The 57671-nt window shown below is 46.9% G+C and carries 42 protein-coding genes and 2 riboswitches (2 of these 44 only partly in view); of the genes, 27 read left to right on the top strand and 15 right to left on the bottom strand.

Translation table 11 applies throughout. The annotated features are described in order from the left end of the window. From J7623_RS26245 to J7623_RS26220, 6 genes are all read left to right on the top strand, one after another. A protein-coding gene (locus tag J7623_RS26245) for a SusC/RagA family TonB-linked outer membrane protein (RefSeq protein WP_291926454.1) crosses the window boundary here: on the top strand, positions 1–1300 show its end. It extends 1940 nt beyond the left edge of the window; 1300 of the gene's 3240 nt are visible here — the last part of the coding sequence; its start codon lies beyond the left edge, outside the window; the stop codon is at positions 1298–1300. A 21-nt stretch (positions 1301–1321) separates the two neighbouring features. Further along, a complete protein-coding gene (locus tag J7623_RS26240; RefSeq protein WP_291926450.1) occupies positions 1322–2785 on the top strand; it encodes a RagB/SusD family nutrient uptake outer membrane protein in 1464 nt (487 codons plus the stop codon). Positions 2786–2802: 17 nt separating this feature from the next. Next, positions 2803–3498, top strand: a complete 696-nt coding sequence (locus J7623_RS26235; RefSeq protein WP_291926448.1) for a fasciclin domain-containing protein — start codon at positions 2803–2805, stop codon at positions 3496–3498. Between the two features lie 18 nt (positions 3499–3516). Next, positions 3517–5112 carry an IPT/TIG domain-containing protein gene (locus tag J7623_RS26230; RefSeq protein WP_291926445.1) on the top strand — a complete coding sequence of 532 codons (1596 nt, stop codon included), beginning with the start codon at positions 3517–3519 and terminating at the stop codon, positions 5110–5112. A 127-nt stretch (positions 5113–5239) separates the two neighbouring features. Next, positions 5240–5797, top strand: coding sequence for a DUF1415 domain-containing protein (locus J7623_RS26225; RefSeq protein ID WP_291926443.1), 558 nt, complete (start codon positions 5240–5242; stop codon positions 5795–5797). Positions 5798–5835: 38 nt separating this feature from the next. After that, entirely contained in the window at positions 5836–6876 is a 1041-nt protein-coding gene (locus J7623_RS26220; RefSeq protein WP_291926440.1) for a hypothetical protein, read from the top strand. Here J7623_RS26220 and J7623_RS26215 read toward each other — a convergent pair. Then, complete coding sequence (locus J7623_RS26215) at positions 6869–7882, bottom strand: LacI family DNA-binding transcriptional regulator (RefSeq protein WP_291926438.1); 1014 nt, start codon at positions 7880–7882, stop codon at positions 6869–6871. The two genes, J7623_RS26220 and J7623_RS26215, sit on opposite strands and share 8 nt — an antisense overlap. Before the next feature lie 130 nt (positions 7883–8012). On the opposite strand from J7623_RS26215, the gene J7623_RS26210 reads away from it, so the two are divergent. Both J7623_RS26210 and J7623_RS26205 read left to right on the top strand, forming a co-directional pair. Further along, the gene (locus J7623_RS26210) at positions 8013–8894 is read left to right on the top strand and encodes an inositol oxygenase family protein (RefSeq protein ID WP_291926435.1); all 882 of its coding nucleotides are present in this window, start codon (positions 8013–8015) and stop codon (positions 8892–8894) included. A 166-nt stretch (positions 8895–9060) separates the two neighbouring features. Further along, complete coding sequence (locus J7623_RS26205) at positions 9061–10752, top strand: sodium/solute symporter (RefSeq protein WP_291926431.1); 1692 nt, start codon at positions 9061–9063, stop codon at positions 10750–10752. Positions 10753–10828: 76 nt separating this feature from the next. Here J7623_RS26205 and J7623_RS26200 read toward each other — a convergent pair whose 3' ends face one another. Continuing rightward, positions 10829–11782, bottom strand: coding sequence for an NADP-dependent oxidoreductase (locus J7623_RS26200; RefSeq protein WP_291926429.1), 954 nt, complete (start codon positions 11780–11782; stop codon positions 10829–10831). 101 nt (positions 11783–11883) lie between these two features. Between J7623_RS26200 and J7623_RS26195 the strand changes: the two genes are divergently transcribed. Next, positions 11884–12768 (top strand): AraC family transcriptional regulator, encoded by an 885-nt coding sequence (locus J7623_RS26195; protein ID WP_291926426.1) that lies wholly within the window; start codon positions 11884–11886, stop codon positions 12766–12768. A 3-nt stretch (positions 12769–12771) separates the two neighbouring features. On the opposite strand, the gene J7623_RS26190 is transcribed toward J7623_RS26195, so the two are convergent. From J7623_RS26190 to J7623_RS26160, 7 genes are all read right to left on the bottom strand, one after another. Beyond that, a complete protein-coding gene (locus tag J7623_RS26190) occupies positions 12772–13416 on the bottom strand; it encodes a hemolysin III family protein (RefSeq protein ID WP_291926423.1) in 645 nt (214 codons plus the stop codon). Positions 13417–13642: 226 nt separating this feature from the next. Continuing rightward, entirely contained in the window at positions 13643–14635 is a 993-nt protein-coding gene (locus tag J7623_RS26185) for a c-type cytochrome (RefSeq protein WP_291926421.1), read from the bottom strand. Positions 14636–14657: 22 nt separating this feature from the next. Next, the gene (locus tag J7623_RS26180) at positions 14658–16091 is read right to left on the bottom strand and encodes an aryl-sulfate sulfotransferase (RefSeq protein ID WP_291926418.1); all 1434 of its coding nucleotides are present in this window, start codon (positions 16089–16091) and stop codon (positions 14658–14660) included. 14 nt (positions 16092–16105) lie between these two features. Further along, complete coding sequence (locus J7623_RS26175; protein WP_291926415.1) at positions 16106–17635, bottom strand: RagB/SusD family nutrient uptake outer membrane protein; 1530 nt, start codon at positions 17633–17635, stop codon at positions 16106–16108. Positions 17636–17655: 20 nt separating this feature from the next. Continuing rightward, positions 17656–21018: a TonB-dependent receptor gene (locus tag J7623_RS26170; RefSeq protein WP_291926412.1), complete on the bottom strand. Its 3363-nt coding sequence runs from the start codon at positions 21016–21018 to the stop codon at positions 17656–17658. 124 nt (positions 21019–21142) lie between these two features. Then, positions 21143–22336 (bottom strand): FecR family protein, encoded by a 1194-nt coding sequence (locus J7623_RS26165; protein ID WP_291926408.1) that lies wholly within the window; start codon positions 22334–22336, stop codon positions 21143–21145. Between the two features lie 57 nt (positions 22337–22393). Further along, on the bottom strand, positions 22394–22993 hold the full coding sequence (locus tag J7623_RS26160; protein ID WP_291926405.1) for an RNA polymerase sigma factor: 600 nt from the start codon (positions 22991–22993) through the stop codon (positions 22394–22396). 105 nt (positions 22994–23098) lie between these two features. Continuing rightward, positions 23099–23301, top strand: a riboswitch (cobalamin riboswitch). A 174-nt stretch (positions 23302–23475) separates the two neighbouring features. Here J7623_RS26160 and J7623_RS26155 point away from each other — a divergent pair. Continuing rightward, positions 23476–23862 (top strand): acyl-CoA thioesterase, encoded by a 387-nt coding sequence (locus J7623_RS26155; RefSeq protein ID WP_291926402.1) that lies wholly within the window; start codon positions 23476–23478, stop codon positions 23860–23862. An 85-nt stretch (positions 23863–23947) separates the two neighbouring features. On the opposite strand, the gene J7623_RS26150 is transcribed toward J7623_RS26155, so the two are convergent. From J7623_RS26150 to J7623_RS26125, 6 genes are all read right to left on the bottom strand, one after another. Beyond that, the gene (locus J7623_RS26150) at positions 23948–24895 is read right to left on the bottom strand and encodes a hypothetical protein (protein WP_291926398.1); all 948 of its coding nucleotides are present in this window, start codon (positions 24893–24895) and stop codon (positions 23948–23950) included. A gap of 18 nt (positions 24896–24913) precedes the next feature. Next, positions 24914–26062 (bottom strand): DUF5074 domain-containing protein, encoded by a 1149-nt coding sequence (locus J7623_RS26145; protein ID WP_291926395.1) that lies wholly within the window; start codon positions 26060–26062, stop codon positions 24914–24916. Positions 26063–26073: 11 nt separating this feature from the next. Next, positions 26074–28104: a TonB-dependent receptor gene (locus tag J7623_RS26140; RefSeq protein ID WP_291926392.1), complete on the bottom strand. Its 2031-nt coding sequence runs from the start codon at positions 28102–28104 to the stop codon at positions 26074–26076. Between the two features lie 122 nt (positions 28105–28226). Next, a riboswitch (cobalamin riboswitch) is annotated at positions 28227–28433 on the bottom strand. A gap of 77 nt (positions 28434–28510) precedes the next feature. Further along, positions 28511–28975 (bottom strand): nuclear transport factor 2 family protein, encoded by a 465-nt coding sequence (locus J7623_RS26135; RefSeq protein WP_291926389.1) that lies wholly within the window; start codon positions 28973–28975, stop codon positions 28511–28513. A gap of 163 nt (positions 28976–29138) precedes the next feature. Beyond that, complete coding sequence (locus J7623_RS26130; protein ID WP_291926387.1) at positions 29139–29723, bottom strand: TetR/AcrR family transcriptional regulator; 585 nt, start codon at positions 29721–29723, stop codon at positions 29139–29141. Between the two features lie 75 nt (positions 29724–29798). Then, complete coding sequence (locus J7623_RS26125; RefSeq protein WP_291926384.1) at positions 29799–30533, bottom strand: bifunctional 2-polyprenyl-6-hydroxyphenol methylase/3-demethylubiquinol 3-O-methyltransferase UbiG; 735 nt, start codon at positions 30531–30533, stop codon at positions 29799–29801. Between the two features lie 180 nt (positions 30534–30713). Between J7623_RS26125 and J7623_RS26120 the strand changes: the two genes are divergently transcribed. The 17 genes from J7623_RS26120 to J7623_RS26040 all read left to right on the top strand — a co-directional run. Continuing rightward, positions 30714–31286, top strand: coding sequence for an RNA polymerase sigma-70 factor (locus tag J7623_RS26120; protein ID WP_291926381.1), 573 nt, complete (start codon positions 30714–30716; stop codon positions 31284–31286). Positions 31287–31340: 54 nt separating this feature from the next. Further along, entirely contained in the window at positions 31341–32396 is a 1056-nt protein-coding gene (locus J7623_RS26115; RefSeq protein WP_291926378.1) for a FecR domain-containing protein, read from the top strand. Between the two features lie 24 nt (positions 32397–32420). Then, a complete protein-coding gene (locus J7623_RS26110) occupies positions 32421–35621 on the top strand; it encodes a TonB-dependent receptor plug domain-containing protein (RefSeq protein WP_291926374.1) in 3201 nt (1066 codons plus the stop codon). 3 nt (positions 35622–35624) lie between these two features. Beyond that, the gene (locus J7623_RS26105; protein WP_291926370.1) at positions 35625–37100 is read left to right on the top strand and encodes a SusD/RagB family nutrient-binding outer membrane lipoprotein; all 1476 of its coding nucleotides are present in this window, start codon (positions 35625–35627) and stop codon (positions 37098–37100) included. Between the two features lie 296 nt (positions 37101–37396). Then, on the top strand, positions 37397–40294 hold the full coding sequence (locus J7623_RS26100) for a SusC/RagA family TonB-linked outer membrane protein (RefSeq protein WP_291926367.1): 2898 nt from the start codon (positions 37397–37399) through the stop codon (positions 40292–40294). Between the two features lie 10 nt (positions 40295–40304). Beyond that, positions 40305–41813 (top strand): RagB/SusD family nutrient uptake outer membrane protein, encoded by a 1509-nt coding sequence (locus J7623_RS26095; RefSeq protein ID WP_291926364.1) that lies wholly within the window; start codon positions 40305–40307, stop codon positions 41811–41813. A gap of 9 nt (positions 41814–41822) precedes the next feature. Further along, positions 41823–42833: a DUF4361 domain-containing protein gene (locus J7623_RS26090; protein ID WP_291926361.1), complete on the top strand. Its 1011-nt coding sequence runs from the start codon at positions 41823–41825 to the stop codon at positions 42831–42833. Positions 42834–42860: 27 nt separating this feature from the next. Then, positions 42861–43907 (top strand): DUF5007 domain-containing protein, encoded by a 1047-nt coding sequence (locus J7623_RS26085; RefSeq protein WP_291926358.1) that lies wholly within the window; start codon positions 42861–42863, stop codon positions 43905–43907. Positions 43908–43918: 11 nt separating this feature from the next. Continuing rightward, positions 43919–47038, top strand: coding sequence for a SusC/RagA family TonB-linked outer membrane protein (locus J7623_RS26080; RefSeq protein WP_291926356.1), 3120 nt, complete (start codon positions 43919–43921; stop codon positions 47036–47038). 10 nt (positions 47039–47048) lie between these two features. Next, entirely contained in the window at positions 47049–48515 is a 1467-nt protein-coding gene (locus tag J7623_RS26075; protein WP_291926353.1) for a RagB/SusD family nutrient uptake outer membrane protein, read from the top strand. Then, positions 48512–49222: a fasciclin domain-containing protein gene (locus tag J7623_RS26070; RefSeq protein WP_291926350.1), complete on the top strand. Its 711-nt coding sequence runs from the start codon at positions 48512–48514 to the stop codon at positions 49220–49222. Before J7623_RS26075 ends, J7623_RS26070 begins: the two co-directional genes overlap by 4 nt. A 10-nt stretch (positions 49223–49232) precedes the next feature. Further along, complete coding sequence (locus J7623_RS26065; protein ID WP_291926347.1) at positions 49233–50840, top strand: DUF5008 domain-containing protein; 1608 nt, start codon at positions 49233–49235, stop codon at positions 50838–50840. Between the two features lie 8 nt (positions 50841–50848). Further along, entirely contained in the window at positions 50849–52519 is a 1671-nt protein-coding gene (locus J7623_RS26060) for a LamG-like jellyroll fold domain-containing protein (RefSeq protein WP_291926344.1), read from the top strand. Between the two features lie 26 nt (positions 52520–52545). Then, a complete protein-coding gene (locus J7623_RS26055) occupies positions 52546–54207 on the top strand; it encodes a LamG-like jellyroll fold domain-containing protein (RefSeq protein WP_291926341.1) in 1662 nt (553 codons plus the stop codon). Between the two features lie 254 nt (positions 54208–54461). Then, complete coding sequence (locus J7623_RS26050) at positions 54462–55661, top strand: hypothetical protein (RefSeq protein WP_291926339.1); 1200 nt, start codon at positions 54462–54464, stop codon at positions 55659–55661. A gap of 41 nt (positions 55662–55702) precedes the next feature. Then, positions 55703–57286 (top strand): outer membrane beta-barrel protein, encoded by a 1584-nt coding sequence (locus tag J7623_RS26045; protein ID WP_291926337.1) that lies wholly within the window; start codon positions 55703–55705, stop codon positions 57284–57286. Between the two features lie 181 nt (positions 57287–57467). Next, positions 57468–57671: the 5' end (the start) of a linear amide C-N hydrolase gene (locus J7623_RS26040; protein WP_291926334.1), read on the top strand. The gene runs 843 nt beyond the window's last position; only the first 204 of its 1047 coding nucleotides appear in the window; the start codon lies at positions 57468–57470; its stop codon lies beyond the right edge, outside the window.

Here is a 57671-nt window from a genome sequence, read left to right as displayed (position 1 = left end):
AGAAAATGCAATGCGCCGTTTGAACTGGCTGGACTATGGATCTGTTCGTGTTACGTATGGGGTAAACAGTCGCCCTACGGCTACCATTCTGAATTCGCTGGGGGTATATAAGAGCGTTGCGGGGTATAACAACAGCGTGGCCACGGTGCCGGACTTTGATGTATTGGCGAATCCATCTATGGAGCCGGAAAAATCATCGCAGTTCAACTTTGGTGTTGACCTGGGCTTATTCAGAGGACGTATAGAAGTGATTTATGACACGTATTACAAGAACAACTATAACCTGGTAAGAGATGCATATTTGCCCAATTCTACAGGGTATAGGAAGATGCAGGTAAATGGCGGAGCTATTGTGAACTATGGACATGAGTTGTCTATTACAGCTCGACCGGTAGTACATCTGAATCCGTTGGGTTTTCAATGGACGGTAACCGTAAACGGTGCCTATAACAGGGGCATACTTACCGCGTTGCCTGGTGGATCGCAATTTTTCCTGAGTTCAACAGATGATAGAAACAGGCAGTTCATTGCACTGCGCGTAGGCAGAAATCCGCAGAGCAACTATTTATTCCAGACCGATGGGGTATATAAAAGTACCGCCGATGTACCTATTGATCCTGTAAGAGGCGTACGTTATAAGGCAGGTGCAGGGCCGGGTTCACAGTTTTTCCAGGCAGGAGATCCCATCTGGAGAGATCTGAACGGCGACTATGCATTGAGCGATGCGGATTATGTGATCATGGGAAACCCGGAGCCATTGGTGACCGGTGGTTTCAACAACACATTCAGCTACCGGAACTTATCATTGAGTGTATACTGTACTTATCTGCTCAACCGCAGCATTATGAACAATGCCATTGCTGCGAGGATTTATCGTTTGCAGGCGCCGGGTGATCAGAATGTGACAGGCGTAGCAGAAGGGCCGGTAAACCTGTACGATATCAACCGGCTGGATTACTGGAAACGTCCCGGGGATGTAGCTTCCCGGCCGGCTTTAGTAGGATCATTTGATCATGATATGCTGGTGCAGCCTAACCGGATGAGTCAAAGCCTGGTGATGGAAGACGGCTCCTACTTTAAAATTAACCAGGTGACCCTGGCCTACCAGTTCCGCAATTTTGATTTTATGAAACGCCTGAAACTGCGGGTATTGCGGGCATATTTCACCGCTTATAATGTGGCGATCTTCTCTAAATATACTGGTCCAAACCCGGAAACGGTTACATCGCTGGGAAGGGATGATATCAACGGATATCCTGCTGCCAGCAGTTTCACTTTTGGTATAGGCGCTCAATTTTAATCATGTTTAAATTATTTTCAGATGAATAAATGGTATAAAATAGGACTCCTGGTTTGCCTGCTGGCAGTAGCAGGCGCCTGTAAGAAATTCCTGGAAGTAAAGCCGCTGGATACCCTTTCCGGTAAGGATTTCTGGAAAACACAGCGGGACGCGGAAAGTGCTATCAATGGTGCATATGGTATTTTACTTACGAAATTTACCCGTGGAATTTTATATAACGCAGGTGATTTCAGGGCGGGCAACTGGAACTGGTTTAATAAAAATAACCTGCGCATGCTGGGACAGAACCAGATGCTATCTACCGGTGGCGGCGATGGAGCAGACAATGCACAGGACTGGGGAGAATTTTACCAGGCTATTGCCTTATCGAACCTTTGTATAGACCGTATTTCCGGTGTGCAGGATCCCAACTTCAGCAGCCGCGATAAAAAAGCGCTTACTGCAGAAGCCCATTTTATCCGCGCGTTTACTTACTTCTATATGGTACGGTTATACGGAGATGTGCCGCTGCAGATAGAAGCCTATGAAACAAAATTGCAGCCAAGGGAAAAGATGCTGACTGTATTGGATTTTTGTTTGAAAGACCTGGAGGCGGTTAAAGACGATCTGCCCCTTTCCTTTGACGATCCTACGAATCGCGCTGTAAGAGGCACTAAGGGCGCTGCATTGGCGCTGATGGCACATATTCACATGTGGGCTGCAGGCTTTGATAAGCCCAATGAAAAAAAGCACTGGACACAAACCGCCGCATTGGTAAAAGAGCTGATGGACCTCAATGTATACAAGCTGTTGCCTTATACGAAAGAAACCTTCCAGACAATTTTTAAAGGCCGTTCCGAAGAAGGTATTTTTGAGTTGTCGCTGGATGCCAACTATGGCGGTAAATTCCACTCGCTGATTTGTCAGTGGACATTGCATGAACCTTATATCCATGATAAAATCGGGGGTAAAAGTGAGATCACACCTATGATCCGTCACCTGGACCGGATCTATCCCAGGGGAGAGTACGACAAACGCCTGGAGCTTTGGTTTTACAATCCCTATAGCACCGATCAAACACCGATGTTCCTGAAATACTCTGCCATCACTGATCCTGAGTCGAGAGACTACGATGCGAACCTGATCTTTTTCCGTTATGCAGATGTGATTTTGCTGAGAGCGGAGGCATTGGCTTATCTCGATGAAACAGTTGAATCTATTAAGATGCTGAACCTGGTAAGAGACCGGGCCAGTGCAAAGTTGTATAACGGTAGTGGTGGTAAAGCCTTACAGGATGCCGTTTTCCTGGAGAGGGAGAAGGAGCTGATGGGAGAAGGGCATCTGTGGTATGACCTCATTCGCACCGGCAGGATCACGGATAAAAATGTAACGGAGAACTCCCTGACCCAGCAGCAATTGGATATGGGCGCATGGACCTGGCCTATTTCAAGTTCGGCGGTAACGAATAACCCTTTGATCACCCGGAATCAATATTGGATACAGTAACGATTAAAATATTTACGATGCACAAGTTATTGTCTTGGGCCGGCATCCTGCTGTTAGTAGCATTGTGTATGTCTGCCTGCAAAAAAGATTATTATATAGATGGAGGCCTGGCAAATCCTCATTACAACGGTACTATTTATGACTACCTGGTAAAGAATCCTTACCTGTTTGATACGGTAGCATACATTGTGGAAAAAGCAGGATTGAAAGATATGCTGGAGCATGATTCTGTTACTTTCTTTGCTTTTACCGATCAGAGCGTAGGAGATGCGCTGGAAGACCTGAATGAAATCCGTTACCGCTCAGTGGAGGACAGCGCCCACCTGGCGGATATTCCGGGCGAGGTATGGCGGGAATTCCTGCTGCGCTATATCATGAAAGGAAAGCATACCGCCAACCAGTTTGCCAGGGTGGATCCCAATAACATATACGCCTATCCGGGAATTAACTATGTGATGGCGGGGGATTATATCCTGAACATAGGGTTGGTATACCAGAACTATAATAATGTGGAAGCCGTGGGAGCGCGTATCTTGTTGCTCACCGACATCACCTTTGACCCTGTGACTTTCCGGAACAATAACAATGTCAATGTAGCTTCCTCTGATATCCAGCCCACCAATGGTGTGATACATGCGCTGAATATCCGCCATGTACTTGGCTTCCGGGGCGACTTCCCGAGAATAGCAGAGCAGGCATTACAGCATCAATAATCTCTTAACGCAGTCACTATGAAAAAATATATTTGTTTAATAGCGCTGATGGCCACTTTGGGCGCATGCAAGAAAGAATCCATCAGCACCAATGGGAAGAACCCCTACCAGGAAACGGTGTTGCCGGCCATTTACATTAACAAGGATGGGATTAGCCCGGGTAAAGGACGTCCGGGTGATGAAGTGGTGATAATGGGAAAGGGATTTGAGAAGAATAAGGATAAATTATCTATCCTTTTTAATGGAGTGAAGGCAGCGGTTGTTTCCCTAACGGATACGACTGTACGGGTAAAAATACCCGCACAGGCAGCCACGGGGAATGTGGCCGCACAGGTAGATCAGCAATATTTTTTTGGCCCGTTTTTCCGGGTGCTGGGGGCTTTTGAAATGGATACACTGTATCCATCGCAGGTAGGCGCTGATGACGGGATTAATGATATCATCCCGGTAGAAGATGGCAAATACCTGATTGTAGGAAATTTCACAAATTACGGCAACAGCAGTAAGGAGGGAAAGTTAAGCCGGGTGGCAAGGATTAATCATGATGGTACGGTAGACAATAGTTTTGGACCGGATAAAAAGAATGGAACTAACACCACCGTGCGCACAGCGGTAGCGTTGCCAACAGCCGGTAAATACCTGGTAGCAGGATCATTCAACAACTATGAAGGAGTGGGCTACGTGAATAGTATTGCGTTGCTGAATAATAATGGCTCGCTGGCGGCGGAGAAAATATTTCTGCCTTCCGGCAAGGATTTATCGGTATCCGCGTTGAAAGGTGGCATTTCAGGATCAGTGGGCAATATGCACTTACAAAACGATGGGAAGATTTTATTGACAGGTTCTTTCCGCTTTTTTGTGCAGCCTAATTTTCAGTTGACCAGTTCGCTGGGATTGGATTCGGTACACCTGGATTCGGTGCAGATAAATGGGTTGGTGCGTTTAATGCCTGATGGGGGACTTGATAGCACTTACAACTACAACCTGGCGCAGCATATGGGCAACGAGGGGGCCAATGGTGATATTGTGCGTTCTATCCTGTTGCCGGATGGGAAGCTGCTCATAGCGGGTACTTTCACCAAATACAACGGACAAGCCGTGAATCGTATCGCGAGGTTGAATACAGATGGTTCGCTGGATCCTTCTTTTACACCTGGCGTGGGTGCGGACCAGGTCATTTACAATATGGAGCGGCAGGCAGATGGGAAAATTCTGCTGGTAGGTGGCTTTAATAACTTCGGTGGCATGCCGGTACCGCATATTGCCCGTATCAACGATAACGGGGTGATAGATCCTACTTTTAATGTTGGTAAGGGTAGCAATGGGTATATTTTCAACATTGGTTTCATGCCAGGGGGAGAAATTATTCTCAGTGGTGCGTTTACGAAGTTTGGGGACCTGCAACGGAATAATATGATTGTACTGACGGCCAATGGTGCTATTCATCCGGCATACAATAGCAATGGTGGTATTACACTCAACTCTGCCTTAGGACGGGGGAGTATCAACAAAATTGTGCAACAGGCAGGTGAGAAGTCGATGCTGGTGGTAGGTAGCTTTACGCGTTTCGATTACCGCGTAGCTAACAGGATTGCACGGGTGACATATCCTTAGAGCAGAAAGCTGAAAGCAGAAAGCAAAAAGCTATTGCAGCGAATGATTACATAGGATATCTATGTTGGTCTACTCGATGCAATAGCTTTTTGCTTTCTGCTTTCAGCTTTCTGCTTACCTTAGCAGCATGGGATTTGAGCCGGAATATCAACAAAAAGTGATTACACAAACGCAAAACTGGATCAGGGAACTGGTGATTGGTTGTAATTTTTGTCCGTTTGCCAGCAGGGAGGTAAAGCGTGATCGTGTGCGGTACCGGGTGAGTGAGGCTACTACGTTGCTGACGGTAAAGGAGCATTTCCTGGAGGAGTGCCGGTTGCTGGATAAAGATCGAACCATTGCTACTACTTTGCTCATTTTGCCGGCTGCTTTTCCTGTATTTAAGGATTACCTGGAGATGGTAACCGCCGCGGAGCAACTGCTTCAGCGAAAGAAGTACGAGGGTATTTACCAGGTAGCAGGGTTTCATCCCCTGTACCAGTTTGATAGTACCGCTGCAGACGATGCCGCCAACTATACCAACCGATCTATATACCCCATGCTGCATATTTTAAGAGAGGCCGATATCAGGAAGGCATTACAGTTTTATCCCCATCCTCCCGAAGAGATTCCTGAACGCAATATTAATTTTGCCCGTGAAAAGGGGACTGCTTACATGAAAATGCTAAGAGATAGTTGTTTTTAGATATATGTTTTTATATCTTGATGGTCTTATCCCTTGCCATGTATTTTTATAATATTGTCACGTGTATCATTAGCAGAGTAGTTTACTTTTTTTTTGCAAGATCCAGGGAATCCAAATGGGCCAGTCAACGGGTCAGAAGCCTGGAAGTTGCATTGGGTGGTCGTTTAGATGATGCCACTTTCCATAAGATAGTAAATAGTTATGCCATTTACAATCCAGTTGTATGCGAGGCTTTTACGGCATTAAGAAAGCGAGGTTCCTGTGATGTGGAGAAGGAGCGCCTGTTACACTACTTTATCTGCAGTTCGTTATTTGATAATTTCTGTGATCGCAATGAGCTAACGCAGGAAGCACTTTACCAGATCTCCTTTGCACCGGAAACCTATACTCCCCGTTGTTTTGATGAGCAGCTATTCGTGCAGGCGCATCGTTTTTTATGGACGCAGGTAGTGGATAAAGTGAGCTATCAGCAGGCCATGCAGGGAGTATTCCAGTCGCAGATAGATTCCCTGAAACAATTTGATGCAGCCATTACCGCAGAAGATATCCGGCAAATTACCTTTAGAAAGGGTGGATATGCCGTATTTCTTTGTCATTTTTATTTGGATGATCCTGCGTCTGAACCGGAGCAGCAGTGTTGGTTTCAGCTGGGCGGCATTATCCAGTTGATCAACGACTTATTTGATATCTATAAAGACTACCAGGAGGGTATTGCCACTTTACCCAACCGGATGACGGATGCATATGCCTTTTATACCGGCTATATGGAGTTGGTACAAAATATTAAACGAACGATATCACAACTGCCTTTTGCACCGGCAGCTAAACGGTACCTGACGGTTTCCATTATAGGTATTTGCGCCGTGGGAGCCACGGCTATCCGGCAGTTACAGGCATTACAGGGTGATGCAGAAAGGCTGCCGGATTTACGACGGTTGCCTCGTAAGGCGCTGATTATAGACATGGAGCAGCCTAAAAATATGTGGTATTGTATCCGCTGGATATACCGGCATGCAAGGCCGCAGGCAACGGTGATTCAAATGTCAGAAAGCCGCGGGGCCGTGGCAGGGGTCAGGTAGCTATAGTGGATTTCCGGACAATCAGTGCGGAGGGGATCACCTGTTGTTGTTCAGACAGTGCAAAGCTATTATTTTTCAGGGCCTTAAATAGCAGGGTGGCAGCGGCTTTACCCATATCAAACGCTGGTTGGGAGATGGTAGTAAGCGAAGGGTTTAGAAATCGCGCAGTAGACAAATTAGAAAATCCTATTACCTGGAGGTCTTGTGGAATACGCAGGTTCATTTCTTCACACACTTCATATACGGCGGTAGCCAGTTTTTCGGTGGTGGCAATAATGCCATCATATTGTTGTTCCCGGAATATCTTTTTCAGTAGCTGTTTCGTGGTGGCGTGGTCGTTAGAACAGTAGGTAACAGCCGCTTTGTTTTGTGGCAGTCCATGCGCAGCCAGGGCCTGCAGGAATCCTTCTGCGCGGCGGTTGCTGATAGAGAGGTGCGGGGAGGCAGCTAACAATCCTATTTGCCTGCATCCACCGGCTACAAGATGACTGGTGGCCTTATATGCAGCGGCGGCATCATCGGTGGTGATTTTGGCGGCAATGACGTCTTCACATACCCGGTCAAAGAAAACAATGGGTATTTCCTTTACCAGTTGGTCCAGTCCATGCGGGGCGGAAGCGGTTTCTGTGGTAACGGAAATCAGTACGCCATCTACCCGTCCGCTTTGAAAGTCTTTCAGAATACCCCGTTCTTTCCCGGAGTTTTCATGGGTGAGATAAATCAGTACATGATAGCCTTTTTCCTGGGCTACGGATTCTATGCCGTTAATGGCTTCTGCAAAGAAGCTGTCGGCTACTTCCGGAATCACTACGGCAATGGTATGGCTGGCCTTCTTTCTCAGGCTGCTGGCATAAGGATTAGGCACATAATTGAGTTCGCGCGCTAGTGCCAGCACCCGTTGCTTTGTTTCTTCGCTGATTTCGTGGCTGTTACTCAACGCTTTGGAAATAGTGGCAGTTGATAACTGCAGTCTTTCCGCGAGCATCCTGATCGTGACATTTTCCATATGATAGCCTATGTTACTTAATCGGTTAAGTAAATAAAGTTATTCTATTATGCGGAAGATTTTTAAAAAGATCGCATATTTAGAGCAGGATAATTTCCTTCTTTTCCACGAACTTCTAAAATCTTGTATTATGGATAACGTCAATGGACAGCCCAACCCTGCACCACTCCAATCGCTGGATCAATGGGAAGATGATTTACTGGAGCGCTATCCCGATCCTGCCAACATCAATAAAGAAAAAAGCACCGAGGAGTTTCGCAATTATGCGGAGCCCCCAAGAGATACGGTACGGGAGTTTTATCGCCTGAATCATACATATCAGTCGTATGCTTTCGTAAAGCAGAAAGAACAGGAATTCCTTTCTTTCAATAAAAAAGAAATGTCGGTTTGGGATGCCTTTAATTTCCTGAATCAACTGGTGGATGACTCTGATCCGGATACAGACCTGGACCAGTTCCAGCACCTGTTGCAAACTTCTGAAGCCATTCGTGCTGACGGTCATCCTGACTGGATGGTATTAACCGGCCTGTTTCATGATATGGGAAAAGTATTATGCCTGTTTGGAGAACCACAATGGGCAGTAGTAGGAGATACCTTCCCGGTAGGATGCGCATTTTCCGACAAAATTGTTTTCCACGAATTCTTCAAAAATAACCCGGACATCAACAATCCTGATTACAACACCAAATACGGTGTATATGAGCCAAACTGCGGGTTGCGTAATGTGCACCTGAGCTGGGGCCACGACGAATACATCTACCAGATGATGAAGAATTATTTGCCGGAACCAGCCCTGTATATGCTGCGTTATCACTCTTTTTATCCGCAGCACAGGGAGCATGCATACGGCCACCTGATGGATGCACATGATGTGGAAATGTTTAAATGGGTAGACCTGTTTAATCCATACGATCTCTATTCAAAGAGCCCGGTGCAGCCCAACTGGAAAGAGCTGAAACCTTATTATGAAGATCTTGTTGCCAAATATTTGCCTGCGACTTTAAAATTCTAATAGTAGCGCAGGTTAGTAAAGGATTATCGGGGATGGGTGCACGCAGTAAAACAACATGACATCCGGCCGGATAATCCTTTTTATTTTTTCCACGGGGGAAAGTCTTATATTCCATCCAGGTATTTATATCCACGTCAATCAACTGCTGATCAACCACGAACCACTCATGAGTAATCAACTTGTCTTAAAAGACTACCTGGTATTTGCGTTATATTTTATTATTGTTGCCTCCTACGGTTATTGGATTTATAAAAAGAAGAAGAAGGGCGCAGTGAGTGCCTCCAAAAATTTTTTCCTCGCAGAAGGCTCTCTCACCTGGTGGGCTATTGGCGCTTCTATTATTGCCTCCAACATTTCAGCAGAACAGTTCATTGGGATGAGCGGTGATGGCTTTTTTGTGGGGATTGCGGTATCGGTGTATGAATGGGTGGGAGCGGCTGCATTGATTATTGTAGCAGTGTTCCTGATGCCGGTGTATATCAAAAACAAGATATATACCATGCCCCAGTTTTTGAAAACCCGGTACAATGAAACGGTGGCATTGATCATGTCTGTTTTCTGGTTATTCTTATATGTATTTGTTAACCTGACTTCCATTCTCTATCTCGGCGCATTGGCTATTAACGGGCTATTGGGCGGCGCTTACTTTCATGAAGTGATGGTAGCGTTGGCGATCTTCTCCGTGATTATTACGCTGGGTGGAATGAAAGTAATTGGTTATACCGATGTAATTCAGGTAGGAGTGCTGATTGTAGGCGGGTTAGCTACTACGTATATGGCCTTAACGGTAGTGAGTGAAAAATTTGGTTTTGGGAAAGATGTACTCGCCGGGTTTAATGTGTTGATACGGGAAGCGCCGGATCATTTTCATATGATGTTAAAGAAACCTGCCGCTGCGGCGCCGCAGGACTATGTGAATAAATACCTGATCCTGCCGGGTTTTGGGATGTATATAGCAGGGCAGTGGATCAGCAACCTGAACTACTGGGGTTGTAACCAGTATATTACGCAACGTGCGCTGGGCGCCGATTTGCAAACTGCCCGTACAGGTATTTTATTTGCCGGTTTATTGAAGATACTGATGCCGGTGATTGTGATGTTGCCAGGTATTGTAGCCTATGTACTCTATCAACACGGACATCTTCCTCAATTGGAAGGCGGCCATAAAGATGGCGCCTACGCGGCGATTCTTACATTGTTGCCTTCCGGCCTGAAAGGCCTGGCTATTGCAGCATTAACGGCGGCTATTGTAGCGTCGCTGGCTGGTAAGTCCAATAGTATCTCCACCATTTTTACGTTGGATGTTTACAAGAAGTATATCAATACCGGCGCTGATGAAAAGCAGTTGGTATGGATAGGAAGAGTGACGATCATCGTGGCTATTATTGTTGGCGTTATATTTACCTGGAATGATGCACTGGGTATTGGTGGTGCGGGTGGATATACCTTTGTGCAGAAGTATTCCAGCTTTATTAGTCCGGGTGTATTTGCCACTTTCATTTTAGGTATGTTCTGGAAACGTACCAGCGGTACTGCTGCCATTGCAGGTATCATTACCGGCTTTGTGGCCTCGTTGTTTTTCAATCAGCTTGCGGTGCGGATTTTTGGCCCGGAAACGTTGTTGTACAGTGCTTTTCACAATGCGGCCGGCGACTATGAAATTCCTTTCTTTATCAGCCTGGGATGGTCTTTCCTGACAACGGTGCTGGTGATGATCGGTATCAGCCTGGCTGGTCCGAAAGTGAGTGATAAGGCCTTTGTGCTGGATTATGAGATGTTTAAACTGAAACCTTCTTCCGTCATATTAATTGTCACCATTTTATTGTTGTTGTCAGTTATTTACGTGAGGTTCTGGTAAAGTTCGTGTATATATACTCGCTGTCTACTTGTTATAAGGCTGTTGCGCGTGCAACAGCCTTTTTTATTACGAATTTTTACACCCTTACCACAATCTTTCCCTGTGTTTTACCGGAAGCGACCTGTGTATGTGCTTTGCCCATTTCTTCAAAGGAATAGGTTTGAGAAATGTCAGAGCGGAGGGCGCCTTGTGCCAGCAGGGACGCGATAGACTGGGTGCCGCTGGTATCTGATGCAACCGTCATCCGGTCGATGTATACATTTTTGGCAGCGGCCTGGGCTTTTAACGCATCGTCGAAGGGGATCAGGAGGCTTACCAGGCGGCCATAAGGTTTAACGGCGTTGAGGGAGCGTTCCAGGTGGCCTGGGATACCTACGGCATCGATGACTACATCTACATTTTTGGCAACCGTTTCAAAGTCTTGCTGGGTATAGTCGATGTACTCGTCTGCTCCCAGGCGTTGAACAGCATCTTTTTTGGTAGTGGAGGCTGTAGCGATTACGTAAGCGCCCAGGTGTTTGGCGATTTGTACGGCATAGTGTCCTACTCCACCAGCGGCGGCATGAATCAGTACTTTTTCCCCTTTCTTTATTTTGGCAGAATATACCAGTGCCTGCCAGGCAGTGAGAGCAGCCAGGCTGGCGGCGGCAGCTTCTTCATAGGAAGTGTTGGCGGGTTTCAGTGCAATGTGGCTGGCAGGAGCTGCTACGTATTCTGCATAAGCCTTACCAGGACCGGCGAAGTTCACCATACCAAATACATCATCACCTACCTTGAATTCGGTAACGTCTTTGCCTACGGCTACTACCTGGCCGGAGATATCCCAGCCAAGAATAATATCTTCACCGGAAACAGGTTGTACAAATGCATGGAGGCCCCACTCATTGCTACGTACAAAATTGTCTACCGGGTTAATACCGATCGCTTTATTATGTACCAGTACTTCATTGTCTTTTATAGCAGGAACAGGAACGTCTTTAATGACGAGGTTTTCTACCCCACCTACCCCTTGTAATACGATTGCTTTCATATCGGATAAATTTGTTTTTGTGATTTGATGAATCAAAATTCCAATAAATTTGTGGGTGGGTCCTTGTACAAACAGGGGTTCATTTTGTACAATATCAGGTTATGAAAGTTTTGAATCTTTTTAAGCCATTTGACATCATCATGATAGAAGAAGGCAGTTGCCCGATGGGACAGCACCGGAACACCTTCTTTGAACTGTTGTATATTCTCAAGGGAACAGGCACCCTGCACAATAACCAGCATACCTTTGAGTATGGGCCGGAACAACTGTTCCTGTTTATGCCACAGGATGCTCATTATACCCGGATAAAAGAAAGAACAACCTTCCTCTTTATCCGCTTTAATGGTATTTACCTGGAAGCGCAACGTACAGGGGCCTCTCATAGTAACCTGGGCGATTGGGCCCGTAAGCTGGAATATGTTTTTTTGAATAACCATCATTTCCCTGGCTGTATTTTGCGCAACGAAGCAGATAAACCAGTGATCAAAGCGCTGGTAGATGCCCTGATACTGGAGTATCCCCGGGAGCAATCCCTGCGTAACGAGGTGGTACAGCAACTGGTGAATACCATTCTCACTATCGTAGCCCGGAATGTAGCGATGATGGAACCGGAAAAACCGGCGGTGAGTAATGAGCAGTCCAACGATTTAATGAGCTACATACACCAGAATATTTACTATCCTGACATGTTACGGTCCGATAAACTGGCGGCGCGGTTTAACATCTCACAAAATTATGTAAGTGAATATGTGAAGAAGGTTACCGGAGAAAGCATACAGCGGTACGTGATGCGCTATAAGCTGAAACTGGTGGAAACACGTTTACAGTACAGCGATATGCGTATGAGTGAAATAGTGGAGGAGCTGGGCTTTACAGACGAAAGCCACTTAAACAGAACCTTTAAGAAATATACCGGTATTAATCCTACCGACTTCCGGAAAAAGATGTGGGCGGAAAAGAATTATCAGCCGGGCATGAGCGGCTGATAATTACATGGCCAGTAATACGGCCACATAGTGACAAATAGCAGCTGCCAATACCAGGAAATGCCAGATGGCATGGGTATAGGTATATTTATCCCAGATATAGAAAATAACCCCAATAGTATACAATCCTCCACCAATGGCCAGCATGATGATCACCGGTAAAGGCAGGGCATCGAAAAAACGTCGTCCGCCTACAATCATGATCCAGCCCATGGCGAGATAGATAATGGTAGAAACAATATCGTATTTGCCGGTAAACCAGGTTTTAAAAAATACGCCCACCAGCGTTAGTCCCCATAACACCGACAGCAGCGTAATACCGAAGGCATTATTCATATACACCAGCAAAAATGGCGTATAGGTGCCGGCAATTAAAAAGTAAATACTGATATGGTCAAATACGAGGAACAGCTTTTTGATGGCCGTCTCCTGTGATAAATGATAGATGGTGGAGTTGGTAAAAAGCAATATAAAACAGAAGGTGTAGATACAGGCGCCTACGATGCCTGGTGTATTATTATGGGTAGCGGCAATTCCTGCCAGCATCGGTAATGCACTCACGCCAAAGATAATGCCCAGCCCATGTATCAGACCATTCACTATTTCCTGCTTGCGGGTATATCCTGTTTCATTTTTACTAACTGGCATGGTTCGTTGTAGCTGTTAGCTTTTAGCTGTTAGCCTAAAAGCATTGGTTTACGTTTATTATCATTACAAAAATAGAACAATAATTATCAACGTAGAGATCGAGTTTATCGATATAGCTATTAGCAGTTAGCTTTTAGCTTTTAGCAAAATGCAGCGAAGAACATAGAATATATGTTTTCTTTCGCTGCATTTTGCTAAAAGCTAAAAGCTAACTGCTAATAGCTATTCAATATACCGCTTTCCAGCCTTTTTCTTTCCAGTAGCTGATAATAGGCTGATACGGCCCATATTTATGTTGTGCTACGGAGAAAGTGTCTGCAAAAGGGCCATGGTCATAGTCGATGGCTTTTTCTACTATATGTGGATAATCGAAGCTTTTGGGATTTGGGCGGGGGTGAATAGCGTCGTTGTTCACGAAAGCTGCGATATCCAGCGCTTCCTGGTCTGTGAGGAAAGGTTTGCCTGGTAAGGCTTTATCGTAAGGCATATTGTTTTTAAGCCATTCTGCCTGCTTGATCACCCGGTGCATGCTGGAGCCGGGCTGATAAGCCGTGGCGCCCCAGAGTGGCGGATATACGTAGGTACTTTTATCTGCATTCCATTGTCCTTCTCCGTTGGGGCCATGACAGCGGGAACAATTTTCCTGGTACAACAGCTGCCCGTGTTGCGGGTTAGCGGCGATATCAGGAAAAGTGACGGTCAGGTTTTTAGCGCCTTTGAAAGGTTGGTTTTTAGGAACAAATGTACTGAGCCATTTAAAGTACGACAGGAACGCTACCATTTCTTTGCTATCCAGTGGCAGCGGTTTGCCGTTATGCGGACGGGTTACACAGTTGTTCACTCTTTCTGCCAGTGTTAATACTTTTCCTTCCCGGCCCCGGTATTGGGGATAGTGGTCGTGCGACGCCATCAGGTTAAAGGAAAAAGCTTTGGTACCGGCATCCTGGTGGCAGTTGGTGCAGTTCATTTTATTGCCGAGGTATTTGCCGGCGCTGCCATCGGGACCTATTAAAACGGCGGTATTCATCATCAGTTCCCGGCCGTAGCGTACAGATTCCCCGAATTGATCATGGGGAATGAGGGCGGTATCTGCAGTAATCATTTGTTCAACAGCCGGCGTGGTAGCTTTTGCTGACTTGCCTTCCACCGCGGAGCCACAGGAGGAAATAATGGCAAACCCACTGATGCTGGCTAAACCTATCACTATTAAGTTTCTCATGTGTTGTTTTTTAATGTTGACATTAATGGGCATAACCCGGTTGCGAAACATAAGGTGCCAGTCTTTCTGCCGGAATAAAAGAAGCCCGGTAAGACGACATGCCTGTTCTCATTGCCCAGAGGAATCTGCCTTGTAAGTTGGTCAGGATAACGGTATTGCGTTTAGTAGCACAGGACAATAAAGTGGTATCACCTACCAGGTAGCTGCTGCCCATTCTTTCATTAAAGTTTTCCGGCGGCAGTTTGGTGTCCAGTACCAGTTGTGCTTTCTTCGCCCCTTCATCGATTTTAAAGGAGAGGGTACGGGATGTTTTTTTGCTTACGCCGTTGTCGAAAAACATCAGTTCCCCGTGTTCGTTGATATGAACGGCATGTGCCTGGTCAAACAGGGCAGTTGCCGGTATATCGAAGTCGCCGCCTTTGCCGAACGTCCATATGCGGTGGCCGGTGCGGGCATCTATCTTCCAGATCTGGCCATTGTTGTAGAAAGAGATGAGGTAATTACCATCTTTATCTATTGCAATGCAATTAGCGTGCATCCAGTCTTTTTTCGTTTGTAAGATATTTTTATCATCGAGGGGATTGAGTGCATCAAACACGGTCCACTTCCAGATGGTTTTGCCGTGTTTATCCATTACGAGGATACCGTCGCCGCGTACGGTATCTGTTTTGCTACCGCCCTTGCTGCTCAGGTCAGTGAGGCGGTCTTCCACGCAAAGCGTAACAAATTCATTTTTCGGCGTCAGTAAAATTTCGTGGTGGATGGTGGGTGCAAAGTCTCGTCCTTTTTTAAGATTGGCGAGGGTATCGCCGCTGAGCGATACTTCCAGTATTTCATCGCCGTAGCTGGTTTCGTAGCCTGGGCCGCCAAGGAGGGAAAGGAAGGTGTTATTATCGGTAAAGCGGGCCACTTTAAACCCGGTGCCGCTCACCTGGTGGTACCATACAATGCGGCCTTTGGCGTTTAAGAGGAACAATACACCGGGATCATCGCGGCGGGATACCATCACATAGCCTTTGCGGAAATTAGCAGGTATTACAGTACTATCCGGGCACACCACGATGAATATATCTTTCATCCATATTGGATAATCGTTGGTATTGAAAGAGTATACTTTACTGCTCTCCAACGCGGTTCCGTGGCCGGTTTGTACCTGGTATTCGTAGTGCTGTGCCGGCAGCAGGTTGGTGAGTACAATGCTATGGTGCAACTGGTGTAACGACAGTGGCGTAGTAGTGCGTAAGGAGGTTTGACCTTTAGGCCAGTAGACCACAGCAGCATCCACGGTGTCGGTACATTGGATATCTACTTTCACCTTGAGGGCATTTTGTCCTTTTGGCGTAAGTATGATTTCTGAGATGTTGCCGGCATTGTTGTTTCCGCAGCTTTGCAGCAACAACGCTGCTGCCATTGGAAGCAATGGCAGCAGGCGTTGTATGTTATTCCATTTTTTCATCAATATCTAATGATTTACTGGCGACGGCCACTATTACTGAGGCTTTTGTTCAGATCAGTTTGCGCTTGCGGATAAGGGAAGTATTTATCGGTAGCGATTTTGATGCTTGGAACTTTGCCTACAGCCGTAAGATACGTATTTACTACGCTTTCGTATTTATCCATACGAATGAGGTCCTGTCTGCGTTTGCATTCGAAGAACAGTTCCCAGCCGCGTTCCTGCAGTATAGCATTACGTAACGTTTCTTTAGTGAAGGTACCTGCGTCTCCTAATCCGGTGGCGTGAGAACGTGCTTTTACCTGGTTGATCAGGCCAATAGCTTCACTGGTAGGGCCATTCAGTTCATTCAGGGCTTCTGCTCTGCACAGCAGGATATCTGCGTAGCGGAGAATCGGGAATACGTGTCCATCATAATAGGTAGTAGAGCCTTTTGGATCTGCAAATTTGGTGGTGGCTACATCCGGCATGTAGTAGAACCCTGCTGGTGGATTGGTTTGTCCGGGAGGGGCTTGCATGTATTGGAGGCCATCTGTTCCTTTGTAACTGTAATAGAACATTTGTTTGCGGTCATCATTGTCGGCAAAGCTATTCCAGAAATACCAGGTCACCGCGAAATATTGCCATCTGTCCGTAACAACAGGGTTATTAATGGGACCGAAGTGGTTCATGATTTCTACAGCGTCGTTGAGAGGATCGGCTAATGCACTGAAGATATTTTCCTGACACCATTTATTTTTCTCAGCAAACAAACCGGCATAAGAAGGATATAATCCGTAGCCCAGTTTCATGATCTCAGTGGTGAGGTCCAGGGCTTTTTGCCATTGGTGTTCCCGCATATACAATTTGCAGAGTAATGACATGGCAGCGCCTTTGGTAGCACGACCAATATCATTGGTTTTATAGATGGGGCTGTTCAGGTAATCGGCTGGTAAGTTCTGTGCGGCAAATTCCAGGTCACTGATGATCTGTTTATTGATATCTGCTACAGGAGTGGCTGGTATAGCTGCTTCATAATCCGGTTTGGAAGCGTTTTTTGCTACTGTTTCTTCTGTTACCAGGGGCACCGGGCCAAAGGCATCGGTGAGATCCACGTAGCCCAGGGCGCGCAAAAACCGGAGCTCACCGGTGAACTGATTTTTCTGCGCATCGGTAATGCTGGTCATTTTTGGAATATAGTATAGCGCGATGTTGGCATCTGTTACCAGCTTATATTGGTGCTGCCAGGCGAAAGCCAGGTAGGTGTTGGCAGGCGCCCACTGGCAATCAGACATTAGACCTACATCTCCCCCGGAGCTGGCGTGACCAATGTCGGTGGTAAGATCGGAAATAGTAACCTGGAAACCTGCGTAGTACATCCAGGCATCAGATCTGCCGCTGGGTTGTTTTAGTCTTGAGTATACGCCATTTACAGCTGCTTTGGCGTCGCTCAAAGTGAGGAATGCATTGTTGTCTGTCAGGTAACTATATACTTTTGGTTCCACCAGTTTCTTACACGAGGTAGCGCCAAGCAGTAAGGTGGTAAGTGCGATATATGCGTATTTCATTTGTTCCGGAATTTACAGGTTTAGAAATTTAATTTAAGCCCCATAGTAACGGTGCGATAAGCAGGGAAGGCGGTGTAATCCAATCCGGAAGAAAGGTTTGCATTGCTGCCACTGCTGTTCAGGTTAGTGTTTACTTCTGGGTCTGATCCTGTATATTTAGTAATTGTAAATAAGTTTTGTACGGAGCCATATACTTTGATACCTGCGAGACTCTTCAAAAAGGTTTTAGCTACCGGGATATTATAACCAAGTGTAATCATTTTGCAACGGAGATAAGAAGCATTTTCTACGAAGCGGGAGTTCATCAATCCACCGTAGGAAATGGCGTATCCGTCTCTGGGAATATCCGTGTTTTCATTGGTGGTGGTCCACCTGTTCAGCGCCGCTTTACCAGGACCAGATTCCAGTACCAATGCGGTGGCATTATATAAGCTATAATCCAATGCTCCCTGCAGGAAGATGTTTAATTCAAAGCCTTTGTATGCAAAGTTGTTGTTGATACCATAAATGTAGTGAGGGTTGGCATGACCGAGGTAAGTACGATCGTTGGCATTGATAATACCATCTGGCTTGCCATCGGGGCCGCTGATATCTTTGAACTTAGGATCGCCTGGTTTTGAGTTAGGTTGTGCAGGGTGTGCTTCACCTGTTTTTATCACACCATCGTATACATAGCCATAAAAAGTACTCAGTTCCTGGCCTGGTTCAAGTTTGGTAAAGTCCATACCACGACCACCATACAGGTTAGCGGTTTGTGTGATTACATAAGGACGACCAGCCAGGTCTATCGCTTTCTGTTTGTTATAAGCAATGTTTAAAGTAGTATTCCAGGTAAAAGCGTGGTGAATAATATTTTCTGTGGTGATGGCTAATTCCAATCCTTTGTTTTCAATGGTGCCGGCATTTAGCGTTTGAGTAGCAAAGCCATTCCAGTCGCCGATAGGTATATCGAACAACAACCTATTGGTTCTCTTCCGGTAGAAGTCGAGGGTCGCAGAAATGCGGTTGTTTAAGAAGCCCATATCCAGGCCGACATCCCATTGTGCCGTGTTTTCCCAGCCCAGGTTCGCATTGGACAGGCGGGTCATCACCGTGCCGCCGTAGCTGTCACTTCCTGTTCCCAATGATACATTGGTAGGTCCAAAAAGGGCCATATAGATATAGTTAGCGTTTTCGCCTACACGGTCGTTACCGGTTTCACCGTATCCTGCTCTTACTTTCAGGTTGGAGAATACATTCAGGTTTTTGATGAAATCTTCTTCACCGGCTCTCCATGCAATGGATCCGGAGGGGAAATTTCCGTAGCGCGTGTTGCCACCAAATTTGGAAGAGCCATCCCGGCGCAGGGTAAAGGTGGCCAGGTATTTATCTTTCAGTGAGTAATTTAAGCGGCCGTAGGCGGAAGCGATAGGGACAGGCACATCCAGGCTGATGCTGGACAGGCGTTCTGAACCAGCGTCCAGGTTATGATACAGGAATGCATCTGTACTGAATTTCTGTACTTGTGAATAGTGTCTTGAATACCTATCTGTCTGATAAGAAACGCCCGCTACGAGGTTGAAGGAATGTATCTGGTTAAATACTTTCTTATAGGTAAAGTAAGCTTCTATCAGGTTACGTGTAAGCGCCAGGTCGTTCAGACTAGCTTTACCACCTACTTTTTCACCGTCTACCAGGTCGCGGGGAAGGTAGGTACCTTCCTTTGTCGTGGTATATTCCGTACCGCCATTTACACGGAAGTTAAAACCGTCGAGGATTTGGTAGTCGGCATATGCATTGATGTTTATTTTATTTTCATACCGGTCGTTGGTAGGTGCCAGTAACCAGGCCAGCGGATTGTCTCTTCCCTTGAACCGGGCGTAGGATCCATCCGCATTATATACCGGGATAGCCGGAGAAGCAGTGAGTACGCCATACATCACGTTAGAGGGTACGATATTACCATCATAGGTTTTGAAGTTGGTATAGGCACGTGATCCGTATACATTGGCACCTATTTTAAAACGTTTGGAAAATTGCCGGTCATAATTAAGACGCACTGAGTATCTTTCGAAAGAAGTATTTTTCAAAGCACCGTCCTGTTTAAAGTAGTTGCCGGATAAAGAAACGCGATCTTCCGGTGTACCCCCACTTACGCTGATGTTATGGCTTTGCACCATACCAGGTCGGGTAGCCAGTTTAAACCAGTCGTTGTTCCGGCCACTGGCCAGATCGTCCGCTGTATAGAAAGCCGGTTGCCCTTTTTCGATGGCTTTGGCGTTGGTGACCTGCATGTTTTCCAGCCCATTCATTTTATCGTACTCCTTCACGATACGCTGGGTACCGTAATATCCATCGTACTGAATGTTAGCCCGGCCGGATTTACCTCTTTTAGTGGTGATCATCACTACGCCATTGGCGCCGCGGGCACCATAGATGGCCGTAGAAGAGGCATCTTTTAAGATCTGTATATCATCGATGTCATTCGGGTTGATGTCTTTCCCTGTTTCAGAAGGGAAGCCATCTACTACGTATAACGGTTCGTTGGTAGATTTGATGGAGTTACCACCACGGATACGCACGATGGTTTGTCCGCCAGGGGCTGAATTCGACTGGCTCACCTGTACGCCCGCGGCACGGCCCTGGATGGCTTGTGCGGCGTTGGAGGTTACACCGCCATTGTTCATCTGATCGCTGCTGATAGAGCTGATAGAACCGGTGAGGTCTTTCTTTTTAGCGGTACCGTATCCTACTACCACTACGTCGGTCAGGTTGGATACATCTTCTTCCAGTACTACTTTAAAAGCGGTGGTGCTGCCATCGAATTTTACAGACCAGGGTTTGAAGCCTACCATGGAGAATTCCAGTGTTTCACCCGGGTTGACAGAAATGCTGAAGCTACCATCGGCTTTGGTAACGGCGCCATGTTTGGTGCCTTTCACGGTAACGGTGGCTCCGGGAAGTGGTTGTCCTTTGGCGGTGGTAACGGTACCATGAATTTCTACCGGTGGTGGTGGCGTGCTGGCTGGTTGTGTGGCTGCTTTGTTTTTGACGATAATAGCGCCGTTTTCAATGCTGTAGGAGAGTGGTTGATTGCGCATGAAAATATTCAACGCTTCATTCACCGTCATGTTTTTTACTTCGATGTTGCTTCTGCCGCTTTTCTCCAGTAGCGCTTCATCGGCCAGGATATTGAGCCCGGTTTGTTTGTTGATTTCCCGGAAGACATCCTTGGCGGAAGCGTTTTTAAGCGACAGGTTTACCACCTGGTTTTGTGATTTTGCCGCCTGCACCTGCATTCCGGTGGCCAGGCAGAACAAAGTCAGTAGCTTACCAACTTTTAATGGTGTGGTGGAGCGCCGGTTACGATCATACCGGGTACAGGCATCAGTACTTAATTGCATACTTGTGCTGATTTTGATTTAGATAATTGGTTGTTAAATTTCTCTATCGTTTTTCTTCAACAGTACTATGACTTAGTGCCGCTCATCGGTTGTTGTCACTGTTCATTTGCTAATCAGTAATTGATTATTCTTCTCCTTTGACAATCAGTTTTTTTCCATTGATACTATATACTACATTATTGGCATCCAATAATTTTAATACGTTCAGGAGCGGGCTGCTGCGGCTGATCATACCAAAGAATTTCCTTGGTTTTACCGGGCCCTCATATACAACTTCGAGGTCGTACCAATGCGCAAATTGTTTGAGTACGGTGGTCAGGTCTGCACTTTCGAACCGGAAGTAGCCGTCTTTCCAGGCAATAATTTCATCGGTATTGATACCGGTTATCCGTTTCTGGCTGCCGTTGCTATTGGTTTGCGCTTGTTCTCCCGGAGCCAGTTGCAGGCTGCCTTTTTCGCTGTTTACTTTTACAGCGCCTTCCAGCAGGGTGGTATTAACGGTGGCTTCGTCTGCGTAGGCATTGATGTTAAAATGTGTACCCAGTACGTCTACCGTGATTTGTTTGGTTTGTACCCGGAAAGGCCGGTGTGCATCGTGTGCAATCTCGAAATAGGCTTCTCCGGTCAGCGTGACGTTGCGTTCATTGCCGGCAAAGGTGGCGGGGAAACGGATGGATGAGGAGGCGTTGAGCCATATTTTACTGCCATCGGCCAGCACCAGCGGGAAGGTTTCGCCGGCGGTGGTGGTGAGTGTATTATACTGTGGTGTGGCGGTTTCGCCGGTTGTTTTTTCGTATATCAGTTGTCCGTCTTTCGTCCGGATGTTGTTTTGTTGGGCCAGTTGCTGCAAGCCTTTTTCGTCCAATACAATTTTTTCTCCGTTGGCCAGCGTCAGTACTGCTTTCTGAGGTACTGTACCGGCTACAACAGGCGTTGGTTTCCCGGCTACCGGGATGGCCGGGTGATGTGGCTGCCACCACCGGTATGTGACCGGGCCGGCAATGGCCAACAGGATAGCTGCTGCTGCGGCCAGTTTAAGCATCCGGTATTTGCCCCGGCGCTGCACGGGCACTACGGGCGTTGCCTGTATATGCTTTAAGAGCGCATTCCTGACCCTGTCGCCCGGATCTGCTGCCGGTGGTGCCGCATTGGGCGTTACCTGCCGGAAGGCGCCTTGTAATTCGTTTAACAGGGTGCGGTTCGAAACATCCTGCCGCAGGTAGTCCATCAGCTCAATGGCCTCCGTAGGCGTACATGTCCGCTGTTGCCAGCGGTGGAGTAGTTCCTGGTAATAGGCGTCGTTTTTTTCGGTGGACATATCTATACTATCCGGAAAACGACAGATAGGGTGGGTGGGGGTGAAAATATTTTTTTGCTATGGTTTGGTGATGACTAAACCCGATAGCAGGAAAATAGGCAGTAGCCCATCTGCATTGGTATAAAAATAAAAGCGGATACTTTTCATGGCCATGACCATATGTTCTTTTACGGTGTTCCGGGAGATGCCCAGTTCTATGGCTACCTCTTCGTAGCTTTTGCTTTCCTCCCGGCATAGCCTAAATACCTTTTGCCGTTGTGGGGGTAACTGGCGGATGGCTGCCAGCAATAACGCTTCATATTCCTTCCATACCAGGCTGGTATCGGCATCATTTGTTTGCTGTTGTAATTCCTGCATCACCTGCAGGCGCAGGGATTCATCTGCAGTAATCTTTTTTAATGATTTAAATACATGGTTACGGGTAATACGATACAGGTATCCGCTGAAAGACAATTCCGGATTGATACGCTCCCTGATCTCCCATATTTTTATAAATATTTCCTGTAGTGCATCTTCTGCAAATGCAGGAATATTAACAAAATGGAGTATATAGGTGTAAAGTGAGGGGTAGTATTGGTTGTATAACGTAATATATGCTGCTGCATCCCCTTGCTGCAGTTTCTTCAACAGCACCGCTTCTTCATTACCCACTGGCATTGTTATTTAAAGCTAAAATAAGCAATTGGCGATAAATATTTGTGAATTTTTATTGGATGATAGTGGAGCCGGATTTCCTATCTTCGCTACGGTTCTTTACGTATTACCATCAAAGCAAGTAATGGTTTCCGCCGAAAGGCGGAATTAAAAGGGAACTGTGTGTAAATCACAGGCTGTCCCGCAACTGTATGTTTTGCGTAGCTCATAAGCTGCAACCGGTAAACAATATACCACTGTTCCGTTCCGGAATGGGAAGGTGTTTGCCGGCAAAACGAGCCAGGAGACCTGCCTTTACTTCACTTTGACGCTGCTTTCGCGGATTGAGGCAGGTCAGGTTTTGATAGTAGTCATTTTTTGAAACAGGTACCCGCCTGTGAAAATAATGTCTTACTGCCTTTCCCTTCTTCCTTTCTCCCGTTAAAGTATTGTATAATGTATAAGAGCGTGGATCCTCTTTTATCAATATTTAAAACAGTACAAAGATGACGATGCAGGAAAAGATGCAGCATGCAGAAACACGCATATTCAAAGCCGTATTTCCCGGTACTACCAACCATTATGACACTCTCTTTGGCGGTACTGCCATGTCGCTCATGGACGAAGTGGCGTTCATCACCGCCACCCGTTTTGCCCGGAAAAAAATGGTGACAGTATCCTCCGGGCAAATAGATTTCACACGGCCTATTCCTGCCGGTACTATTGTGGAATTAATCGGTAAGGTAACGGAGGTTGGTAATACCAGTTTAAAAGTACTGGTGGAATTGTATATTGAAGAGATGTACTCAGATAGCCGGGAGAAGGCTATTACAGGCACTTTTAGCCTGGTAGCTATTGGCGATGACAAACACCCGGTGCCCATCCATAGCTAAGCGGATTAAATGAAGAGGCGGGATCATATTGTGATCCCGCCTTTTTTGGGAATTTGAGGGTTAGTACATAGAAATGGTCAATCGTTTATTTTAAATTGAGATCTTTTACACCCAATACTTCTGTAGAAATTTCTCCTAACCAGCCGGCTTCTGCACGCTGACCGGTTTGTACTTTAATAAAGTTGATGCCAGTGAGCTTTACGGAGTTACCGTTTTTATCTACGGCCCAGTCAATTTTAATTTTCGCATCCGGATCATCATTACTTACGTTGTCGGAATAACCCCAGGAGAAAGGAAGAGATACATAGTAAGGTGAACCGGGATCGCTGGACGTATTTTTGACATTGGCAGCGGTAAGTTTAGTGCCGATAAACGTGATGCTATTACCTTTCCACTGAGGATAGTATGACTGATCGTGGAAGACATTTTTTACCAGGTATCCACTATCTCCCTGGTTATCTTTCCATTTGATGTAGTTCTTATTGCTGCTGTACGCATCATCCGGATCAATAACCGGGGCTTTGGTTTCATCTGGTTTGTAGTAGGTGATCTGGTAGTTTTTAATTGTTTTGGAGCTGTTATATTCAGATCCGGCAATTTCAAACCATTCGTCATCCGGCAAGCCGTTTTTGTTTTTATCAACGGAAACGGAAATTACGCCGGGTTCCGCAAAATTGGTGAAGGCATTGCCTAATACAACGAAAGAGTATTGACCAGGCACGTTTTTGATGGTGTGGTCGAAGCCCATCACTACATAACCACCGAAGCCGCCGAGCGAAATCATATTTTCTTTAGACAGCGCATCCAGTGCATAGGCCGCCATTTTTTTATCATCGTCGCCTGTATTCCAGGCAGGCAGGGTATTAATGAATTGTCCGGGTGCAGGGGAGTATTCAAATACTTTGGTGACTTTATTTAAAAAGGGGCCGGTTGGTTCCGGATCTACCGGTGTTGCTTCCTGATCTTTGCTTTTGGAGCAACTGGCGGCTATCATTGCCGTGATCATACCTGCGAGTAGAAATCTTCTTTTCATAATATGTGATTAGTGTGATTATTTATTTGCTTTTACGAAAACCATGTGGCCAGGGATATCTCCCGTAACGGCCGACCATTTCTTTTTCCCTGTTTTATCGAAGCAATACAGGGTGCCGAAAGACACGTAATCTTTGGCATCTGTTACAAAAAAGTCCCTGGTAGCGGGATTCACGATAATGCCATAAGGCATCCTGATTGATTTTTCAGTGCCATCTGTAATGAAGTTGGTGTTGAGCAACGTTTCTGTTTTCACGTTGATCATGTTGTAGGAAATCGTCCATTTGCCGGTGTTATAACTGAACTGTGAGCCATATATATAAGCGGTATCACCGGTGATGCAGAGATTACTGGCACCGATATCGAATGTTTTCTTTACCGCATCCGTTTTGGTATCAATGACAAAAAGTTTGGAAGGAATACCGCGGTAATCGCCACGGGAGGTCACGTATAAGTCGCCTTCATTATCGGCTTTCAGCCGGTCGAGGTTAATGGCTACATCAATTTTTTTCGTTTCGGTAAAGGTGAGCAGGTCAATAACAGAAACGGTGCGGTCATAGTTAGGTACGCGGTAGCCGCCGGAATTTGCTACATATAATTTGTTATTTACCACTGCCATTTCTTCCGGTTGATAGCCTACAATCACTTTGCGTGTAACCTGCAGTGTGCTGGTATCTACTTCTGCCACGAAGCCAATAGGGGCGTCGCCATCTATTTTTACCGGGCCGGCATAGGAGCTCACATAGGCTTTACCGTTAGCAAAGGTGATATAGCGGCAGTTGAGGATATCGATTTTGCCAAGGCGTTTGGTATCGGCTACGTTCATTACTTCTACTTTGTTGGATACGTTGATGACCGCGTATAGTTTGCTGCCATAGATCTGGATATCATTACCCACATCTCCCAACTCCTTTACTACAGTGGGATTTTTTTCAGCATAAATATTTTTTTTGTAGATGCCGGTGGTATAATCGAAGTAATCAAGAGAGGCTTTGTTGCTGCCCATATTGCCTTCATTCAGCAGGTACATGCCCACGTAAGGAGCGTTTGGTTCCGGTGGTGTTACCGGCGTTAATACCGGCGGCACAATAATGTTTTCCTTTCTGCAACTGATGGCAGTGCCAATCATTACGGCCAGGAGTAAGATATGTTTTGTTTGTTTTATCATGATCATTCTCATTAAATGTTAACAGCTATAATGAAGCGGTAGTTCCTGCCCGGCATGGGGTAGCTCTGTACTATTTCGTAGAACTGGTTTGCCAGGTTGTTGACCTGTGCAGTAACGTGAACGTGTATACGTTTGTATTGAAATTGTTTACCAAAAGAAATATCACTGGTGTACCAGGCGGGTACGTAGTTATCTGCTGCGTTGTCTTTACCGTTGTATCTTTCCCCGGTGTAGATAAAGCTGTAATTGGCTTCCCACGATTTATAGCCGGCGGCCAGCAGCAGGGTACCGCTGTGACGGGGAATATAAGCGATCTGTTGCCCGTAGTAACCCTGTTTTGGATCGGTGTAATCCAGTGCTTGCTGGAAGGTGTAAGTGGCTTTGGCATTGAGCTGCAACTGTTGTTTAACAAGCCAGCTACCATTGATCTTCGCATCTATCCCTTTAATTTTCACCTTACCCAGGTTCATCATGGTCCATATAAACTGGTTTTGTCCGGGTACGGCTACAATTTTATCAGTGACTTCATTGTAGTAGGCGTCTATTTCTATGCCGGCGGCCGACAGCCATTTGCCGGTAAACGTTCTATTCCAGGTAATGCCCGCATCATATTGTGTGGCAAACTCCGGTTTTAGCAGGTGGTTACCGATTTCGGTGTAGTACAGATCATTGAAAGTAGGCATACGGAAGATGCGTTTGTAAAAAGACCGTACTTTAAGATCGGGCGTAGGAAAGGGCTGCCAGGAAAGGAATACTGCGGGGGTAAATTTCTGTTGATAAGGTGCTGCGCTGTTGGCTTTCACGGTTTCATTCACCAACGTTCCCAGCAGGCTGGCCTGTGCGCTGAATCGTTTGAAGTTCACGGCAGATGCGGCGGCGATGAGCGTAGTATACCTGGTAGGGTAGCTGAAATGTTGCAGGTTGGCATTTAGTTTATTCCATTGCAGATCACTGGAAAGCGACAAGGTCCACCAGTTGGTGAGTGCATACTGCTGTGCCAGCGAGAAATACATTTCGTATTGGTAGTAGTGGTTGTTGGCCGGAAACTGTGCGGTGTCCTGTGTTTTATAATGCGTATAGTCGTAAGCGTATTTCCCATTGAGCAGGATACTGTAACGCGGAGTAATTTCTTTGCGGAAGGACGATTGTACGAAGAAGCTTCTGTCCCACAGGCGGTCTATGTGGCCAAATACGTTATTAACAATAAATCCGGGTAGTCCCCTGGCGGATTCGTAGTAGTATATTTTTGTGTTCCATTCGCCGCCTTTGATGGTGCCGTTGAGCCCGGCTTCCACACGTACGGCATTTATGTCACTGTTCCTGCGATAGTCGCTGGTATCGTATGCGAGGCCGTTTTGGGCATCGTATTTTTTGTAGGTATACTTATACCTGCCTGTGGCGTTAATCCATTCGCTGCTGAGGGAAAGCGCCGTATGTGCACTGATTTTTTGCTGCCATAAGACGGATGGATTGAACAGGCCAAAGGAGCCTGTTTTTATAGTTGCTTTGGCATGGCTTTTTTCGCCGGGTGCAAATTTGGGTTTGAGAGATGTTAAATAAATGGATCCTGCGGAGCCAAAGTCTTTTGCCGGTTGGAAGATGTTACTTTTTTGCCCGTTATACAAGGCAATTTCTTCCATGTTATCCAGTGAAAATTTGCCCAGGTCTACCTGCCCGTTTTGGGCGTTGCCCAGCTCTATGCCATCATAAAATACGCCGGTATGGTTAGATCCCATGCTGCGGATATCCACTGTTTTCAGGCCTCCTATGCCGCCATAATCTTTGATTTGCACGCCGGAGAAGAAGCGGATGGCATCTGCTACGGAGTGTGTACCCAGCCTGCTGAGTTCTTTTTCGGACATCTTTTGCCCGGGACTAATTTCTTTGCCTGACCGGGGCGCAGTAACAGATACCTCCTTCAGATGTTGGGTGGTAGTGGTATCTGTTTGTTGCGCTGTAATGAAAGTGAATGGCCAGATGATGAATCCCATCAGGCAAAAACATCCCCTTATCAGTGAACTTATTTGTTCAGTGAATTGCATAAATTTTTTCTCTGTTAATGTTCCATCAACAGCCTTCGACAGGAGAAAAAATAATTAGGAAAGCGCATTGTACAGGGACTGCCTGTAGCTTGCAGGTATTCCTAAGCTTCATTCCACGAAAGCTCAAAAATGAGTGGTATGGCAGGTATTCTGACTTGTCTCTGCTTCGGGCGACCTTCCCATTGAATGATCAACAGTGGTACTGAGTGAGATGCCTTCGCATTATGTGAGACTTACAGCAGCGGGACTGTCCGGGATTTACACCTGGTTCCCTTTTAATTATTCATGGCCGGAGTGGACAGGAATAAACCATAACGGGGCAAAAGTAGGCTATTATTCTGTTGATACAAAACAGAAAAGCAAATAGGGGAGAATGGTTGATTTTTGAAAAGATCGGTAAGTACAATTATTTAGCTGCGTTGTCTGCACCGCAATCGTCCATACGCCTGGTGTCCAGGATGTACTGAATTTTCCATTTACCATCCAGTTGTACCATTTGGAAGGAGTTGGCGCCGCAATGGTGGAACTGTTCTTTGAAATAGAAACGATATGGTGTCCATACGGAAGCGATGGTACCATCGATAGAGATATTCCCAAATTCGATGCGTTCATCCGCAGCATTGGCAGGTAGCTTACCAATGATAGAGGCAAACTCTTCTACACTGGTGGTTTGTACATCTTTACTTTTGGTGGTCACGGACTGGAGCCGGGCGTTAGGAGCAAAGCAGGCTTTGAGTGCAGTGCTGTCGGCGTTGCGCATGGCGGTAAACATTTGGGTAACCGCTGCTTTCACAGCATCTGTTGGTGTTTGGGCAGATACGGTGAGGGCGGGGATGAGCAGGCCGATGAGGAGAAAAAAGAGGCGATACATTTTTTTGTACTAAGATAATGAATTTGTGCAGCATTGTTGAAAGCAGAAAGCCGAAAGCAGAAAGCACAAAGCTATTGTAGCAAGTGATTAGTGCGGATAATATATTCGCTTTGATCTTTCGCTACAATAGCTTTATGCTTTATGCTTTCAGCTTTCTGCTCTCTTACAGTTCCCTGATGATTTTCTCCACAGATCCCATGATGGCTTTCCGGTAGTTGGCTTTGCCTGTTAATTTGGCAATCATGATGCAACCTTCAATCAATGCGATGAGCGTGAGGGCAGTTTGTTCTGCGTTTACCTGTTTGTTGAATTCGCCCTGTTGTATACCTGTTTCAATGATAGTGACGATGCTGTTTTTCCATTGGCGGAGAGCATCTATTGCTTTTTGTTTCAGGAGGGGATGCGTATCATCGGCTTCGGTAGCGGTGTTAAGAATAGGGCAGCCGCCTTCGGGAAACGGGTGTTTGAGGAAGTTGTCATATACCTGTACATATACCATCAGCTTGTCTCTGCTATTGTTTTTTTTATCCATTTCCGGCCGGATAATGGCGCCAATTTTTTGCAGGTTGTAGTCGAAAGCAGCCAGGGCTACTTCGTCTTTATTAGCGAAATTGCCGTAAATGCTTCCTTTTGTGAGCCCGGTGGCATGGGTCATGTCGTGCAGAGAAGTGCCGGTATATCCTTTTTCGTTGAATAAGGGCGCTGTCATCTCTACAATAAACTGTTTTGTTTTTGCTGCTTTGTTCATATACGCTGCACTTTACCGGTATAAAAATATACCATTTGGTATTAAACAGGTTATTTTTTTAGGAAGAAGGGATTCTTATGGTTTGTCGGCTGCTATCATCAGGAAAATGGGGCGCCGGGTTTCGTCGCGCATCTCCGGATATTGCGCCAGTATCTCCGGGGTGGGTTGTGGCTCTGAGAGATGGCGGATGCGGAATCCTGCATCCAGGAGGGTATTCACCCAGGTAGCTGCGGTGCGGTGATACTTTACCACGTCTGTATCCAGGAACCGGGTTTGGCGCATACCTTCTGCCTGGTAGTGATCCACCGGCCAGTGGAGGCGGGCGCCGGCATCATCGTAGTACCAGTCCTGCGCCGCATTGCAGGTAAACACGGGGTGTTCTACCGATAATACAAACGAGCCACCGGAATGCAGGCAGTTAAACACCTTGCGGCATACAACGTCGTAAGCGGCTACGTAATGTAATGCAAGGGAACTGATTACCACATCAAAGGAGCCTGCGGCAAAATCAATATCTTCTATGGCTTGTTGTATATAGGTGACAGCTGGATCGGGTGTTGTTTGCCTGGCCCGTTCCAGCATTTTCTCTGAAATATCTACGCCTACCACAATGGCGGCCTGTTGTTCCCGTGCATAGCGGCAATGCCAGCCGAAGCCACAGCCCAGGTCCAGTACGCTGGTATCACGCAGGGCGGGCAACATAGCACGGAAAGTTTGCCATTCTCCCGCGGCATTTAATCCGTCCACGGAGCGGGCCATCTGGCTGTAACGGCCGAAGAAAGCCGGGTCATCGTATTTGTTCTCTTTCATATCGCGCCGGGTTTAGGTGTTGCAGGAAATATTAAAAATAAGAAAACATTAAAATTAAGAAAAAGCGGCAAGTATAACGTAATATGCGCCCGCATGGCTTCCGGGAGGGGCGAATAAAATATTGTAAAAAGTTGGCGGAGCATGCTTATATTGTGTAGACCAGAATTTTTATCAATCGCTATGGATGATTTGTTGCGTCGTATTCAGTACGAAGGTGACCAGGTGGCTTTCCGGGAATTTTACCTGGCACATGCGCCACAGCTGCTCGACTTCGCATTTGTGTACATAAAAAGCAAATTTATTGCGGAAGAAGTGGTGAACGATGTATTCATGAACCTGTGGCGTTCGCGGCAGCGTATTCATGAAATAGCGAATCTCCGTGTATATCTGTATGTAGGCGTACGCAATGGCATCTCCAGTTATTTTAGCCGCAATAAAGATTGGCAACATGTGGATATTGACACGGTACCGGAAGTATCGCTGGAGTTTACCACGGATCCGGAACAGCAGCTCATCACCGCGGAACTGCGTAAACGTATTGAAGGCGCGGTTGCCAGTCTCCCGCCCAAATGCCAGGTTATCTTTAAAATGATCAAAGAAGATGGACTTAAATACCGGGAAGTAGCGGAAATACTGAACCTATCTATTAAAACGGTAGAGAATCAGCTCACTATCGCCATCCGGAAAATCAGCGCGGAAATATATCTTTGCACCGGTGAACAGCGGAAAGCGGGGCAATTGTCCAAATTATAAATCCTTTTGGGGGTTTTTGCCGAAAACGGTGTCCTTGATACAGTAACTACATTAATGGAAGAAAGAATCGATTTATTATTAGCCAGGAAAATTTCAGGAGAGGCCACAGAAGCCGAGTTGCAGGAACTGCAGCAATGGCTGAAAGACCATCCTGAAGATGGTTTTGTGATGGAGGTGGTTAATGCAACACAATCAGTGCCCCCCGCTAACAGCGGGGAATGGGCCGGCAATAGCTGGGCCGCACTGGAAGCTGCCATGAATGCACCGGAAACTGCACCGGAGGCAACGCCTGCCGACACCCTGCCCCCAACCGGTAAAGTGACCCGCTTTTTCCCCCGCTGGATGATCGCCGCCGCGGTGTTAGCTGCCGTGGTTATTGCCGCCACTTTTATATTCCGTCCATCTCCGATAAAAAATAATATTCCCCATCCCGAAAGTAATACCATCGTAATGCGCAAGGGCGCCCGCTCCAGTGTGCAGCTACCTGATGGTACCACGGTTTGGCTCAACAGCAGCAGCCGTTTGAGCTACGGCGACGGATTCGCACATGGCAAACGGGAAGTATTTCTCCAGGGAGAAGCCTTCTTCACGGTAAGTCAGCAGGAACAACAACCATTTATTGTACATGCCGGCAATATGACGGTGCAGGTATTGGGGACCACCTTTAACGTGAAAGCCTATACGGAAGATCAGCAGCTGGAGCTGGTACTGCTGTCTGGTAAAGTAGCCGTAGCTACTACGAGGCAACCGGAGCCCCTGCAACTGGTACCCGGACAAAAAGTAACGGCCTGGTCGGCTACTGCTCCAGACAGCCTCCAACAGCAACCCATGACGGTAGCCGCTTTCGCTAACGGCAACTCCTGTGATGAAACCGCCTGGATACACAACCAACTTATATTTAAGAATAAAACATTTGCCGCGTTGTCAAAAGAAATGGAACGCTGGTACAATGTGAATATTCATATACAGGACGCTTCCCTTGAAAAAGAGTTATTCAACGGCGTCTTCCAGAAAGAGAATGTAACAGAGGCATTGAAAGCCCTGCAAATTGCAACACCATTTACGTTTTATCAATCAGGATCAGAAATATATATTAAGAAAGCAGGGTGATAATTATCCCAACCGCGTTCAGATATGAAGTCGCTTATAGTGATTTGCATGCTCATAGCTATGCTGGTAACCAACTATGCCACGGGACAGCAGAAATTCAGCTTTTCGTTCAAACAGGTCCGTATGGAAAAAGTACTGACCGCCATGGAAGAAAAGAGTGGATACCACTTTCTGTATAACAGCCGGTTGCTGCCTGTTGCGCCGGTGAGCCTGAAAGTACGGCATGTAACGCTGGCTGCCGCCCTTCACCGGTTGCTCGGGGATTCGCTGACCTACCGTATCCTCGACAATAAGCTCGTGGTGATTGCTGCGGCGGCCCCTTCTGCTGCAGCAACAGACACCTCCCGGCAAAATACAGCACCGGAACGTATTAAGGACCTGCACGAGGTGATGATCACGGCAATGGGCATACGAAAAGATTCCCGCGCTGTTGGTTATGCCCTCCAGGAAATAAAAATTGAAGGCACTGAAATGGTGAAGGCCCGTGAAGCCAACGCCTACAGCTCCCTCTTTGGTAAAGTAGCCGGCCTGGCCGTCAGCAATTCCCGCTACCTGTACAATGATCCGCAACTCTATCTCCGGGGGAAACAACCCCTCATTGTAGTAGATGGGGTACCCGTAAATTCTGACTCCTGGGATATTAACATAGAAGATATTGCTTCCATGGTGGTGCTCAAAAGCGCTGCTGCCGCTGCGTTGTACGGACAGGAAGGCGCACGTGGCGTGATCCAGGTCACTACAAAAAAAGGTAGTAGCGGCAGACGGGGCTTTGAAGTATCCATTAACTCCACTACGGAACTGCAGGGTAGCGCTGTAGCCATGCCCCATGCACAGCATAGTTACGGTCCCGGCGACTATTTTAAATACGCCTTCGTAGATGGAAAAGGTGGTGGTACCTACGACTACGACTATAACCTCTGGGGGCCCAGGTTTGAAGGTCAGCTGATCACCCAGTGGGATAGTCCACGCGATGCCAACGGGCAACTGGTCCCGCTGCCATGGGTATCTAAAAATGAACATAACCTGGAACACTTCCTTCGTACCGGCATCCTGGCTACGAATAACATCGCAGTAACCGGCAACAATGGAGAAGGCGATTTCCGCCTCTCCGTTACCCAAATGAATCAGCGGGGCAGTATTCCCAACACACATCTGGGTATCACCACTGCTATGTTATCCGGTGGATATATGCTGGGAAAAAAAGCCCGGGTGGAAGCACAGGTGTCGTACAACAAACAGTACGCGCCTAACTATCCGCAGATTTCATACGGACCTGAAAGCCCGATTTACGAACTGCTCATCTGGGGTGGCAGCAATTTTGATATCCGGGATCCCCATCTCCGGCAATACTGGTATCCGGGCAGAGAAGGCACGCAACAACGATGGGTGGAATATACCCGCTATAATAATCCCTGGTTCAATGCATATGAATATGAAAAGGCCTTTTATAAGGATGTATTAACCGGTTACACTACCTTGTCCTATCGGTTGAACGATCACCTGGATATGCAGCTGAAAACGGCCTATAACGGGTACTTTACTAACCAGCATACCAACTACCCTGTTTCGGGATTGTATTACGGCGCCGATTTTTACCAGGTGGGCGCCTACGCCGAATCCGGTAACCGGTATAGCCAGGTGAATAACTCGCTGTTGCTGAATCATACTGCCAGACTGGATACCAACTTTGCCTGGAAAACAACGTTGGGAGCCAATGTGCAGAATATACGTTATGAGAGCAACAGCGCACATACTTCAGGTGGACTGGTACTGCCGGGCATCTACAATCTTCAGAATTCCGTAAAGGCCATTGATAATGCTACCAATTACCGCGCGGCCCGGCGAATGCTCAGCGCTTTTTTTATGACAGACCTGAGCTATAAAAATTTCCTGTTTCTCGATGTATCCGGTCGGGTAGACCGCAACTCCAGTATGCCCTTGGAACGTGATACCTATTTTTATCCACAGGCCAGTTTAAGTGCGGTATTATCAGATGTGATCCCATTTCCGAAAGCCATTACTTTCCTGAAACTATCGGCTTCCATAGCGAAGCTGGGAGAGGGGCTCACATCTTCTATCTTACAAAATTATTCCCTGGAACAAACCTACGATAAAGGCACTACCTGGCAGGGTTTCCCTTCCGTCAATTATGCGGCCGACAATGTGCTGTATAGTAAAAATATCCGCCCCGAGTTTCATACTGTGTATGAGCTGGGAATGGATATACGATTGCTGCAAAACCGCTTGTCGCTCAAAACGCAGGCTTATAAAACTATTGACGGCCCCCAGATTTTTAATGTATCTATCTCTAATACCTCCGGCTATGGTTACCGGAAAGTGAACGGGCTGGTGACAGAAAGAAGGGGACTGGAATTAACACTGGAGGCGACGCCCCTGGAGACCCGGTACCTCACATGGAATATGGGGTTAAACTGGAGCAGCAACATCAGTTATCTCCGGAAGGTATATGATTCGCTGGCCAACTATATCCGCATAAAACCGGGAGAACGGGTGGATCAATTGTTTATTAATCCTTTTGAAAGAAATCCTGCTACCGGCGCTATCCTGTATCACAGCGACGGTACGCCCATCATCAATGACCAGGTGTATAAATTTGGAGGCTATGCCAACCCTGACTGGATCATGGGAACTACCCAAACGCTGAACTGGAAAAACATATCGTTGACCCTGGAATTTGATGGCAGCTTTGGAGGAAAAATTTTCAACCTGCTGGATTATAAAATGTGGCAGTCGGGTGCCCATCCGCAATCGGATAATGAATACCGTTACCAGGACTGGCTGCATCGCAATGATCCCAATTATAAAGGTACACGTATAGGCGTTGGCGATAGAGTGGTGAGCGGGGAAGTAAAGTATGATGCTAATGGAAAAGTGATTTCTGATACCCGGACATTTGCGCCGAATACCACGCCGGTGCTGGAGCAAAACTGGGCAAATAGTTATGAAACTGCCGATGAGCGCAGGTACCAGAGTAAAACGTATTTCAAGTTGCGGGGGATGACTTTTACTTATCGTTTAGCCCCGGCCGTTATAAAAAAGATAAAAGGACTGAGTGCCGCCAGTGTATCGGTGGTGATGCGTAACCTGGTGTACTTTGCCCCCTTGAAACAAATAGATATGGATCACTGGTCGTATAGCTCAGAAAGTGAATTGGAAGAACCATCGATGAGGAGTATTGGCTTTAATCTCAATATTAAATTCTGACTTATGCAACGTTTCGCCTGGTTATTACTGTTGTTGCTGGCAGGTTGTGGGAAGATGGAAGACCTCCGTAAGAATCCCAATAAAGCAACCATTGCCCAGCCGGGAGTGATATTTTCCGGTATTGCACAATCGATGTTTGTGCAGCCCTGGGGTGACGCGCAACGTAGTTCCCAATACCATTGTATTACGTATAGCTATTACGGTAACCAGAGCTATAGTTTTGGCGCCGCCAGCTTTTATTACAATGTGCTCAGGAATGTAGATCAGCTCGTGAAAGAAGCGCGGCGTAACGGAACTGATGCTATGCGTCCTTACTATGCATTGGCCGATTTTATGCGGGCCTGGTTTTATATCAACATGACGGTGCAAACAGGTGATATTCCTATGAGTGAGGCTATGAAGGCAGAACAGGGAATAGACCGGCCGGTGTACGATGCGCAACGCGATGTATACCTGCAGTGTTTACAATTGTTGCAGCAATCGCAGGATACATTGGCAAAGCTGAACAGCAGCGGGAATTACCGTATCGAGGGTGATTTTTTCTTCAAAGGAAATCTGAAGCAGTGGCAGAAAATAGTGAATGCTTTCCGGCTGCGGGTATTAATTAGTTTGAGTAATAAGGCCAGTGATGCCGAACTGAAAGTAAAAGAAAATTTTAATGCCATCCTGCAATTGCCCTTGCCGGAAAGTAATGCGGATAACCTGGAAATTGTTTACAGTACGGCAGAGTTGAGCAATTATTATCCCGCCTATTCGCTCACACCGGAAGCCAGCGCCAAACGTAATCCCCTGGGAGCTACCTACGTAGACCTGTTAAAGACTTTCCGGGACCCGCGTTTATTGGTAGTAGGTATGCCGGCGGCGATCAATGGCAATGACAGTATGGCCGTGCATAACTTCGACGCTTACAGGGGCGCATCTACCGGCACGTTGCAGGGAGCGTTGAATGATTCTGCCAGCAAAGGATATTTTTCGTTGCCTGATTACCGTTACTGGTTCTCTTCCCCGGTGGGGCATCCTACCGTGTTGCTGGGATTTCCGGAAGTGAATTTTACGATAGCAGAAGCCATTAACCGGGGTTGGGTAAATGGTAAAGATGCTGCCGCATATTATCGGGCTGGTATTACTGCCAATATGCAATATTATGAAATACCTGCGGTGAGCATAGAGCAGTACCTTGCGCAGCCGCTGCTACAATATGCCGGCAATAATGCAGCCGGGTTCACACAGATCCTGCAACAGAAATACCTGGCCTTCTTTCAGCAGTCGGGCTGGGAAGCATTTTATAATCAACGCAGAACCGGTATCCCGGCTTTTGCAATAGGTCCTGCTAATCAAAATCATGGTCTCATCCCCAGGCGCTGGATTTATCCCGCATCTGAAACTATTGATAACCTGGATCATCTTACTGCAGCGTTGCAAAGACAATATAACGGCGCCGATAATATTAACGGCGTGATGTGGTTATTACAACAATAGCGTCATCTGCATCATTTTTTCCGGAGGAAACCCGCCGAAGATCTCCCCTTGCGGCGAATGTGCCCCTTTTTTTCCGGGTCATCGAAAAATATTTTAATTCCCTTTTGGGGGTATTTGTAAAAATCTGTCTCCCTTATATATCGACCTGGTTTTTATCAATCAAGCGGACAGTGAACAATATTTAAACAGTTAGAATTTTACATAACGCGATAGTGACTGACTCCGCCCTGGCGGGGCCTGCCTGGCCTGTTATTGCATTTACATTTTTTTATACCGGATAAATTTTATGTAGCCTGATGATTTCACCTTTACCTTTTAACCGGCTCAGTATCTTACTACTACTGGCAGGAATGCTCCGGACGCAGGCCGTTAACGCCCGGCAAACACCCGCTGATTCTTTGTATAAGCGTACGGTGTGGAAGAATACCGCCTTCTTTCCACAGGGAAAAGATACGCTGCCTTATCGTACCGTCAGGGCATTACCATATATGTACACCGGGCAACTGCTGGAGGGCAGGATTGCCGGTGTAAGTGTGATGCGTAATTCCGGCGAACCGGGTGTAGCGCCATTGCCCGTTATCCGTGGCCTGGCAACACCCATAGGGCAGTACAAAGATGTGTACAGCAACCGTCCCATGTACGTAGTAAACGGGGTGCCTTTAATCAGCAGCAATAATCCCTATGCCCTGCGTATTAAATCGTCTGATTTTACAGACATCGGCAGCGGGATTGAAGTAGATGCGTTACCGGATATGAACAATATCCAGGAAGTACACGTACTCAAAGGTCCCGAAGCAGTGGCGATTTACGGCAGTAAAGCCGCTAATGGCGCCATTGTGATTACTACTACGGATCCGGAAACAGGCAAGTATCATATTGGTGTAAACCTGTATGGTGGCGTGGCGGTGAAACCAGCCATCAACACCGCTAATGGCAGCTACCAGCGCGATTTGTTGCTGCCATTTTATAACCAGTATGCCACACCCGCCCAGTGGAAAAATTTCCCGGCTTATCTCGCCGACTCTACGCGGTCGCTTTATTTTGGTCCCGCTAACTGGGATGATATTTACTATCGAAATGCCTTCCAGCATGGCGTAGGACTGAGCATCGCAGGTGGTACTAACCGCGCCAGTTTCCGCTTCGGAGTAGGTGAACGTACAGAGAATGGGGTAGCCGATCACAGCGCGTTGCACCGGTATAATGTGTTTTATGATATGAGCATTATACCTGTTGAACAACTCACTATCAACACTTATGTGCAGGCACTAACCGCAAAGCGTAACCGTAATAATAATATACTCGATCGCCTCGCGGAAGAAGAATATTATACCAACCAACAGTACCCGTTATCACCGAATAAATACTATCTGCAACAATACTATCAACTCCTGGATGGCAGTGTAGACCGGAACCTCGCGAATGCGGCCCAGGCGATTATTGATGTAAAATACCGGTTGTGGCGTACCCTGAGCATACATACACAGGGATCTATTGATTACAACGATAATAACCGCGACCTGTTTGTGCCGGCCTCGGTGAATGATGGCAATAGTTATAACTCGCTCTTTACCGGTGTTAACAGGCGGCTGCGCTGGAATAACTTCCTCGCCTACGATAGAAAGGAATTACACCTACAGGTAGGACAAACATTGGAGGAAGACCAGTTGAAATATGATTATATGCGTGCTTACCGCGGCCCTTCTGATTTTATCAAGATACCCGAAGTCAGCACGGACAGCTCTTTCTGGATCACACATGGCAAAGAATTAACGTATCCGTATAAAGATTACCAGCGGCAGCGCACCTTATCTTTTTATGGCAATGCATCTTATAAATGGCTGGATAAATATAGTGCCACTGCTTCTTTACGCAGCGATGGTTCTTCTTTCTTCGGCAATGGTTACTGGTGGAGTATTTCACCGGTAGTATCGCTGGGTTGGGATATGAAGAAAGAAAACTGGCTGCATACCGCTGGTGCTATTGATGCGCTGCAGCTCAATGTTAGCGCGGGTCGTACGGCCAGGATGCTGGCGGAAGACATGTATGGTTACGGACCTTATTATACCGTAGGCATCGGCTGGACCGGCGCCGGAAAAGTTTCTACCTATGCCTCTATGCCAACGTTAGGCATGCCTTACGGCGACGGCTACACGGGTGGTGGTATAAAATCGCCTTATGATGAACATCTCAGTGTAGGCGTAACCGCTACTGCCTTTAAACATTTCAATGCTTCATTAACCGCTTATTCCCGTACCAGCAAAGGATTGCTGATAGCGGTTCCGGTAGATGCCACCTACGGGTTTTCCAATAAAATAGTGAATGGAATGGGTGTGCGCAACAGTGGTATTGAGCTGGGGCTGCAGGGAAATTTCAGGTTGTCGGATGACCTGTATTGGTCTACCGGCATCATCATGTCATACAACCGCAATAAACTGCTGGAGTTACCGGAAGGCCTTAGCAGCATTAACTATGGACAACGTCATCTTGAAGTGGGTAAACCGATAGATCAATTCTGGCTGTTACAAAATGAGGGCATCTACAAAAATGATAATGAAATCCCGGTATCCGACAGAGGGAAACCGCTTACTTATAATGGCCTGACGCTGCATGCCGGCGATCCGCGCTGGAAGGATGTAAACGGCGATTATGTGATTGATGATAAAGACCGCGTGATGCAGGGACATATCACACCGCCGCTGCGTGGTGGATGGAATAACACCCTTCGTTATAAAAAATGGACCCTGGATGTTTCGTTTTCTTATGCACTGGGCAACCAACTGCTGAACAGTGCTGTAGCGAATCGTTTCGACTTTGCCAACCGCGAAGGCGCAGAAGGCCTGGCGGGTGTGAAAGAAGTTACCTTCTGGCAACAGATTCCAAATGCAGATAAGTATCCGCGTTACAATCCCTGGAGCCTGGTAAAACCTTACCAGCCGGAGCAAACATTGTTTTATGAAAAAGCCTCCTGGCTGAAGCTGCAGGCGCTTACGCTGAAACACGATCTGGCAGGATATGGTTTTGTGAAAGGCACCGCCCTGCGCAAGCTGCAGGCTTATGTAACCGCGTCCAATGTATTTACCTGGTCGCCGTATACTGGTGGCGATCCATCGCTGGTAGACTACTTTGGTTACAGCAGCGGATATGCGCAACCGTTACCCCGCACTTTCACCATTGGCATCACTGCAGATTTTTAAAATATTCTACATGACAACACTTCGTTTACCTATAAAAGTGTTACTGGTAGCAGCTATGTTGACTGCTTCCTGTAAAAATACGCTGGAGGTGAGTCCTACTCACCTGGTGCCGGAAAAAAATATGTGGACTACCAGGAATGATGCGCGTTCTGCGGTATTTGCCACCTATGGTTTATTTCGTGCAGCGCTGGCAGATAACAACGCCTACCTTGTATATGGAGAGCTGCGTGCCGGCGACTTCAAAAGCGCTGTACGCACAGATCTGAGCGCAGTGACTACCAACCAGCTCAATGCTTCATCGGCTACCCTGGAAGGCTGGAAAAGCTGGCGCCGTTTTTATGCAGCCATCGCACAAGCCAATTTATGCCTGGAGAAATTAGCGTTGGTACATGAACACGACTTCCGCTACACACCGGAAGAGATGAAGCTGGATATTGCACAGGTACGCTTCCTGCGCGCCCTCACTTATTTCTACCTGGTACGTATCTGGGGAGATGTACCGCTGCTCACCAATACCGGTGATGGCAACTTTACGCCCGTAAAAAGAGAACAACAGGATAAGGTGCTGGAGCAGGCCATGCTGGATGCGCAAACCGCATTAAAAGACTTGCCCTGGAGTTATTACGGTACTTCACCGGAGTTATTGTCTAATTACTGGGGACAACCCGGTAACATCTGGCAGGGCGTTATCGGCAGCAAGGGCGCGGCTTATGCTTTACTGGCACATATTTCAGCATGGAAAGGCGATTATCTCTCTGCCGAAAGATATGCACACACTGCCATGGACAATAAAGCACGTGGTGGCTACAACCTGGTGGATGTAAGCACCCTGACAGGTTCCGCTGATGCCAGTACTTTTAGCGGACAGGGAGCAAATGTGATTTTTGCACTGCCGTTTAAAAACATTTACCAGGAGTCGTCCGGGAGCGGACATATTGAAGACTGGACCCTGGCAGATCCCTATATATCGCGGGTTACGCCGGATATCTATGTTCCCAGCGACAGCATATTGAAGATATTTAATGAACCCAATGACAGCCGTTACAAAGTAGGCACGGATGGTATTGCCACCGGCAATTATTTCGCAGGATTTGGTAACCCCGTTCCCATGTTCACAAAAATCAGGATGCCGGGTATTACAGGAGTGGATCCGCTACGCCTGTTTCAATCGGCCATCGTTGTTTTCCGCTATGAAGAGCTGGTGCTGCTGCGTGCAGAAGCTTTGCTGTTTCTCGGTAAGAACGAGGATGCCACTTTCCAGTTGAATGCAGTGAGGGCACAACGCAATTTGCCCGATTTCAAAACAGGCAACCTTGCCAATGCTATCCTGGCAGAAAGAAGAAGGGAGTTGCTGGGAGAAGGATGGCGCTGGTACGACCTCGTACGCTTTGAAAAACTTACCACCTATACCAGCTTTAAGCCGGCAGATATTGCCCGGGGAGCGCAGTGGTGGCCGGTATCCAAAGACGTGCTGTCGTCCGGAAAAGAAATTACACAAACCAAATTCTGGCAACAATAATCATACATTATGCAGGGAAAAATCAGCGTTGTTTTATTGCTGCTCTGTTGTGTAGTGCTAGCGTCCTGTAAAAAAGACAATACCTACCGGCAGGCACTACCACCACAGAATTATACCGGTACCGTATACGAATACCTGCGGTCGAAACCCGGCAACTTCAAAGATGTGTTACAGGTACTGGATCGCAGTGGTCTCGGTCAGTTATTGAAAACAGATACGATAACCATTTTTGCACCGACAGATCAGAGCCTGAAAGCTGCTTTGGACAATTACAATGTATATCGTCAGGCGGCACAGCAACCACCTGTTACACTCAATGATATCGACTCTTCTTCCTGGCGCGCCATCATGGGGAACTATCTTTTCTCCGGAAGCTGGCGTAGTAGTGATTTTGCCGGGCAAGATGGGAAAATACTGGTCAGTAAAGCACTGCGGGTAATGGACCTGCGCCTCGTGAATCGCCGCGCCGCCGGCGTAGAAGGACTGGGGTCAGAAGTAGTACGACTTTCTCATATGAATGGATCCCGCTTTGTGAAGTATTGGGTATCTGCTTATGCTACCACTGCAGAAATTAAAACAACGAACGGAATGGTGTACGTGCTGGAACCCGGTCACGTAGTGGGCTTTAATACTTTCTTTGGTAAAGCCAGTGAGTACCAGAACCTGTATGCTGAACAGAAAATTTTTGCAGATGGTGCTGCCACATTACCCAATGGGAACATTCAATTATGGAACTTCTATCCAAAGAAGTTAACCGCCATTGACGCCAATACCGTAGAAACAGAAATGGCCAACCGGTTGAGCAGTAATTACCTGATGCGCCTTACCGTAAATACGGACAACACAGTGACGATCACTGCTGCTCCGGGTTCTCCGACACAGGACATTCATAACAAAGGCGCCTGCTATTTTGATCAGACAGCCAGCCTGTTTAACCTGAACTATACCTACACAGATACGAATGGTAAAACCTACGAAGTAGCCGAAGTGATTCGCTACATCGCTATCAGGGAGCAATAAATAATATAAACGACAAATGTTTTTCAGATGAAATGGCAAGATTATTTAAAATGCGCACTGGTAGTGACCATCACCGCTACTGCCTGTAAAAAACTGCCTGAGAAAAAAGACTATCTCAGTAACAACGCCAACTTTAATAAGAAGGATGTATATGAGCCGGTATTGGGTCGTACAATGCTGGAGCTCACACAATTCAGCCCTGACGGATCTACTTACCCGATGGTCTTTTCTATTGAAAACGCCCGGGACCTTGGCAGCGGCAAGCCCGCAGCCGAACTCTTTACACCATTGAAAGTAAAAGAATGGCAGCGGGACTATACCGGCCTTGAAAAATCACTCGATGAAATTGAAGCCAAACGGGTATGGGTAAACGCTCCTTTCCTGGAGATACGCAAAGGATCCGGCGATTTCATCTTCCGTAGTGCCCCCTCTTCTATGATCAAAACCTACCCGGATAGCGGTTATGCGTTTGACGTGAAAATTATGAATAAAGGCAATGCACGTATCATCAGGGATTTTAAACTACGTCCATTGAAAGAGGTGCCTTATGAGCCATATGAATATGATAAGTATACCCGTCAGCGCAGGCAGGAAAGCCGGCAGCATCCCAATGGTCCGGGTTACCAGGTACCATATACCATCCATCCTAATTTCATGCAGAACTTAATATATGCTAAGGATAGCCTGATGCGGGACACCCTGGTATCTGTTTATTTTAATAAAACCAGCGAGTCTGGACATTCGCTCACGTTTAAGTTCCTCGATGAAAACCTGAAACCCATGAACCCGGCATTGTTTAACAACACCAAATGGGATCAGCTGGTGCACGGCTTTAACCGGAAACAAACAGATAGCAGCGTGGTGTACGACGTGGCATATCCCATCCCGCTTACAGGGTTGACTACACCATATGCATCCAATGGCATGGCTAACTGCCAGTTTGGATATAGCCGCAAAGGTTATGGCGGTAACCGGGTAGATGCTTATTTCGGTTTGAGTTTCGCCATCTATGAACCCGGCGACTGGTCCATCACCTTCTATTTCCGCCGGAATCCCATTTTCAATGACGATTAAACAACGCCTTTATGAAATTATATATACAAGTACTATTACTACTCTTTTTTATTAGAACAGCAGTAGTGGCACAGGATAAAACGATACCAGTGAAAGGCCGGGTGTCGTCGTCTGTGGATCGCAGTGCATTGCCGGGAGTATCTGTATTGTTACATACTCCTGGTGCTAAGCCCAAAGCAATCGGTGTAACAGACGCTAATGGGGAATTCAACATCAGAGTAGCCGCTGATGCCAGGCTGGAATTGCGTTTCATTTCATTTGAACCGCTGTTGATATCGGTGAATAACCGGGCCACTATCAATATCTCCCTGAAACCTTCTTCTACTTCGCTGAAGGAATCGGTGGTGGTAGGTTACCAGAAGCGCACCAAGGAAACAGTAACGGGGTCGGTTACACGTATTACGGCTAAGGAAATACAGGATGTGCCGGTTTCCAATATTGAGCAGTTGATGCAGGGTCGTGTAGCAGGGCTGAATATCCAGCAAACTACCGGTGCACCTGGCTTCCGTGGATCTGCCTCTATCCGGGGTTTATCGCAGGTAATGGTAAAAGGTGGTGGCAGCGATGCCTACCTGACGCCACAATCGCCGTTGTACGTAATCGACGGGGTGCCTGTGGATGCGAATGCCGGCTATGAATATGGCTTTCAGTCCAACGGCCCGGGTACCAGCCCTTTGTCGCTTATCCCACCGGAAGACATAGAAACCATCGACGTGATGAAAGATGCGGAAGCTACCTCGTTGTATGGCTCGCGCGGTGCCAACGGGGTGATCGTGATCACTACCCGCCGTGGACAATCGGCGGTACCTGTTATCCGCTACGCTGGTAATATGTTCATCAACTTCCCGCCTTCCCTGCGTAACACCATAGGAGGCAAGTCTGAGCGCGATTACCGGATAGGCATGATCATGAATACCCTGAATGAAGATGAGATCAACCGTATTTCCAAAACGCCTTTCCTGGCAGATAGTCTTAATCCCTTCTTCAATAATTCTACCAACTGGCAGGATATCTATTACCAGGTGACCTACAACCAAACACATAACGTATCCGTGAGTGGTGGAGATCAGAAGCTGAACTATAAAACCAACGTCAACTTCTACAATGAACGTGGAGTGATTAAAAATACCGGGTTTGACCGTTATTCTCTTAACCAGAATATCAACTTCAATCCCAATCCCCGCCTGCAGGTATCTGGCTACCTGGCCGCCGGGTTAGGTAAGAAGTTAAAAGGCAGTGGCAATGGTTTAACAGATGTAGGCGCCGGAAAGAATTATACCTCTTCGCTATTGCCGGGACCTTCCTACTTTAACAACGTAGGACATTTCACCGGTGCGATGATGAACAAAAACGATACACGTACCTATAACATCCGTACCTATCTGAACATCATGTATGAGCTGCTGCCACATATCCAGTTGTCTACCAATACCAGTTACGACTATACGGCGGACCAGGAAGATACATTTACGCCGGCATTGGCAAACTCTGAAATGCCCAAGGTATACGGGTTTACAGGACGTACCAATAACCTGTATAACCGTACAGCGATTAACTACAATCGGATTTTCAATGGCAAGCATACCATTTTAGGCGCTGTTTTTTCTGAGGCTACTATTGCGCAGGGACAAACAAAAGTGTTGAACCTGCAAAATGCGCCCAACGATTACTACCATGGTCCGCTGGGCTTTAGCACTTACTATTCCGGCGTAACAGGTATCCCTGCAGCAGGTGGATTTTCAGAAATTCATACAGTGGCATTAGCCGCTAACTTCAGCTATGACTATGATAAAAAATATGTCATTAACCTGAACTATCGCATGGATGGTAATTCTTACTCCGGTGTGAAGGAACGATGGGCAAAGAATCCATCTATTGGTGTGCGTTACAATTTCAATAAAGAGAAGATACTGGAAAACCTGGAGTGGCTGGACTTCGGTGACTTACGTTTCAGCTATGGTATCAACCTGCGACCCAGTACCAATATCTACGCGTCGCTGGGATGGTATGATGTTGTGGGCAACTACAACGGTGTAACCCGTATTTCTCCGCACCTGGGACAGATGCCGAACCCATCCCTGAAACCGGAAAAGGTGGAGCAGTATAACTATGGATTTGACATGAGTGTTTTCAAAGGAAGAATAGGAATTACCTTCGACGCCTATACGAAGACCGTGTACAATATGTTGTACACCCGCGATCTGCCTACTTCTACCGGTTTTGCTACCACTACTACCAATGACGCTTCGTTATACAATTATGGTTATGAAGGTAGTATTACCTTCCGGCCGTTTAAGACCCGGGAAGACTTTAGCTGGAGTATCAGTTTGAATGCGGCTATTAACCGTGATGTGTTATTGTCGTTGCCCGGTGGCGCCACGCAGATGTTATCAGACGATGGGTCTATGATTAACCGCGTGGGTTATGGCGCCTTGTCTAATTACCTGTATGTAACGCAGGGCGTGTACCGCACGGATGCCGATGTACCGGTAGATCCGATCACGGGGTATCGTTACAGCAACGGCAAAAACGGCTACTACAAAGCAGGTGACGTGAAGTTCCTGGATGTGGATGGCAACTATGTGACTGATGGTACTGACCGACAGGTAGCGGGTTCTCCGATATCCAGAATCACTGGTGGTTTCAACTCTTTCCTGACTTATAAGGGCTTTAGCCTGAATTTCAATGGTACCATCCTGTTCCAACGGAAAGTAGTGAACAGCGCCTTGTATGAGCGGATGGTGAACCTGCGCTCTCCGTACGATGAGGGTACACTGGTAAACCTGGGTGATCTCAATTACTGGACACAACCCGGAGATGTATCGAGGTATCCCAACCCGTATGATTATAAATCAAAGGCGGATGCTTACCGGGAATTACAAACGCTGTTCCAGGAAGATGGCAGTTATATCAAGATCAACGCCATCACCGTGGGCTATTCTGCAAAGCGGAAATGGATTTCCAGGTATCATATGAATGCACTTCGTTTCTACACTACCGTTACAAATCCGTTTATGTTCACCGGCTACACCGGGCCTAACCCGGAAGCGGTAACAGAGCTGGGGCGCGACCGGCTGGATAGTTATCCGATTGCGAGAACCTTATCATTTGGTTTAAATGTGGAATTTTAAAAATCAGGGTATGAAGCGTACTATTTATATAAGTCTGATCATGATGGTGCTGCTGACCACCGGCAGCTGTAAGAAATTCCTTGAAGTGTCACCGCCGGATCGTATGAGTGATGCCGCTTTCTGGAAAACAAAAGGAGATGTGGAATCTTCCATTGCTAATGCGTATGGTTTTATATTCGATATCCTCACTAACGGGCCATATGTGCCGTGTAATGGGGACATACGGGCAGGAGAATTTAATCCCAATGGTTTTGATGTATTTGCCGCAATTGCTGCACAGGATCTGACTAATACCAGTCGTCTTTCCCGGTATAACATGAATAAGCTGAGCGACTGGTACCCGTTTTACCAGTCTATTGCTGCCTGTAACATCAACCTGGTAAGAGTGCCGGGGGTGAAGGCGCTTTCGGCTACGGAGATTAAACAGTACCAGGCGGAGCTTCGCTTTGTCAGGGCATTTACCTATTTCTATATTTCCCGGATTTATGGAGATGTACCACTATATGTGGAAGCGTATGATCAGCGTCCTTTGCCGCGCACACCGATGATTGAGGTGCTGAAGTTTTGCCTGGCAGAAATGGATGCAGTAAAGGATGATTTACCCTGGCAATATGAAGAACCCTCCAAGTGGGGGGTACGCGCAGCCAGGGGCGCCGTATACGCGCTTATCGCGAATGTAAATATGTGGGCAGCCGGTTTTGATAAAGCAAATCAACAACAATACTGGAAGAATGCCGCTGCTGCCATTAAATCCATCTATGATTCCAATGCCTTCGAATTATTGCCAATAGAAGATTTCCGGAAAATTTTCAAGGGCCGTACCAAAGAAAGTTTGTTTGAGTTTTCGGTAAATGCCAACTACGGCACCACTACCCGTTATGTGAGCATTGGCCAGTGGACGCTGCATTCGCCGTTGGTATTTGATTACGCCAACAGCGACTGTTATTTCGATGCCGATTATCTCAAACGTATTTTCCCGATAGATGCTGCAGATAAGCGCCGCGACTTGTGGTTCTTTTCTCCCTATGCTAATAATACCAGTGCCATGTTTGTAAAGTACAGCAATGTAGTGAACAAGGTGACTTCTACCTCCTGGCTGCTGGATGATGACCTGATTATTTTCCGTTACGGTGGAGAACTGTTATTAGGTGCTGAAGCCCTGGCCAACCTGGGACAGGATGCAGCAGCCATCCAGTTATTAAACGTAGTGAGAAAACGTGCCGGCGCTCCCAACTACAGTGGCGGTGGAGGTGATGCGCTGAAGGATTTTATTTTCCTGGAGCGCCAGCGGGAACTGATAGGAGAAGGCATACGCTGGTATGACCTGGTACGCACCGGCAGGGTGACAGATCCTACCCAATGCAAAAGCTGGCTTACCCCTGAACAGTTTAGCCGTGGTGGCTGGACCTGGCCTATAGATGGGAAAGCGCGTAATAATAATCCTAACATCACCTTAAACACTTACTGGATAAAATGATGACGGCAACACAATCACTTAAAAGAACAGGCTGGGGGATAGGATGGCTCCTGCTATTGCTGGCAGCCGGCTTCAGCGCCTGTAAAAAGGATTACTATAAAGATTCCGGTTTACAGCAAGGAAAGTTTGCCGGCTCCAGTTTTGAATACCTGCAAACCAAACCTTATTACTTTGATACGGTAGTGACTATCCTGCAACTGGCAGGCCTGGAGCCCGTGTTGCGAGATTCGTCGGTTACTTTCTTTGCCCCTACCGACTACTCCGTAAAAGTGGCCATGAATATCATCAACTCGGAGCGTTACAATAAGTTCCAGGACTCGCTGAAGCTCCAGGAAGTACCTGGTGAGGTATGGCGGAAGTTTTTGTCGCGCTACATATTCCGGGATAAGTATATGTTGAAAGATGTACCCCGCTATGATCCTGATCAGCGTGAATTATTTCCCGGCATGAACATGGAATCCTGGCAGGGCTATGTGATGAACCTGGGTGTTATGTTTTCTGATTATAACGGTACGCATGATGTAGGGCCCCGTAGTTTGCTGCTGAGGGATATCGGAGACCTGGGCAATCCGCAGGACATTGGCGCCAAAATAGCCAGTTCTGATATGCAAACGAGGAATGGTATTGTGCATGTGCTGAACTCCGATCATATACTGGGATTTAACCCCTTTGCTTTCGCCTCGCTGGTGAAGGAATATTTAAAGTAACGTATTTATCATGAGGAACATACAAAAACTTTCGCTGTGGAGTAGTGCATGCCTGTTGCTGTTATACACTGCCTGCAAAAAAGATAATTATACCGGGAAAGATCCTTATGCCAACGCCAAAGAGCCGTTGAATATAAAGATCGATAAATCGGCTGCTGCGCCGGCATCCGGTGCCATTGGTGCTACCGTGACTATTAACGGGAGCGGTTTCCTGAAGTACAAAGACAGCGGCATGGTCATCAAATTTAATGATGTGCCGGGCCAGATTACAGCGGTTACCGCATCCAGTATCACTGCTACCGTTCCTGACAATGCCAGCACCGGTATCATTTCATTAACGGTGCAACGGCAATTATTTGCAGGACCTAATTTTCGTGTAATCGGCCCTGTTAGTATTGACCCCAATTTTCATGCGGTACCGGGTGCATCCGACAATGTGATTAACACCATTACGTTTGTACCAGGAGGGAAATACCTGGTGGGTGGTAGCTTTACTGATTATGATAATTCCGGCGCCAGGAATGGCTACCGTAGCCTGGCGCGTATTAACGCAGATGGTACGGTGGATCGCGATTTTAAAGTGGGAAAAGGCATATCAGGTACTGTAAACAGTATGGTAGTACAGGCATCCGGCAAATACATTATTGCCGGTGATTTCAATAACTACAACGAACGCTTTAAAAGCGGGTATGTCAGCAATATTGTACGGTTGAATCCAAATGGCATGTATGACAGTACCGTTATTGTAACGCCATTGGGCAACCATGATACCATACCGGCACTGAACGTTTACCTGGACGGGGCCATTACTAAAGTACTGCAAACACCGGATAGTGGTAAGCTGGTGCTGATAGGAGGGTTTAAATATTTTATGCGGAGAAACTATGCGGGTATTACTGCGGATGGTAAGCGGGACTCTATCCTGGTAGACAGCATTCGCATGGAAGGTATCATGCGGTTGAATGAAGACGGCAGCTTTGACTCCACCTTTAATTTTGATGCCGGCCGTCGCCGCAGCTACGAAGGTCCCAACGGATACATCAGTACGGCCATGATACAGGCAGATGGTAAAATCATGCTGGCAGGCAGCTTTAGCCGCTTTCATGGTCAGTTGACCGGCAGCGTGGCCCGGTTAAACCCGGATGGAGAAATAGATCCCGGCTTCAATACCGGTGCAGGGCCGGATGATAAGGTCACCGTTGTTTCTCCACTGAAAGATGGCCGTTACCTGGTCGGTGGTATGTTCTCAAAAGTCAATGGAAAAGAAGCACACCGCGTAGCGGTATTAAATCCCAATGGTTCGTTGTATGACGGTTTCAGCGTGGGCACCGGACCTGAGGCGGGGCCCGGCGGTATACCATCTTCCGCCATCCAACTGAAAAATGGAAAGATATTCCTGGGCGGCGTATTCGAAACGTTTTCCGGTGTGAAACGCGGAGGTACCGTGATCCTGGATGAAGATGGGAAAATGAGTAAAGGGTATAACTCGATGGGAGCGCTCAACGGCTTGATCCTGGATATGATCAATATACCGAATGGTAATGGCGCCATCATGGTTGGCCAGTTTACCCAGTATGACATGCTGCCACTGAACCGTATTATGTTACTGCGATATTAATAGCTATGATGAAAAAATTATTTCCCCTGGCAGGCTTGCTGTTGTTGCTGGCAGCCTGTTTCAAAGAAAAAATGGCCGTAGTGGATGCGCCGGTGGATATCAATCCGAACGATACCACCAGTGCGCCGGTTACCACCGCCGTGAAACGGAAAGTACTGTTCATCGGTATTTCCGGTGTTCGCGGAGATGTGATGCGTAAGGCGCAGGCACCTCATATGCTGGGACTGTTGCCGAACGCCATCTACAGTTTTGATGCGTTAACGCAGGCGCCTACCAACAGTGGCGCTACCTGGTCTACATTGCTAACCGGGGTATGGAGCAATAAACATGGCGTTACCAGCAATACTTTTTCGGGTAGTAATTTTACCCGTTATCCTATTGGCCTCAAATACCTGAAAACACTGGCCCCCCAGCTACGCACCGTGTCTGTACAGTCCTGGTCTATCCTGAACAGCCAGTTGTTTTCCCAGGCAGATGTAACGGTGAACCTGCCGGATAACGATGCCGCAGTACGCGATACAACGGTGAACCGTATCAAAACGGACAATGCTGATATCATCGTGGCAGGGTTCAGCGGCGTACAAACCGCCGCGCATCAGAGTGGCTATGGCCCGGATGTAGAAGAATATATGACGGCAATTACCACGGTAGATGGCTATGTAGGTGATTTGCTGGCGGCGGTCAACAGCAGGCCTGATAAAGATAAGGAAGACTGGCTGGTGATCATCACTTCCGATCATGGAGGCATCGGCAACAAGGAAGGAAGCAACTCTTTTGAGGAACGTAATATTTTTACGCTTTTTGCGAATGCGAAGTTTGCTAAGCATGAAGTAGTGCCGCCACTGAATTCGCTGAAAGCTGTTCGTTATGCAGCTATCGGCGATTACAGCTATTCCAGGGACCCCTTCTATGATTTCGAACGTATTAAAAAGTTCACCGTAGCTATATCTGTAAGGTCGTCCACATTTGCTGGCGGCGATCCTCCTTTTATCGGCAACAAGAGCTGGGCGAGTGGAAACAATGCCGGTTGGTTGCTATGCCCGAAAGGCAGTGATAAATGGAAGTTTCAGGCCGGTGATGGGGCGGGTGGTGCCCGTGTAGACATTACCTCCAGTGGACCAGCTATTACGGATAATCAATGGCATACCGTGGCGGTAACGATTGACCGCAGCAGTGCACCGGGCACCGTGGTGCTTTACCAGGACGGAGTGCAGGTAGGTACCAGCTCCCTTAATAACCTGTCGCCGTTTGCCCCTGCCAGCGATCTGAAACTGGTGGTGGGAGATGATATTTCCGGTACTTATCGCTATACAGACGGGAACTGCGACTTTTCGCTGGCCAATATTCGTATATGGGACACCGTTTGGACAAAGGCAGATATGGCGAAGTATCGTCATTGTGATACCGTACAAACCGGCAATCCGTATTACGACCGCATGATAGGCTGGTGGAAGGGAATCGAAAATACCGGCGGTACGCTAAAAGATGCCGGCCCGCTTAAAAAGGACCTGACGTTTAATAATGCACCACAGTGGGTAGCGCAGGAAATTGACTTCTGTAATACGGCCATACCGGCGCCGGTACCGCAAAGCGTGGATATCATGCCCACCTTATTATCATGGCTGCGCATCACCGTAGACCCGGGATGGAACCTGGATGGTATTTCCTGGCTGCCTTAATTTATCAGTGACCTTAAAGATTTATCATGAACAGATATATATTATTGCCCGTTTTTGCCTGTGTCCTGTTCTTCATGGGCAGTTGTAATAAGCCGGAGTTATTTGATCGCAAGGTAACACCTGATTCGCTACCGCCTGCCATTAAAAAGAAAGTGCTGGTGATTGCAATAGAAGGCGCGCGGGGACAGGTAGTGCGGGATGCCGCGGTGCCTAACATCAAATCTTTATTATCGAATAGCGTATATAGCTGGGATGCAGTAACGGATACGTCTACACGCGATGCAGCCGCCTGGGCCAGTTTATTTACCGGCGCAGTCAACTACAAAAATGGAGTAACAGGCGCTGCTTATGCAGGTAATAACCTGGCAGCCTATCCTTCTTTTGCACAGCGGTTGGCAGACAGATCACTCAATATTACCAGCATCAGCAGCAGCGCTTCTTTCAATGATACGCTGGCAGGGGTAACCAGGTTGGTGAAAACGATTGGTGATGACCTGGCAGCAAAAGATTCCGCGATAGAACGCCTGCAGCACAGCAATCCAGATGTGCTGGTGGTAGCTTTCAGTAGCGTGAATGCAGCGGGTATAAACAATGGATTTACGGCTAACGCTACCGCCTATACGGATGCTATTCACCAGGTAGATGCCTACATCGGTGAAATATTGGGTGTACTCAAAAGCAGGAGTAATTATAACCAGGAAGACTGGCTTATTGTGATTGGTTCCAACCATGGCGGCACCGATGGAGGCACCTACGGTGGCAGCTCTTTCCCGGAGCGCAATAACTTCCTGTTGTATTACAATCAGCGCCTTACCGGGCAGGTATTGGAATTGCCGCCGGTGAACGTACCATACGAGGGTAGTTTCCCGTTTTTTTATCGTAAAGATGGAAAAGACCACGCAGCCTATTCCAATGATCCGCTCTTCCACTTCGGTGCTACACAGGACTTCACCATTGAGTTTAATATACAAACGACCTACGATGGAGATGATGACCATGGCGTAATTGCCAATAAAAACTGGGGGAGTGGTGGCAACATTGGCTGGGTGATTTATAAAACCAATGGTAACCTCCGGTTGAACTATAAAGGCGCCAGTGCCTCCAGGATTGATGTGCGCAATGGCCCTCCGGTAGCGGATGGCAAGTGGCATCATATCTCGGTTACCTTTGACAGGAAAGGGGTCGTGAGCTTTTATAAAGATGGAAAATTTTTTGTGTCTGGTCCCAGCATCAAAGACATGGGGACGATAGATGCAGGTTTACCTTTCGTAGTAGGTACTGATGGTACGCTGAACTATGGTTATAATGGCGCTAATGGTTCCGGTGATAACTATATCGCAGATATCCGGGTCTGGAACAGTGTACTTTCTGAGTCGGTGATTTATGACTGGTCGTTCAGAACGATAACCAAAGCGCATCCCAACTATGGTTCGCTGATCGGCTATTGGAAAGCGAATGAAGTACCTGCGGGCAATTTTATTAAAGACGACAGTCCCAGTGGAGCAGACCTGACTATCTCCAACGGTTTGCGCTGGGATGCAAAAAAAGATATCCTGAATCCTTCTGATGTGGATGCCACATTATTGGTGCCTCATTCTATGGATCTCGCGGTGAATGTGCTGGCATGGATGGGAGTGAAAATGAAATCGGAGTGGATGCTGGATGGTAAAACTGCGATTGTACAGTAATAGCCGTTATTAAATATGTGAAAGCCCTGCGCAACCGCGCGGGGCTTTTTTTGTTCTGTGAGCTTATCTATCTCCCGAAATATAAAAAATAAAATAATTTTTACATTACATTTAAATGATGGTGCATGGTAGCAGGTGTACTTGAAAAGTTGGTGGTGTGCCGAGTGAAGATGAAAAAATAAATATCCCCATGGTAATGCAAATTAGTAATCCAGTCATTGTACCCTTGATACCCAAAGACAATTTGTAACCGCATGAAGCCATTCCTCTTACTGAGTATTTTTGTATGGATGACCACACTTGCCTTTTCGCAGAAGCGGGATAGCACCTGGACTGGCGCGGCTAAAGGCATTGTACGGGATTCTACACACGATTATAATTTACCGGCGGCCACATTAGCGGTTTACCTGGTGAAAGATTCCAGCTTAATCAGTTACCAGTTATCGAATAGTTTCGGGGAGTTTCATTTTGCTGCACTGCCGGTGAAACAACCGTTGCGGATAGTGGTCAGCTATATGGGTTACCGCAGCTTTGTAAAGAAATTTACCATTACTGATAGCGAGGTGGATTTAAAAACGCTGAACCTGGAGCGGGGTGAAAATACTTTGAAAGAAGTGGAAGTAGTGGCAGTTCCGCCGGTGCAAATGAATGGCGATACCCTCGAATTTAACGCGGATGCTTTCAGGCTGGATCCCAATGCCCAAACAGAAGATCTGCTGCGGGTATTGCCCGGCGTTACACTTTGGGGAGATGGTACTATCACCATTAACGGGCGCGAGGTGAAGAGTGTATTAGTGGATGGGAAGCCTTTTTTCGGCGGTGATAAAAGAGTAGCTACACAAAATATTCCGAAAGATGCCGTAGATAAGGTACAGGTATATCAAAGAAGCAAGAACCCGGAAAACCAGTTAGACTCTGTTACCGAAGTAAATATTAAACTCAAAGCCAATAAGCGCATGGGGCATTTTGGAAAGATGTCTGCCGGCTATGGTTCCGATAAGCGCTTTGAAGCAGATGCCAGCCTCAACTTTTTTTCGCCCGGGATACAGTTAGGCATCGTAGGTGCCGCCAACAATATCAACAAAGAAGCGGCCAGCGCAGATGAGTTGTTGCGTAACAGTACATTTAAAGGCGTAGGTGCTGGAACAGAGTACCAGACAAGATTTAACGCATCGGGCATTAACCAGCCGAGATCAGGTGGCGTGGTGTTTCAACGTGACTTTATACCTAATCCCGATTACAACCACGAGAACCGGCTGAATATGAGTTATTTCCTAAAGAATAATGTGAATGAGGTGGCGGGTAATTCAAAAACAATTACTTCGCTGGGAAAAGATAGTACACTGACACAGGATGATCAGTCGGGCAGTCGCTCTACTAATACCAACCATCGTTTTTCATCGAGATACGATAAGCTGGAAAACAATAATCGCTTTTACGCGGGGCTGCTTTAAATGCTGACGCCACGCATGATAACAGCAGCAGTGAAAGTAGTGTGTATAATGGCGAGCAGGTATTACAAAGCACCAATCATGAGCGCAATCAAAGCAACAGCGATGCTAAAAGCCTGGCATTGGAAATTGGTACCAGGCATATGACGGCCGGAGACCAACGGAACCGGCGCCCCCATCAGTACCAGGTTGACTATTCTTTTATTGCTGCCGGTAACAATACTGACAAGCTGCAACAGAGCCAGTTTACGGCGGTGGAAGATCCTTCACAAAACAAGCTGTTTGATCGCCGGTATAACATGCGTAGCAACGATGTTAAACAACACCTGGGAACGACGATAGGAGATTTGTCGATATGGCTGTTCGGGCGTTTATTGCGGTCCATGCGAATGGAGCTGTATAACAGCCTGGATGTAAATACACATCACGAAACCAACGAGGTAGCGGACAAAGACAAGTCAAAGGATACGTATATCCTCAACCGTTATTTAACAAACGACAGCAGGTATACTATCCTGGATGAAAAGCCTGCTCTGAACCTGAACAGGAGCTTTTCAAAGTGGTTACCTAACCGCTATTCAAAAAACTGGTCGATCCAATTGTCCGCCCAGGCGCAGTTTTACCAGCTGCAAAATCACTCGGACCGGGATTTTCAAAATATCAATCGTAGTTATCGGCGGTTTATACCCACTGCTGACATCAGCTATAGTAACTACCAGATGGGAGCATTTGTAGATAATTATACGATGAAGTTCGCCGCCAGCAGTCAATACCCTACTGCCTCACAGTTGGTGCCACTGGTGGACAGTGCCAACCAGTATTATATCCAATACGGCAATGTGGCATTAAAGCCGGCAGATAAGAAGGAGTTATCGTTTGGGTTCAATCATTTTACCATCGACAGGCACAGTGATTTTAATTATAACCTCGGAGTGGACATTGGCATGATCAATAACAGTTTTGCAGATAGCAGTATCACCGATCAGCAGGGACGTAGCCGGCATTACCTGGTAAACGCAAACGGCAACCGGTATCTGAACGGGCGTGGAAATGTAAGCAAGTCATTCAAATTGAAAGAACACCAGTTGCAGGTTAGCGCGAATACCTTTATACAGATTAACAGTACACCTAATAATATTGGTGGTATTTGGAATACTTCCAATAACAGGATAAGCAATAGCCAGCTTCAGCTGTATTATTCTTTTAAAGATATTTTTTCTGCTATCCTGGTGCAGCGCTTTAGCTGGTACCATGCGAAACAGGATGGCATTAATGCGAATGAGCTACGTAACCGCACCAATGAAACCAGTTTCAGTGCCAGTGCTAACTGCACGAAACGTCTTTCCCTGAGCAGTAATATTAACCTTAACCAGAGCAAGGCTTCCCAGTCGCGTGCGATCAATTTTACGATCTGGAATGCGTATGCGTCTTATCGTTTTATGAAAGGAAACAACCTGGAACTGAAGCTGTCAGCTTTGGACCTGTTGCATCAGAATACCAGCATTATCAATTACGGTAGTGCCAACATTATCAGGTATGGTACTACCAGTGTGTTGCAACAGTATTTTATGGTGGGGATAGGGTGGTATCCGCGGAAGTTTGGAAAGAGGAATGCGGAAATGGAATAGTATAAATGAAGAAATGTATAAAAAGGAAATCCCTCTACAACTCATTTGGAGAGGGATTTCCTTTTTATATAAACTACCGGTAGTTGCCCGTACATTGTATTAGAAGCGGGGGAAGGAAAACCAGTTGCTCATCAAAACTTTTTAGCAGATTCCTTGTTTAGAGAAGAAAAATGATGTTCACATGAAACACTTCTCTTTCACAGTTGTCATATTGGTAATGTTATTGGCAGTTACCAGGCAGGCGCGCGTAGAAGCCTGCACAAGAGCAGTATATAAGGGTCTTGATGGCCTGGTTTTAACGGCGCGGTCAATGGACTGGAAAGAAGATATTAAAACCAATCTCTGGATCTTTCCGCGCGGAATGTCCCGTAATGGTGAAACGGGG

This window comes from Chitinophaga sp., assembly GCF_017745275.1.
GTDB lineage: Bacteria > Bacteroidota > Bacteroidia > Chitinophagales > Chitinophagaceae > Chitinophaga.
This window is presented reverse-complemented; position numbering and strand designations above follow the sequence as displayed.

Excerpts from the sequence above, each read along its gene's own strand:
- J7623_RS26240 (WP_291926450.1), top strand. The coding sequence starts at position 1,322 with ATGAATAAATGGTATAAAATAGGACTCCTGGTTTGCCTGCTGGCAGTA.
- J7623_RS26235 (WP_291926448.1), top strand. The coding sequence starts at position 2,803 with ATGCACAAGTTATTGTCTTGGGCCGGCATCCTGCTGTTAGTAGCATTG.
- J7623_RS26230 (WP_291926445.1), top strand. The coding sequence starts at position 3,517 with ATGAAAAAATATATTTGTTTAATAGCGCTGATGGCCACTTTGGGCGCA.
- J7623_RS26225 (WP_291926443.1), top strand. The coding sequence starts at position 5,240 with ATGGGATTTGAGCCGGAATATCAACAAAAAGTGATTACACAAACGCAA.
- J7623_RS26220 (WP_291926440.1), top strand. The coding sequence starts at position 5,836 with ATGTATTTTTATAATATTGTCACGTGTATCATTAGCAGAGTAGTTTAC.
- J7623_RS26215 (WP_291926438.1), bottom strand. The coding sequence starts at position 7,882 with ATGGAAAATGTCACGATCAGGATGCTCGCGGAAAGACTGCAGTTATCA.
- J7623_RS26210 (WP_291926435.1), top strand. The coding sequence starts at position 8,013 with ATGGATAACGTCAATGGACAGCCCAACCCTGCACCACTCCAATCGCTG.
- J7623_RS26205 (WP_291926431.1), top strand. The coding sequence starts at position 9,061 with ATGAGTAATCAACTTGTCTTAAAAGACTACCTGGTATTTGCGTTATAT.
- J7623_RS26200 (WP_291926429.1), bottom strand. The coding sequence starts at position 11,782 with ATGAAAGCAATCGTATTACAAGGGGTAGGTGGGGTAGAAAACCTCGTC.
- J7623_RS26195 (WP_291926426.1), top strand. The coding sequence starts at position 11,884 with ATGAAAGTTTTGAATCTTTTTAAGCCATTTGACATCATCATGATAGAA.
- J7623_RS26190 (WP_291926423.1), bottom strand. The coding sequence starts at position 13,416 with ATGCCAGTTAGTAAAAATGAAACAGGATATACCCGCAAGCAGGAAATA.
- J7623_RS26185 (WP_291926421.1), bottom strand. The coding sequence starts at position 14,635 with ATGAGAAACTTAATAGTGATAGGTTTAGCCAGCATCAGTGGGTTTGCC.
- J7623_RS26180 (WP_291926418.1), bottom strand. The coding sequence starts at position 16,091 with ATGAAAAAATGGAATAACATACAACGCCTGCTGCCATTGCTTCCAATG.
- J7623_RS26175 (WP_291926415.1), bottom strand. The coding sequence starts at position 17,635 with ATGAAATACGCATATATCGCACTTACCACCTTACTGCTTGGCGCTACC.
- J7623_RS26170 (WP_291926412.1), bottom strand. The coding sequence starts at position 21,018 with ATGCAATTAAGTACTGATGCCTGTACCCGGTATGATCGTAACCGGCGC.
- J7623_RS26165 (WP_291926408.1), bottom strand. The coding sequence starts at position 22,336 with ATGTCCACCGAAAAAAACGACGCCTATTACCAGGAACTACTCCACCGC.
- J7623_RS26160 (WP_291926405.1), bottom strand. The coding sequence starts at position 22,993 with ATGCCAGTGGGTAATGAAGAAGCGGTGCTGTTGAAGAAACTGCAGCAA.
- J7623_RS26155 (WP_291926402.1), top strand. The coding sequence starts at position 23,476 with ATGACGATGCAGGAAAAGATGCAGCATGCAGAAACACGCATATTCAAA.
- J7623_RS26150 (WP_291926398.1), bottom strand. The coding sequence starts at position 24,895 with ATGAAAAGAAGATTTCTACTCGCAGGTATGATCACGGCAATGATAGCC.
- J7623_RS26145 (WP_291926395.1), bottom strand. The coding sequence starts at position 26,062 with ATGATAAAACAAACAAAACATATCTTACTCCTGGCCGTAATGATTGGC.
- J7623_RS26140 (WP_291926392.1), bottom strand. The coding sequence starts at position 28,104 with ATGCAATTCACTGAACAAATAAGTTCACTGATAAGGGGATGTTTTTGC.
- J7623_RS26135 (WP_291926389.1), bottom strand. The coding sequence starts at position 28,975 with ATGTATCGCCTCTTTTTTCTCCTCATCGGCCTGCTCATCCCCGCCCTC.
- J7623_RS26130 (WP_291926387.1), bottom strand. The coding sequence starts at position 29,723 with ATGAACAAAGCAGCAAAAACAAAACAGTTTATTGTAGAGATGACAGCG.
- J7623_RS26125 (WP_291926384.1), bottom strand. The coding sequence starts at position 30,533 with ATGAAAGAGAACAAATACGATGACCCGGCTTTCTTCGGCCGTTACAGC.
- J7623_RS26120 (WP_291926381.1), top strand. The coding sequence starts at position 30,714 with ATGGATGATTTGTTGCGTCGTATTCAGTACGAAGGTGACCAGGTGGCT.
- J7623_RS26115 (WP_291926378.1), top strand. The coding sequence starts at position 31,341 with ATGGAAGAAAGAATCGATTTATTATTAGCCAGGAAAATTTCAGGAGAG.
- J7623_RS26110 (WP_291926374.1), top strand. The coding sequence starts at position 32,421 with ATGAAGTCGCTTATAGTGATTTGCATGCTCATAGCTATGCTGGTAACC.
- J7623_RS26105 (WP_291926370.1), top strand. The coding sequence starts at position 35,625 with ATGCAACGTTTCGCCTGGTTATTACTGTTGTTGCTGGCAGGTTGTGGG.
- J7623_RS26100 (WP_291926367.1), top strand. The coding sequence starts at position 37,397 with ATGATTTCACCTTTACCTTTTAACCGGCTCAGTATCTTACTACTACTG.
- J7623_RS26095 (WP_291926364.1), top strand. The coding sequence starts at position 40,305 with ATGACAACACTTCGTTTACCTATAAAAGTGTTACTGGTAGCAGCTATG.
- J7623_RS26090 (WP_291926361.1), top strand. The coding sequence starts at position 41,823 with ATGCAGGGAAAAATCAGCGTTGTTTTATTGCTGCTCTGTTGTGTAGTG.
- J7623_RS26085 (WP_291926358.1), top strand. The coding sequence starts at position 42,861 with ATGAAATGGCAAGATTATTTAAAATGCGCACTGGTAGTGACCATCACC.
- J7623_RS26080 (WP_291926356.1), top strand. The coding sequence starts at position 43,919 with ATGAAATTATATATACAAGTACTATTACTACTCTTTTTTATTAGAACA.
- J7623_RS26075 (WP_291926353.1), top strand. The coding sequence starts at position 47,049 with ATGAAGCGTACTATTTATATAAGTCTGATCATGATGGTGCTGCTGACC.
- J7623_RS26070 (WP_291926350.1), top strand. The coding sequence starts at position 48,512 with ATGATGACGGCAACACAATCACTTAAAAGAACAGGCTGGGGGATAGGA.
- J7623_RS26065 (WP_291926347.1), top strand. The coding sequence starts at position 49,233 with ATGAGGAACATACAAAAACTTTCGCTGTGGAGTAGTGCATGCCTGTTG.
- J7623_RS26060 (WP_291926344.1), top strand. The coding sequence starts at position 50,849 with ATGAAAAAATTATTTCCCCTGGCAGGCTTGCTGTTGTTGCTGGCAGCC.
- J7623_RS26055 (WP_291926341.1), top strand. The coding sequence starts at position 52,546 with ATGAACAGATATATATTATTGCCCGTTTTTGCCTGTGTCCTGTTCTTC.
- J7623_RS26050 (WP_291926339.1), top strand. The coding sequence starts at position 54,462 with ATGAAGCCATTCCTCTTACTGAGTATTTTTGTATGGATGACCACACTT.